Raw genomic sequence first — 57,671 nt, 5'->3', positions numbered from 1 at the left:
TCTCTTTAGCTATGTCAAAGTGGATAGCTAAACGCAGTACCGGTGCAGTGGTCATTACTCAAGCTAACACTGAAACTGAACGCTGGCTGGTTAATACCGTCGCAGCTCAAGCTAAAAAGGCTGGAATTAGTTGTCCTGAAGTGGCCATTTATAATGCGCCTGATATGAATGCTTTTGCCACAGGCATGAATAAAAATAAAGCCTTAGTTGCCGTTAGTTCTGGTTTATTGCAATCCATGACACGCGATGAAGCAGAAGCGGTTTTAGCCCATGAAGTCAGTCATATTGCGAGCGGTGATATGGTAACAATGACGCTGCTTCAAGGTGTGGTGAATACCTTTGTTATATTTATTGCCCGTGTTTTAGGCAATATGATAGACAGTGCACTAAACAATAATAATTCTGAATCCGAAGGGCGTGGATTTTCTTATTATATTATTGTGTTTGTTTTAGAAATGCTCTTTGGCGTATTGGCAAGTACGATCGTCATGTACTACTCCCGACAACGAGAATTTAGTGCCGATTCGGGTGCCGCTAAATTAGTTGGTAAAAATAAAATGATTGCCGCATTAAAGCGCTTACAAAAAGGTTCTGAGCCTCATCTGGAAGGTAATATGATGGCATTCGGTATTTCAGGGAAACGCAGTGGCGGGTTATTTATGTCTCACCCGCCATTAGAAAGTCGTATCAAAGCACTGCAAGAAGCCCGATAATTTATCACCACTATTAAATAAAAAACGCCGTTATACCACAAAATAGCGGCGTTTTTATCTGTCCTTATTTTATTTTTCTGCCACAATCTGCAATGCATTAATCAGTACGTGAGTAGGGTTCCTATTGGGCAAAACAGCCTAATATTGAAAAACCTATGAATACTGCAGAGTATGCACTTTTTTCTGTCTTTTTATTAAAAATACCCTTCGGTATGCATTGGAAGAACTATTATTAATTGTATGAAAATTTATAAAATTTTATTTTTATTATTAGCGTTGCTTGTGCATGGAAGCCTTCATGCGGATGTTATATTCTCAATAAAAGGAATGGATAATAAAGATGTAAAAGAAAACATAGTTGTTTTTTTGAAGGCATTATCACAACCTCAGAATGCTAATAGCCAAAGTTATTTACAACAAGTACAAAGTTCAACCCGGCAAGCGGTCACGGCTTTAGGCTATTATCAAACGAACCTCGACATTAATGTCACCGGCGAAACAGGTAAACAGACCATTACACTGCTGGTTGACCTTGGAGTGGCTACCCGTATTAGCGGGTTAAATTTAAAACTGCTCGGCGAGGGCAGTTCGAATCCCGATTTTTTAAAGATAGTTAAAAATTTTCCACTTAAAAAAAATGATGTTCTGCACCATGGTAAATATGAGCAAGGGAAAAGCAAACTAAAAAACATGGCACAACAACGTGGATATTTTGATGCGAAATTTGTCCAAGCATCCGTTGAGGTTATCTCCAAAAATAACAGCGCGACCGTTAACATCAGTTTTGATACCGGGATTCGCTACCAGTTTGGTGAATTGTTTTTTTCTCCGGAAGATTTACCCGCCAAAAAATTTGTTTCTTCATTACAAAACTTTAAAACTGGCGATCCCTACGATTCTCAAACCTTAATGAAATTTAATACGGAAACAAATAGAACGGGTTATTTTAAAAATATCTCCATTGTACCGGAAATTAAAAAAAAGCAGGGCCGCCAGATTCCGCTTTTAGTGCTTGCTAAAATGCGCCCTAAAGACTCCTTTAATGCCGGTCTTGGGGTTAGTACCGATGAAGGTATTCGAGGTAAATTCCGCTGGACCAGACCCTGGATAAATCAATATGGCCATAGCATAGTGGGTAATGTTGTTGCCTCCGTGCCGCAGCAAGAAGCCTCCTTAGCTTATAACATTCCTATTAGTGATCCTCTTAACCATTATTACTCGATTAAAACAGGTTATAAATTTGTTGATGATAATGATACCAATACCCAACAATATTTATTCAGTGTCGGTCGCTATAAGCGCTTAGAAAATAATTGGTTACGCAATGTCTTTATTCGTTATGACAAAGAGTCCGGCGTGCAGGGTCAGCAGGGTTTCTCAACTGAATTAATTATGCCGGGGGTAAGTTTTAGTCGCACCAGATTACGTGGTGGTCTTCATCCAACTTGGGGAGACACCCAACAATACGAGGTCGCCGTGGCCCATAAAGATTTGTTTTCAAGTTCTGATTTATTAAAGCTTTACGGGAAAGCAAAATTTTTGCGTAGCTATAACCAACAGCAATTTTTCAGCACCACGGAAGTGGGCGCGCTTTATACTGACTCTATCTATAACGTTCCAGCGTCCATGCGCTTTTTTGCCGGGGGAGATCAAAGTATTCGCGGTTACAGTTACGAAAGCATTTCTCCTGAAGATGATGATGGATATTTAATCGGCGGAAAATATCTCGCCGTGCAAAGTTTAGAATACCGTTTCCCGGTGGCCGCTAATTGGAAGTTGGCCACCTTTATTGATGCGGGAACCGCGACCTCTACCTTCAGCGAACCGATTTCCGTTGGCGCGGGTCTTGGTATTGTTTGGTCGTCTCCAATCGGCCCGGTTAGATTTTATGTGGCAGCGCCCGTGAACAATGACAATACAACGCTTAATAAATGGATGATACACTTTATGATCGGACCTGAATTATGAGTACCAAGTTAAAAATAAAGTTAATATGTAGAAAAACTTTTTTAACGTTATTGTTATTAATTATATTTACCGTCGCCAGTGTAACGGCTATTTTATTTACACATTCAGGTACTAATCTTGCGATTAAACTGGCAACCAAATTTGAACCGCGACTTGCCGTCACACTTGATTCAGGCAGTTTATTTTTGAATCCCCATTATTCGAATATCAGTTGGAAATCTGATTTTTTTTCGATCTCTTTTTCTAAATTAGAATACGCTTTTGATTGGTCATGTGCTTTTACAAAAATTTGTGTCGAAAAGCTGCATGCCGATGAGATGGATATTGTTTTAGATTTAGATGAAACCAAGCCGCCGACAGAAGCCGAAATTAAAGCACTGGCGGATAATCCCTTTACCTCGCTACAACTACCGATCTTTATAGATATTCAATCTCTTATTTTAAATAATAGTTCTTTTACACTGCCTGGCACATTATCAGTTGCAAGCAAACGTTGGGAAATCCAGGCCCAAGGTTTTAGAGATAATGTGACCATTTTTAATTCAATCACCGAGGGTCTAGTGGTTGATTTACCCGGCAGCAAAGCAGCGGCAGAAACAACAAAAGAAACAAATAATTTAATGCCATTAAACTCATTGCCTGCACTGGTAAGTGAACAGAATTTATCGGCGATCTCATCCTTTTTTAATTTAGATATTAAAAATATCCAAATTTCAGACTTCAAATTAACCCAAGGTGACCAGCAACCCCTCGTTTCGATAAATTCGGCACAGTCAGCATTACGATTCTTTTATAACAAATTAGAAGTGGATCAATTCAGCATTGATATGCCCGAGGCAGATCTGGACTTAATGGGGGAAATAAATTTTACCGGAAAATATCCACTAGCAGTCCAATTAACCGGCAGCATTAAAGATATCAAAAACATACAGCCGAACTCTCTTCTCAACGCGCAGCATTTTAGCTTAAAAAGCAGTGGCGATTTTTCTAATTTAAAAACAGATTTACAGCTTAGCAATAAAATAACAGCGCAAATGAAATTAGATGTAAATTTATTCGCCGATAATTTACCTTACAGTCTAACCCTTGATTGGCAAAAATTAGGTTGGCCTTTGGATGGAAAATCTGCGTATTTTTCACCAAAAGGGCAGTTAAGCAGCCAGGGGAAACTAAATGATTATCAGCTCAATTTACAGACTGATTATGAATTAGAGAATATGCCCGCTGGAAAAATAGATTTAAAAGCGGCAGGGGATTTACAAAAATTAAATGTAAATAACTTAACAATAAATACCCTTAACGGATTATTGAAATTAACCGGTTTACTGGACTGGTCAAAAAAAATCACCTGGCAGGGTCAATTAGATATTGAAAATATCGATTTAAAACAACTCAAAACAGAATACACAGGCCAATTTAACGGAAAATTAAAACAACATGTTGCTATTGAGTTAAACGACAATAAAGCACCAGGCTGGTTAGTCTCTATTCCGGAAATGGCGATTGATGGTCAATTTTTAAAGCGTCCCTTTGCGATTAATGGTGCTATTAATGGCAACGACAAAGAAGGATTAATGTTACAAAATGTTTACCTGCATAATGCCGACAACCAAATTCTTATTAATGGCAAACTCGCACAACAGAATGATTTGACTGTTGCAGTTGATATTAAAGATCTAAGCCATGCGTTACTTAACAGCACTGGTATCATCAAGGGGGAAGTTAAAATACAGGGCCCGATGGACGCCATTAAGGTCAGCTCTGATTTACAAGCAGATGCGCTCCGTTATGATACATCCTCCCTCAACTCATTAAAGCTTAATGGGCAACTCCTGCTCTCAAAACAGCCCCAAGCCACTCTTGTTGTACAGGCCAAAAAACTCGAGGTTGCCGAACAGCTTATTGATACCATTGATATCAACGTCAAAAATACTGGCCGCAGTGCACAGGGTGAAAATCATCAGATTGATCTTCAAGTGGTCAGTGACATTATCTCCAGTGATATGCAAATACAATTAAAACAGATCGGCGATAAATGGTTAACGGCCGTGAGCGCCGCTGTTGTAGATCTTCATAAACAAAAATTGACCCTGGATACTCCCTTTGATGTCGTTATCGAAGGACAAAATGTGCAACTGACAGCACATTGCTGGACAGCTTCAAGTAACAGCATCAAAGATAATGGCAAGTTATGCCTGAAAAAATTAAATATAGGTGAAACTAATAATATTATACTGCAGATAGACTCCTACCTTTTGGCGGGTCTTGATGAAATATTACCTGAAAAAATCAGCTTTGATGGTGCCGTTTCGGCTAATGCCGATCTAAGCTGGCAAGGAAATGATAAACCGGCCGGTAATATAACAATCTCTTCTACCGATATGAAAATGAAACTACATCTTGTGCCCCTTGCTCCAGGTGATAAAAATATTGTTGAGTATCCGGTTGATACCTTTGCTATCAATGTCGTTTCCGACCAGAAAAATACAGATTTTTCAGCCAAAATTTCATCAAAAAATTTACTCAATGCACAGCTAAAAGGTCAATTAAAAAATACGACCAATAACCCGAATATAAAGGCCAGTGTCGATCTTGAGGTGTCAGATTTTTCGCCTTTCAGCGTTCTTATTCCCGAACTTGAAAAGTTATCTGGTATGTTAAGCGCAAATGTAAGCATCAACGGAGCCATTAAAAATCCGCTTGTTAATGGTGAAATCCATGTGAAAGATACCTCAATTAAGGCAGTAGGGGCTCCAATCCAATTACATGATTTAAATACTATGATTAAAATAAATAACCAATCTGCCACCTTAGAAGGTTATTTTGATACTAATGGTCGAGATCCCGCCAGCAAAGAAAACAACAAAGTATTCAAATTTATAAATAAAACAGTCAGTCTTGTTGATACTTCGCTTAAATTTGTGACTTCGCCACTGCAGAAAAATAAAACCATAAACAAAGAAGATATAGAAAAGGGGAAGTCGTATATTAGCGGTGAGTTTGACTGGCAAGATAAGTTTAAAGGTAAAGTTAATTTACAAGGAAATCAGATGGTTATAAATGATTATTCTAAAATTTATCTACTGGTCAGTCCAAATTTGGAATTAACCTTTGATCAAAATATTAATTTAACAGGGGACATCCTTGTTGATCAGGGAAAAATAACCGTAAAAGAGTTGCCTGCAGGATCAGTTTCAACCTCGAAAGACATTGTGGTGGTTGATATCAAACAGAAACCTAATGCAACTGACTTACCGATAATGATGAATTTAACCTTGGATCTTGGATCAAAATTACAAATTGAAGCCCTTGGTTTGGATACATCGGTAACGGGTGCTTTATTAATCAGGAAACGATTAAATAAAGATCTCACCATACATGGTGACTTAAAGCTTGTTGATGGCAGTTATCGCGCATTAGGCCAACAATTAGTATTACAAAATAGCAGAATAATATTTCAGGGGATTCCTGAATCGCCCTATATTTCAATTGAAGCCATCCGCGATCCTAATAAAGTAGAAGATGATGTTACAGCGGGAATCCGGGTAAGCGGCACGCCAGATAAACTTGAACTGGTCATTTTCTCTGATCCCAGCATGTCTCAGCAGGATGCATTAGCCTATATAACACGCGGTAAATCAATAACAAATAGCCTTAACAGCCAGGAAGACAATCAATATACCAATATGCTAATTAATTTTGGGGCAGGGCAAACGTCTGAAGTCATGGGGGATTTCGGTAATAAAGTCGGTATAAGTGATTTATCGCTTACTTCAGGCGGTGAAGGAGATGGCCAGACGGTCGGTGTCAGTGGCTATATTGCCCCAAATTTAGAGCTCAGTTATGGGGTTGGCGTATTTGATAGCTTTACCATATTTTCAATTCGTTACGAATTGTTTGAACGATTTTTTATTGAAGCATCGAATGGCTTAAATCAAGCTGTTGATGTTTATTATCAATGGGATAACGAATAATCTGCAACTATTGATTAGGCGTAAATAGTGCTGTTATTAGTATTAAACGCAGAAATTAAACACCGTTATTTATTGGTTTTATCAACGAAACCAGCCGGTAATAAAAGGGGGCTTGTTACAAAATTTTATTGGAAAGTGTAAAAATGCTTGATTTCACGTAACCAGTAAAAAAAACAACTGGTTATACATACAGTTAAAAATGACTGCCCGTAAAATCCTGACATACTGAGCTTAAGTCATCATTAAATTTAGTAACTAGAATGCAGATATTGACAGATACTGGGTTAAATTAAGTTTCTAATCATTCGAATAAACGTGCAGAACTTAAAATTAATGGATTTGGTATTAGATACTTAGTGAGTGTTAGTCAGTTAGGTTATGAATGTCTAAGCAAAAAATGAAGTAAGTTAACTGTGCCAGTTAAATCTAAACTTAAACCATTAATCAGCTGCGGAAATAAGATTAATTGATAATAGGCCGAATAAGAACAAGCTAAGAAGATTGAAAAATAACTTTAGATTCCAACACGGATTTTCCCGCTAAAATCTATGGATAGTAACAGCCGCAAAGAGCTCAAGTTGACTCAATACTAATGTTTCCTGTGTCAGCGCCCCAAATCAATCGTACATATCATGACTTCTGTCTTCGTTTTTTATTAAATAGGCTATAAAGTCATGCTCAGTTATTCAAAACTACTTCAGGTTGAAATTTCCATAAAAAAAGGGGCTCAATTGAAGAGCCCATGAACCTTAACTACTTGGATACTATTGTTATTTTTTCCACCTTTTTGATTTGGGTTTAACTGTTTACCACGATTACCACGATTTTGGTCATGTTGGCGATTGGTTCCGGATATCCCTTTATTACTGTTACTCGATTCCGCAGTTTTTAATTTTAAAGATGGCACGAAACTTTTCGGCTTTTCATATCAATAAGATATATTCATTAATTTAAACCGTGGATAAAAAATCTATTTTTTCAAAAAAATGTAACCATTTGAATTTCAAACAAGTAAAGTTTCATGGTCAAAGCCATAACAAAAAACTGCGGAATCGAGTGTTAGGAATGTTAGCTGCGCTTAGGACTTAAAGCCTTCTTAAAAAAGACTCATCAACCTAACATTACCCCCATTTTACTTACAGATTGTGCTTCAATACTACATGATCAACTAAATTCACACACCCAAATAGAAACTTCCCCCATTAAAAAATAGTATTTGTTAAACATGTAGTTACTTGCGTTGTTAATTAGTAATGAAACAATTATAATTATTTTTTCATTAAATAATCAAGCAATTAAAAACAAAAAAGCATAATTTTGTTATTGAGGTGAGCGTTTCAGTATCAGGCCATCCCAGTCATTATCAAAATATTTCATCACTCGTTCTACACAAATAATTTAACACAAGCTTGTGATCATACATTACATACCGATTTTGTTTATCTTGTTGCTACCAGTTGCCGTTAAACAAAAAACAAAGGGAATACAAATGAGCCTTAAAAAATTTGCAGTATCTAAAGCTAGAGTTTTACCTGTCATTATCTTGGCTGATACAAGTGGGAGTATGTCTATTGATGGAAAAATTCAATCGTTGAACCAAGCAATGAAAGACATGATTGGAACATTTTCTGATGAAGGTAGAACGAGAGCCGAGATAAATGTTGCAGTTATTACTTTCGGTGGTGAAGCTGCGCTACATTTACCATTAACTCCAGCCCACCAAATTAAACAATCGAATGATCTGGTTGCATCTGGTGGTACCCCATTAGGTGAAGCATGTTTACTAGCTAAAGAGTTAATTGAAGACAAAAAAATCATAGACTCAAGAGCATATAAACCCGTAATAATTTTATTATCAGATGGTCATCCAACGGATGATTATACTCAAGCATTTGGTGAATTGATTAATAGTGAACGAGCAAAAAAGGCTACACGTTTAGCTTTATCTATTGGTGCTGATGCTGATGATAGTATTTTGAGTGATTTTAATAATGATCTAGAGGCACCTCTATTTTATGCAAAAAATGCTAGTGATATTCATCGTTTCTTTCGTGCAGTTACAATGAGTGTATCAAGCCATTCTAAAAGTCAGACTCCGAATGAACCATTGACATTGAACTTCTCTAACGTTGCCGAAGGTAAACTTGTTGAAGATGATTTTGAATTAGATTTTTAGGCTATGTCAAAATTTGTGAATGTGTCAGTTATTGGTCCTGGCCATCTAGGTGATGGCCTACCAAATCAGGATGCAACTGGTTATTTTAATGACGGTAATTATTGGGCAATTATTGTGTGTGACGGCATGGGGTCTAGAGTCCATGCCGAGACAGGTTCATATACTGCCGTTGAGTCTATAAAAGCAGTATTGATAAATGCTGATTTTGAATCCTCTTCTAAAGAAATAATAGGGGCGTTTTATCAGCATTGGCTTGATAAATTAAAGAACTATTCGATAAAACCAAATGATGCTGCCACGACAGTATTGGTTGCTTGGGGCAGTAATAACGGAATATTTCGATATTTTCAGTTGGGTGATGGAGTCATTAGTACGAGGCATAAGGTTATTACTCCAAGATCTAGTGATCAGTTTTCAAATTTAACAACAGGACTAGGTATATCAAAAAAATATAGTGATTGGAGTGTTGGAAAAGAAGAGTTATCACCAACAGACAATACATTATTGCTAATGAGTGACGGCATTAGTGAAGATATTTTAGACCACAATGCCTTTACAGATGCACTCGCAATATTTTCTAAAAACAAATCATCAAGACGAATTAAAAAGCATTTAAAAAAATTATTTGTTGATTGGCCTACCCCTTTCCATGTTGATGATAAAAGTTTAGCTATGGTGATATTTAATGACAAAAGATAAAAAAAAGATCGTATACGATAGTTTAGGTAATGAATACGAACTAACAGGAAAGGTTGGTGAAGGTGGCCAAGGCATGGTCTGTAGCACTGACCGTAAGAATATTTTAGTTAAAGTTATTAACACGAGTAATAAAACTAAAATAGATAAAGCAATCAAAAAAATACAATGGGTATCTCAGCAAAGCCTTGGTGATTTGAATATAGCTTTGCCAAAGATTGCTATTACTAGACCAAAACAAGGTTATGTAATGGAATTAATGGACGGTCTTATTTCTTTACAAACAGTAATCGATCAGAGTTTTAATGATTTGCAAGAGAATGAAAGTACTGAAGAGTATTTGAAAAGTGGCGGGGTTGAGAGACGAATTAAATTGTTATTAGCGATAACGACAACTCTTTCAGAGCTTCATTCTCGAGGTTATGCATATGGCGATCTATCTCCTGAAAATATTTTTGTCTCGGAAAATATTGCGCATTCACAAGTTTGGTTTATTGATTGTGACAATATTAGTTTCAATGAACGTGAAGGTGATGCTTCCTTCTACACCCCCAGTTACGGAGCGCCGGAAATCGTTAAGGATCAGCAAAATGTTAATTGTTTGACTGATGCTTGGTCATTTGCTGTTATTGCGTTCGAGTTATTAACGCATCAGCATCCTTTTAAAGGTTTGTATGTTGATGATGGTGAACCGGAGGTTGTAGAGCAACAAGCATTTGAAGGTGAATTACCTTGGGTGTATGACTTAGAAGATTTCTCGAATGAATCAGTCGGTGGAATCCCTTTAGATTTGGTTGCTAATACAAATATTATTGGCTTATTTAGGCAATGTTTTGAAGAAGGAAAAAATAATCCGTTAAAAAGGCCATCGTTAAGTCAATGGCGTATGGTTTTACAAGAGGCAATAGATCAAACAATTCATTGTCAGCATTGTCGTCACCAGTTCTTTTATTCATCGAATGAAACAGAGCAAATATGCCCGTTTTGTGACTCGGTAGCAGAGCCTAATACTTTTAAAGTGTTTGAGCAGGTTATTGTTGATGATCAAGGTGAGTTTTGCCTGATAAATAATATACGCATTCTAAATATGGACTGCACTCAAAACTATAATTCATCGCCGTATGCAACAGAACTTTGGAATGACTCGGCTACACAATTAGAAGTTCGCTGGTGTGAAGATAAAATTCATTTAAAGCCAGTTAATGGATCAAAGGTTCTTATTCATAAAGGTGATAATAGTCGAGAGTTTACGCGTGAAGCACCACTTCCATTGAGCAATAGTACAATTGGAATACCGTATTACGTATCAACTTGGAATCCTTCTAAAATTACCAGCGATGAACATTTGAATTTAATTCAGAGCTATCGCTGGCGCTTTGTGTGAGGTAACTGATGAAAATATTAGAATCAAATCTACTAGAAGCTGATGTTGTTGAATTAACTTTATATAACCCATCTCAAGCGAGTAAAGGCTGGGTTATAGGTGAAACTGCCGAGGTACTTGAAGATAATGGAGCATTTTACCTTAAGCAAAATGATCTGTTTGAAGAGGTTACATTCTCAAACCTATCTTTAGCCAAAGCTGCAAATAACAATAACCCTCAAATTGTATGTTGTGTTATTTGCTATAAAAATGATGCTTCAATTGCAGTTAGGTTTATGTATTTAAGAGCTGATTATCCAGAAGCAATTAACCTTTATCTAGATTCATCCTCTATCAAAGCGATATCGTTAGCTTCTGGAGTTAATGCCAATTATAAGTCTGCAATTAATTGGTTTACACAGCAGTTCTTTTTAAAGTATAAGCAACAGCCAAAAATGCAAAACATCGGAATGTTTTGTGAGTTATATGCAACAGCTTTAGGGGATAGTTTTAAAATAATTGGGCAAAAATTTGTAGCAAAAGTCATCAAAAATGATAAATATTGGTATATCAATAGCGTTACTCCATTACAAAGAGCACCTGAAATGCTGACTGTATTTTATGGTAGTCATCAGTTAATCGAGTATAAACCAGAAGATTTAACAAATACCCCTCAGCAGCAAAGACTATTAGATCAACATACCAAAGAGCATGGTAGTTACTTTCAATTGTGGCTTAAATATTCTGAAACTCATTGGCAGCAATCATCTCGAATTGCAAAGTCAGCAGGCTACTTATCGTATTCAAAATGCGAAGCTACTTCAAATGAAAAAATTCGCTATGGCTTTATGCTAGGCGACAACCCAATAAACACTTTTTTGGATAATTATAAGGCCGAACTTGAGGCTTTAGGAGAGAGGTTTAGCCTTGATAGTCTTGAGTTACAAGTGGCTCTAGATGCTCCTGATTATTTGACCGGTATTGAATCTTCATTTGATTTTAAAACTAAACAGAGTAAGCAACCAAATTTTTTGTCTGAGTTATCGATTTCAAATGGAACATTAGAAGCGACGTTAACCAAAAGGCCCCCGAAGTCAGGAGTCATCTATATTTCCTTAAACGGTATTCAAGTACAGCAGCAAAGAAAAATGTTGGCTTTTGATCTATTAAGGCAGGGTAATAATCCGCTACCGCAAATTAAGCATATTCTTGAAGGTATGCAGCCTCCTGAACTTAGGCCGAAAAGAATAAAAGCTTTATCGCCTAAGGCTAAGAAGCGATTTAAAGGTCCCCCAACACCACAACAAGAAAAAGCGTTAAAAATTGCTTTGAATACACCTGATATTGCATTAATTATCGGGCCGCCTGGTACAGGTAAAACACAAGTCATTTCAGCTCTTCAACAACGTATAGCGGAAGAAGGGGATAAATTTGGTACAGCAATACAGCACCAAATATTACTTACGAGTTACCAGCATGATGCTGTGAGCAATGTTGTTTCTCGAGCTGGCGTCTTTGGGTTACCGGCAATTAAAGTAGGGGGCCGAGAGAAAAGTAACAATTCGAACTCCGGAATTAGCCATTGGAGAGATGAACGTGCTGAGAAACTAAGTCATGAGGTTGAAGGACAATTAGACCATTTTCCTGCATACAAGTTGTTTCAATCAATTAATGACAATATTTTAGCAATTAGATTATCACGTAAACCTGAACAACTTAAAAACAAATTATTACAATTGAAACATAAATTGAATGATTGGCAGATTGATTATGGTTTCAATATAGAGGCAGCTACGTTAGATGAAATTGAGCAATTGATAACTAGATTTGAAATTTTACCAAGTTTAGATTTGTCTTTTCAACACAGATCTTTTTTATACCGGAAAGTTAGAGCTATTCGTACCAACTTCGAGTCATATGCTGATGATGGTTTATACCGTGCTGAGGATCTGCTTAAAATTCTAAAATCACATTCAGTTACAAGTGTATTTTCAAAGACATTACAACAACTCCTTAATACTAAGTCGTCAGCATCTGATTATATAATGGTAAAAGAAGAATTATTAGAGGCACTTCAGGAACCTTATATGCTGCCTGATGAACGGTATATAACGGATAAAGAAGTAACTCACTTAGAAAGTTTGCAAACAAACTTAGAGCAGCAGCTTGTTAATGATCCAGTTTTAGGTCAATTACATTTCAGGAAAAAATATATCGACACATTGAAGAATCAGCCGGGGATGGTTGAACGTTCAATTTCAGAATATGTCACCGTTTTAGGAGCAACCTGCCAGCAAGCTGCTGGTAATAAAATGGTGTCACTAAAATCTGTAGAGCAAAGTAGCAGTATCACTTTTGACTCAGTCATCGTTGACGAAGCCGCCCGTGCAAATCCGCTTGATTTAATGATACCAATGGCAATGGCCAGGTCTCGAATAGTCTTAGTGGGTGACCATAAACAATTACCTCATATGCTTGAACCTCGTGTAGAAAAAGAGTTACAAGATGACAATGAAATTGAAGTAACTCAAACAGAGTTGTTAAAACAAAGTTTATTTGAACGGCTTTATCATGACTTAACCAAGTTTGAAAAAGAAGGAGGGGCAACCAAGCGTGTTGTCATGCTCGATACTCAGTTTAGGATGCATCCTCTTTTGGGTGACTTCCACAGTAAAGAGTTTTATGAATCGAGTGGTTTACCAGCAGTTAAAGCGGGGCTTAAAGAGAAAGACTTCCCTCTGGATGTACCAGGCTATAAGAATAAATTAGCGACTTGGATAAATGTAGATCAAAGTAAAGGCCGAATGGGATCCCGTAATGGCTCAAAGTATCGCGAGTGTGAAGCTGAAGTTATTGCTGATGAAGCTGAGAAAATTCTAAATGAACGTCCTGATTTATCTGTTGGCATAATAACATTCTATGCAGCTCAGCGTGATGTAATTCAAGAGCTGATGGTAAAAAAAGGAGTACTCAGAAAATCATTTTCTGAGTACTCTCCCGTGGAGGGCTATGACTTACTAGAAAATGGTGACGAGCGATTTAGAGTAGGTTCTGTCGATGCTTTTCAAGGTAAAGAGTTCGATGTCGTTTTATTATCAACGGTAAGGCATTGGAAAAAACCTAAAAAGTTGACACTAGATCAAGTAAATCAACAGTTAGGTTTTTTGCGAATAATTAACCGAATTAATGTGGCGATGAGCCGTCAGAAACGTTTATTAATTGTGGTAGGAGACAAGTCATTAGCATGTGATGAACTTGCTTCCTCGATTGAAATCGAAGAGGGTAATAAACAACAGCTATTGCCTGGTTTTAATGCTTTCTATCAGCTATGTAAAGGGGACTATGGCAATGTTCGCGAATAATTATCTTCAACAATCAGAAAAGCCAAATTATGAAGCACATCAACTACTTTGGCCTGTAAATGTGTGGCAGGTATATACTTCACAGCCTCAGGGACGGCAGCTTAATCTTTTTGAAAAAACCATACTAGAAATATTCAATGTATCAGGTAGACGTCAAGTTACTAACGGACAAGTCGCTAAATGGCTTGGGCTTGAAACTGATATGGTAAGTTATATTGTCACCGCACAGTTAATCCCAAATGGATATTTAGATTCAAAAGGACAAGTAACCGAAAATGGAAAATTACTTTTAGCAGACGAGTTAAATGATAATTTAACCACGGCCTATGTTTTTCAATGTGCAATGACGGGTGAGTGGTTACCAAGAGTCAGTTTTACATTAAATAAAATTTATCCAAGTAGTACAAAGGGCAAGCCGAAGTTTAAATTAAACAGGGGCAGTGACTACGTAGAAATCCCCTTTATTGTAAAATCTACTAATAATTATATTGATCCACCTTCAGAAGAAGAATTGAATAAAATAATTATCAATTTTAGAGATGATCTCTTTATTGCAAAAAACACTCGAGACATAGAATTTGATATTGAAAGAGTTGGTAATTTGACATTAGCTTCTAACGAGGCAACACCTGCATATTTAACCGTTTGGGGAGATATTAGTTGTGGATTTGAATGGACTACCTATGACCCCTTTAATATTTCTACTTATTCTACATGGATGGCTGATCTCTTTAAAAAAGGGTGTGAATCAGATCCATCTTTAGCGCGCTATGCACTCGCAAAATTAGGTGGAACAGATACCACTTTATCCTATGAAGAGGCTTGTCTTAAATTTGCTGAAGCAGCAAAGCTAAAAGTGCTAGTTTCCTACTCCGATGCGGACAAAATTGAGGGGTTAACCGAAGCCCTTTACCCAATGCTAGAAGATCATGAAAAAGTTAAAGAAAGCGATAATCCTAATTATTCAACTAACGCAGCTTTAGTGACTAAGTGCATTATTGTTGTGGAAAATATTTGCGAGTATGTATTGAAACAATATTCACTACAAAATCCTCATCGCTTGCCAAAACCCAACACTAAAAATCCTAAAGAAATCCTTCAAGGTTTAATTGCAAATGCAACAAATATAAATAGTAAAATGCTAGATGAGGTATTAAAGGTTGCGCCATCTAAAGTATTTAATGCCGCTAAATGTAGGAATAGCACTGTTCGAGCGCAACTCGCTGCTATTTTCATTTCCATGGAGTCTTATCCACATCATCCTCTAAGGTTCTTATTAGAAGACCAAACATACTTTGTTGATTTATATAAGCTTACCTTTTTACGTGATGATTGTGCTCACAAAAATCCACCTAAAGTTTCAAATCAAAAAATCAATAAAGCAGTGTCTATGATCGACACTTTTTTAAATAAATTATTTATCGGACTAACAAAAAATGGCTAGAAATAATAAAAGAAATAATAATAAAAAAAATTCTTCAATACCAGAAATTCAAAATAAAACACCAGTAAAATCAAACAAGTTGCTGAATGGTTTACTTAACAAAGTTGGAATTGATATGCCACCAGAGCTTGAAGCTAAGCTTAATGAAGAGCAAAAAATCGAACTGCAAGGATTAACAGAATTGCTTCAGGAATCGATTGCTAAAAACAACCAAACTCAGTTAGATATTGAAGCTAAAGGGAAAGAGCTTGCTAGCCATTTAAGTGAAAGTTTATGCCAACGGCAAAAGCTTAAAATAGGCCATAAAGAAATAGCGACCTTAAGAGTGGATATTAATCTTAAAGCTGAAAATTTAGTTAAGCGAGAAGCTGACTGCTTAAAAATTGAAGAAGAATTGGTCGATCGTGAAGTAAATGCACAAGCTGGATTTGCTATTCAAAGGAAGACATCGTTAGATAAGTTTAAAAGCAATATTAGTGAAGTACAAAGTCAATTAGATAAATTAGAGGAAGATAAGCTATCTCTTGAAGTTAATGCTATATCGAATCAGCGTAAGCAAAAAATTGAATTTGAAAAGCAATTACAAGAGCAATTAAGAGCAGAAGTAGAGTCATTGAATTTGGAGCGGTCTAACCTTGAAAAATTTCAAGAAAAACTAAAATCAGATAAAATTGAGTTAAATAAGCTTAAGCTGCAATACAATTTAGAGCAAGATAATCAAAAGCGTGCAGCAGAAAGCTTACGTATTAAGTTAACTAATGAATTTAAACTTAATGAACAACAACTTACTCAAGAAATTGAATCTTTAAGTCAGAATCGTGAACGTGACTTAGACAAAATAAAATTATTACAGCAAAAGATTAGTGGCTATAAAGAATTAGAGCATGAGGCGACCATTAGAGAGTTCGCTCATCCTAGTGATGTATTAGCTCATTTAGACAATGTTGAGCAAGAATTAAAACAAGCTAGAAGTAAACTTAAAGGTCGCTCGGAGAGTGATCTAGAAGATGATTTAGAGCACTATAAAGAACTAGCAGAAGAAAAAAGTGAATCCTTAGAACAGTTACAGCAAGATTATCAGGAGGCACGTTCTAAGGTTGCAAAGAATACAATTAGCGTGAGAGAAAAACTTGAATTACAGACACAAAAAGATGTGCTCGAACTACACAATCAAACCCTTAAAGTCTCAATAGACAGTCTGAAAGCCACATTAGATGATCTAATAGAAAAGCAACAATCTCAAAAAGCATTTAATGAGCTGATTAAAATGGATCGGAAATTTGCAGAGCCACGCTCAGCAACATCTATTTCATCGTTGAAAGAATTTACAGAAGAGTTACAGCACAGAATTGCTAAGGCGGAAAATGGCATTGTGCTATATTACGATATTAACGATATTAGAAAATTTGTTGCTGGACTTGCTATGAGTCAATTGCATGTGTTTGAGGGAATTTCAGGTACGGGTAAAACAAGTCTAGTAAAAGCTTTTGCAAAAGCTGTTGGTGGTTATGTTACTACCGTGCCGGTACAAGCTGGTTGGCGAGATAGGGATGACTTGATTGGTCATTATAATGCCTTTGAAAAACGTTATTATGAAAAAGAATGTCTGCAAGGCATCTATCGGGCTCATACACCAAGTTATACAAACCGCTTTAATATTATACTACTTGATGAGATGAATCTTTCTCGTCCTGAACAGTATTTTGCAGAATTTTTGTCCGCATTAGAGATGCGCGATGGTGAACGAAATATAGTGTTAATGGATTCATCAACGTCTAATTCGCCTAAATACTTTGTTGAGGAACGTAAAATTCCACTCGCCAATAACACCTGGTTTATGGGTACCGCAAACCATGATGAGACAACCTTTGAATTTGCCGATAAAACGCACGACCGTTCATTTATGATGGAGTTAAAACGTCAGCACAAACCCAAGGGATGGCAGCCTAAAGAAATAAATAAAGATCCAATTGATATTGAGTCTGTAACAACACTATTTGCAAAGGCTAAAAAATCCAACCAACGAGAGGTGACAGAGCTATTAAACAAGCTTAAAAGTTCTGAATTTAGCAAATTATTAGAAAAAGATTTTAGCATTGGTTGGGGCAATAGGTTTGAAGTCCAAGCTCGCTCCTTTATCTCTGTTTATATTGAATGTGGTGGTAGTTCAGTTGAAGCACTAGAACATCTGTTAATTACGCGAGTGTTTCGTAAAGGCAAAGTACTGGGCCGCTTTGATATTTCACAAAATAAAATAGAACGTTTAAGTGAATCACTGGAACAACTACTTGGGAATAGTTGTATTGAATCATCTGATATTTTATTAACTGAAAGCGAATTAAAAGTAGCTGGAGTATTCTAATGAAACTTTATTCGCGTCTAACTGGCACATTGCTATCCGTAGAGCACGATATAACACTGTCATCTGGGCTTTATGTGCTTATGGAGGACAATCAACCAAACAAGCGGAATATTTTGTTTGACGATGGTACAGGCGGGCATCAAGTCGATAAGCTGACGGTTACTTTTGATGCTAACGAACAACATCAAGGGACTGAAGATAAAATAAGATCTGTTGCAGCGTTAGCCGTAGCTTACGACGCGATAGAACATATCAATTCAAAATTTCAAATCCAAGATCTTACTGGTTTTAGCCATTTGTTACCTCCTGAAATTGCAAAATTTATTGCACGTACTGAGTTAGATCAATCGATAGAAAAATCTTTTGAATATGGTATTTTTCAAACAATCAACCAAAGTCCCAGAATGAGCATGCGATATGATGTTGAGCTACTAGCTACCAGTAGGGTAAAGCGCTATGCCTCAAACTATCAAACACATTTAGTAGCGCACTCAGAGTGCTGGCAACAACGTACTTTTACAGGAATTATTCCTAAAAAATTGATGGCTAAAGTCAGTGAAGATGAAATAAAAATTTATGAAAATGTAGTATATGCCCGTTTAATTGATCACCTGCTGCACTATTTAGCAGGGGCTCAAGCAAGACTAAACCAAATTTTGAATATTATAAAAGCTTTCAATGATCTTGATGCTGAAGGTAAGGGGCATCATTATATTACCCAAATAACCAAAGACTGGGGCAGGGCATTTAATGAAAAAGCAGTTGGCTTATTAAAAGAACAAAGCATTGAGCAAATGGATTTTGTGACTAAATATCGTTCCAAACTGATTCAAATGAAAAACGCAGCGTTATATCGGTCAATCCCACAAAATATTCAGGTTGGTATATCATTAAAACCAACTAATATTTTAATGCATGATGATAACTATCAACGAATGGCAAGTGTATGGCGTACATGGTCTAAATTATCATTTAAAGAGCGGCTCAATTCATCTCAAGTCATTGCTCAAAAACAACAGCAACAGAAAGAATATTACGCTTATGTTGTAATGATTGTTAAACAGATATTTGACGATATTGGTTGGCAAACAGATAGTCAAATGGCTTTGTTAAATATTGGTAATGGACTTGAGTTAGTTATTGAACAACATGAACTAGGCGTGCTGAACATAAAGTATAATGGCATAAGTATTAGCCGAATAGTTGTTTTAGCAGAACCACTTTGTGGTAATGACTTAGGAAGTGATAAATCTTTATTTACACATCAAAATAATCCAATAGTACTTATAACACCTCAGCTTCTATACCCACAAAATAGATTAAAGGTTGTTGAGTTATCTCCATTAAATTTGCTCGGCAAAGAGAGACTCGCAAGTGTACTCGTCCAAAGTATTTGGAAGTGGACCTTGGAGGTGTTTAATGCATCGTTACCAGGCAAAGTACCAACACTCATTAAAAAAGAATTACCTGAAAATCATAAGCTAATTAACCCATTAACACAGAAACAAGTAGACCTTGTCAATAACCAAAATAAAAGCAATGTATCAAAATGCATTAGAGCAAAGAATGTAATATCCCATTTTATTCGTTGTTGCCCATATTGTACCCAAAAGGCTAAAGATAAATCATTTACAATCAATGAAAATGGAGATTTTAAAGGTAGCTGTGATAACAAAGAGTGCCGAACTGTTTGGATACACCAGTCCAATCAATCATCATATTTCGTAGTAAATGACGGAAGAGATAGTGGCGATCGTTATACATTTTCTTTATCTGCTGATTAACCCCAATACTTCACAAGCTTGTTAACGCCACAAATTTTGTGGCGTCTTTATTATTAAACTCAAGGGATTTCACACAATTTGAGGATAATAACCATGAGCCAACTTGCATACTTACCAACTAGCACACAATTGACGAATAACTATTTGTTTATAGAGCATAGCTTTCCAGAACTTTATCGTTTAAGCCAAGAGGTAGAAAAATACTATTCAACGGATCACTCCTGCTGTTTATTAAAAGCGCGCATGTTTGTTGAACTGTGGTGCCATGAAGTAGGAGCAAAACTAAGTTTACATCCTCCCGTCGCCGGGGACTTAAATAGTAAAATAAAGCAAATTTCATGTAGTCATAAAGTACCTGGTTATATTCTTGATACACTGAATAAGTTACGTATTGAAGGTAATAACAGTGCTCATATTTCACAACGTTATGATGGTTCATGGAGCTGTGAATACGTATTAAGCAAATACAAGTTAGATAACTTGATGAAAAGCTTATTAGAGATCACCCAATATCTTGCTTGTAAATTAAATATGCAAAATGATTCTGAGTTTAATACGTGGCAAGAACCCACTAAATTAGCGCTGCAAGAAGATATTTATGGATCACTCTCAGGTAATAAAGAAGCGACATATTCACTTGCTAAACATTATGCAACAAAGATGCAACAAGCAACTGAACATAATCAACTATCAGGCAAAGAAAATAAAGCAAAGATGCAATTGCTACAGCATGATTTAGCTTACTGGTTGGCTCGTGCACATAAGCAAGATCACCATGAGACCTGGTTACTTTATGCTGAGGTTTATAAAAATAAATTCCTGCCATTACCCGAAAATGTAACCGTTGAAAGCTGTTTTAAAGAAGCTTTAGCAAATGATGAATCAGGTGAAGTAGCATCTCAATATGCGGCATACCTGTTACATAATTCTCAACATAAACGTGGTATTAACTTCATGCACCAAGCAGCTGAAAAAGCCAACCACGATGCAATTAAAGCGCTGCAAACTTATTACTACGAAAAAGACCAAAAGCAGTATTTAAAGTGGGTTGATGCCGGCATTAATGCCAAGGTAAAACAGTCTTTTACCTTGGACCTCGCGCATAAATTAGATCTTTTGGAAAACGATAAAGAAAATCAACTACTCCAAAAACAGGTAAAAACAGCACTCATTAGTGCGCAATCACATCAGTCAGAGGGTGTGAAATACTTTCAAGGTTATTGTGATTATTATGGTTATTGGGGTAAAAATCCCAAACCAGAGAAAGGTTTGAATGTCATGGTTGAGAGTCATGAGCAACTTCCTGCTTTCCTTTACTACCAAGATAAGCTGTTTCATCTATTAAAAGATCAACCTGAACATTCAGATCTTGCATTAGATATTTCAAGCAAAGCGCTATATTGCACTAGTGAAGAAAGTAAACCACAGATGCAGTTTGACCTTGCAATGTTAATTTGGCAAAAGCTGCAAGAAGATCACAAAGTAAAATCACCTCATTCATTGAAATTACTGATCAGGGAATCAGCAAAAAATGGCTGTGTTGATGCGCAGCAGTTTATAAAATCCCCAAAAGGCAAAGCATTAATGCGGGATAATAGTGTGGTGTGCCAAAAGGATTGCAAAAAATCAGTCGATAGAAAGAAACTGCAACAAGCGAAGAAAAGCGCACGCAAAGCAAAACGTTAGAAAATCATCTAACCATATGAAATATAAATCAAAAAATAAGCGGTTAAAGCTAGTATCACAGTCACTCTTTGGGTACAGTTAAATATTGTTATTGATGGAAAGTTGAGATGAAAAAGATATTGCTAGCGATTACGGGTGCAAGCCCGCAGGTGGTCACCGAAACCCTATATGCCTTGCATACTGAAGGAAAAACATTTCCCGAGGAAATGTACATCATTACAACTTTAGGCGCTAAAAACATGTTGTGTGAAGGTTTGTTTGAAAATGGTCATTTGGCTGCACTGCAAAAAGAATATGATATGCCGCCGATCAAGTTTGATGAGTCACATATTTGGCTGATTGAAAATGACCAAGGTGAGCCCATTGATGATGCCAAAAGCATTGCAGACCAAACTTTTATGGCCGACTTTATCACCCGTAAAGTATTCGACTTAACGCAAAACAATAATCTTGCCATACATGCCTCTATTGCTGGAGGACGTAAAACCATGGCTTTTTATTTAGGTTATGCGATGTCATTGCTGGGTCGGCCGCAAGACACATTAAGCCATGTTTTTGTAAATGATGAATTTGAATTTGTAAAAGACTTTTATTATCCAACTAAACAGAGTCATTTGATAACAGGAAAATACGGTCAAGGGAAGTTAGATACAAGCCAAGCGGTGGTTACCTTGGCTGAGATCCCCTTTGTGCGCATGCGTGAATCAGTGGATGCGCAGTTGATTAATTCCATGGGGAAAATGTCCTTTAGCCAAACCGTCTCAACGCTTAATGCAACGCACAGTAAAAGCTTAGCCATTACGTTAACCCGTAAAGCAAAAACACTATCAATTACCGGGGTGGATATAAAACTATCACCTAAAGAACTCGCATTTTATCATTGGCTGACGCAGCAAAAAGAAGGCATTAAAGTGGATCGACACTTTGATCAAAACAAACAACATGCCATCTCATTCTTGTCTGAGTTTAAACAAGTAGCCAGTGATCCTCGCGTTTTTAAAAGCAGCTTTGGTTTAGAGCCGGAAGATTTTAATGATGGCGACTTTAGGCAATTAAAAGCCATGGAAAATACTTTTGTGCAACAAAACCGCTCTGCCATCAATGCTAAGTTGAAAAAAGCATTGCCCAATGGCCTGGTTAATAAAATTGAAATAAAATCAGAAACCATTGAAAATATCAGTTATTACCATGCCGAAGCTGTAAAACAAAATATTGAGATTGAAATCAGCTAAGTTACATATTGGGAGTAGGTACATTTGAAAACATCACATAACTTTTAGCCTATACGCGGTAAGTAGCCTCAACTTGCGGAGCTGGGTGCCTATGCAGAACGATATGCAGTCAGTGCGCACAAAGCTCAATGGTTTAATTGCGCTATTATGTGTAAAAAATTATTGGTTCTCTTTATCGTGAGTTGTGTTTGCTGGTATTACCGACCGCCAATATTTACGACAAATTCAGCAGTCGTGCATTCACGGCTGTAGTTGACCAGTTAATTCTTGATAAATTCCATGCTGATCGCCGTGGTGATAACAAGTCTGCCCACGAATAGCGAATTTGGATATTATTTAGTTATTTCTTTTAATTTTCATCATCAGTATTTTTTAATTAAACGTCGACAGTCAAAGGAGAATTCATCTAATCGATGATGGCAAACTCCTATTTTTCTGAAGATGGTGACATTGTCTTTGCAACAGACATTCAGGGACTCATCCAGGGAAATTGGCCTTTGTTGCTGGAGGAAGGCTAAAGATTATAGGCTGACGCAGGGGAGCTAACAAAATAACAGTTGTTATTGATGTTTAGTTATCCGAGATCTTACAAACAGAAAGAAAAATGAAAACACTACTGATAGCAATAACTGCACTTGTATTGACTGCATGTTTATCAACTTAGCCAGTAAATAAGAGACTGTAATCATAAAAGGAAAAAGTTTTCCTTTAAGAGGCTTCTATGAATAAAACAACTATTCCGTCTAAATATTTAGATCGTGTCTTTAAAAAGCCAGAGCAATGGGGCCATCGAGGTGATCCTATGTTATGGGATTGGTTAAAGGACAAATTGACCAGCGCTAGCGATGAATCAACGGGTGAACAATTGCTGCGTGAGATACGTAATCACCTTGAAGAGTTTGGTGTAGATTTATCCGGTCGTTCTGATAAATCGCAAGATGACGTGCATATAAAGGCATTTGATAAAGGGGGAATGTCCGGTGGCTGCATTAGTTCACAATGGTGGGTAAGAAAAGGCTTGCCTCTTATTGAGCAGCGTTTAAATGATGTCAGCAAGGTTTTGGCTTTTAAAAAAATGATGTTGCCAAGAAATGTAGAAGAGCTGTTTTTTATCGGTGATATCCACGCTCAATACGAAAAATTGACCGATCTCTTAACGCATTGCGGTTATATTGAATCAGAGCCTGACAATGCTTTCTCCTACGGCAGATTAGTATTTCTGGGTGATCTTATTGACAATAAACCTGACTGGGGAGGTGATCACCTTTCACTGCTAAATCATATTAAAGATCTAGTTGATAAAAGACTGGCTTATTGCGTAATGGGCAACCACGAGTTTAACGCCATTGGCTGGAGCCTTAAAAAGCCAGACGGCAGTTATTGTCGGGATAGAAACAAATCGGGCAACCGTCGGCAGCATCAATTATTTCTTGAACAAGTGGGTGAAGATTCCAGGCAATATTATCAATGGCTTGAGTGGTTTAAAACCTTGCCTTTGTTTATGGATTTTGCCGATGTGCGCGTGATCCATGCTTGTTGGCATCAGGAATCTATCGATAAAATCCGTCCCTATCTGAATGATGATAGCAGTCTGAAAACCGAGTATTGGTATGCTGCCTTTGACCCTGAACATGAGTTATATCAGCTTTGTGAAACCTTGTTAAAAGGGCCTGAAATCGCGCTGCCTGAAGGCTGTTCATTTAAAGATAAAAATCAGATTGAGCGAAAAAATATCCGCGTCGGTTGGTGGAAAGCGCAAGAAGATATTAAAACCTTAAGAGATCTTGCTGTTGTGGCAAATGCCGAAGGAGATTGTATTCCGGATCTGCCTGTACAGGCTATGCATACCCGCTTCAATAAGGAGCAGGATGTGCCTGTTGTTATTGGTCTTTATACGCTTAATTCCACCGTTCCTTATTGTGTCGGGGATAAGGTGGTTTGTGTTGATTTTAATGCCGCGTCCCCCGGTAAAATACTTAATGGTTATGTGGTGAATGTGACGTCTTGGAAAAGTGCTGATCAGCTGATATCTGAAGATAATTTTTGCGCGATTGATTTGGTCAATGCAGATATTATCGTTTGGCTGGGAGTCGATAACATTTTAAGCGAATACCTTGAGACTATTGCGCTGCCGGAGCTGAATGAGGAACTCTCTGAGTCTTTACTCGAAAAAATAGGTGCAATTCTTAAACATGAATGGGCGCCACGAAACTCAGTTTTGAAGATTGAATATGATAATTATCTAGAGGATGTACTTAAGCTTGCGGGTGCTCAAAAAGAAGATGAACTGACTATGTATCTTTATTTTACTGAAAAATACATTCAAGGCATAGAAAGGGATCATGCAGTATCAGTGTGCAGAAGAGTTGCCAGCCATATCACTGCCATGGTTAAAAATGAATGGGTTAAGAATGAATCTGAGAAAGAGGCTGATTCACCAACCTATGATGAAGCATTACGAGCTAAGTTTATCTCCAAAGCTAAGGGTTCTTTATTGGGTCTTGCACTTGGCGATGCATTGGGAACCACCCTGGAGTTTAAAGCCAAAGACAGTTATCAGCCATTAACCGATATGGTTGGCGGAGGACCTTTCCGCTTAGAGGCTGGTCAATGGACGGATGATACATCAATGGCACTTTGTCTGGCTGATAGTTTGCTTGCAGTGGGTAGACATAATGCTGAAGATCAAATGCAGCGTTATAAAAAATGGCGAGATCTGGGTGAAAACTCGGTTACCGGAATATGTTTTGATATCGGCAATACAGTTTCAGCTGCTATCGATAAATATTCAGCGACAAAAGATGCAAATGCGGGCAGTCAAGAAGCTTATAGCGCGGGGAACGGCAGTCTGATGCGTCTTGCTCCGGTTGCGATATTTTATTCACCCGTTAAAAAGGTTGAGTTAGCTGAACTGTTAGACAAAGCCAGGTTATCTTCGATCGTCACACATGCTGAGGCAAGAGCAATTGAAGGTTGTCAGATTATGGCCTGGTTACTGTTTCAGATTTTTGATGGTGAGCAAAGTAAAGTCTCGCTGTTTAAAGGGCTTGCGGTTGCATTTACCGATCCCAATATCGATCTAAGTACCGATATGGAGAAAATTGTAGCGGGCAGTTTCTTAAAGAAAGAGAGAAGCCAAATAAGAGGAACAGGCTTTGTTGTTGATTCTCTGGAAGCGGCTTTATGGTGTTTTGCAAACAGCGACAGTTTTGAACAGGGCGCTTTATTAGCCGCAAACCTTGGCGATGATGCGGATACCACCGCCGCCATATTTGGGCAGTTAGCCGGAGCATTTTATGGTATTGAGCAATTGCCGGAGCATTGGCTTCGCAAGCTTGCATGGCGAGATAAGTTAGAGCAAACGGCTGAATTTCTGGCATTAACTCCGCCATTTTCGCAGCTGCAAGATATTATGAATGATTTCAAATCAGTTCTCTCGAACAAAAGTGATGACAGTAGATCTCAAGTCCATATGCCTCGTGAGCTAAGAAAGGATATTTACCGATTTAATATGGTACTCAATTACACTGGATTGGAAGATGAGATAAGAGATCCATACGAAGTTATCCAGCGATTTAATTATCTAGAATGTCTGCGTTATATCACTGCATTAATGAGAGGAGAGAAATTGAGTGCTGGAGGAATAACCCGCAAGGAAAGAAGCGGAGATATTGCTCTATGGGTGCAACGATTAACTGAGTTGTATGCATTTCGGCCACATGAGGAATATGGATATGATCAGAACTAAAGTGGAGTGAGAATATTTTCGATAAGAAAACCTCAGACGCGCTTAATGGATTAATTAAATCCGGTAAGATGAAGATCCGCAATTGAACTGGCTAAGTTAGTTAACGACAGATGAAGGGTAATTCAAAATAAAAAGCACCAATACAAGATGAGGTAGTCGCTGATTTAACCAATAACTTGCAGGGCGATAAATTACTGCTAAAGCGTTGTTCTTATGATTTTAAATCTATGCAACGTAGTTAATACCAATTCCGATAATTATTTGCTCATTTATGCTTGTTAAAATAAATGCTAGCAGCGTTATTGATTTTGTAATTAGAATAACTAGTTACTGCAATCAATGCCTTGCTTTCATTCATTTTTCCTGTGCCTAAATAGATCAACTATTCAACGGAGTTGGTAATAAAATAATAAGGAAAGTAAAATGAATGAACTAAAAAAATTGTTAACTGACTATCTAAAAATGCATAACCTCACCCGTAACACCTTTATTCAAAAACTAGGTTATAAAAACATAACTAAAGGATTAAGGCGGCTAGATGCATTTATTGAACACCCTAAAAATAATGTTTTTAAAGCACAACTCTGCAAGCAACTTGATATTTCGATTGAGTCTATGGATGAAATCATTAATAGGCAGATGGACCTAATCATTAAGGATAAAATCAAAAAATTTACCCCTCGTATATGGATTAAATGGAAAAAATATCCACTCCTATTAATGATGGATGATCGAGATTTAAACCATATATATGAAATAGAGATTCCCGAGAGCCTTTTAAATCTCCCCATTAAGCAACAATTGGAAGAAGTCTTTCATCTATATAAACAACATCAACTTGAGTTCTATGCTGATAAATTCAATTTTAAAAACTATACAGAGTTGGTAGGTATTACTGATTCAATATTAAAAAAGGGTCTTTATAAGGTTTGGCCTGTAAATGATGGTTTTACTTATCACAAAGCATTTAATGAAAGTTATCAATTTAATAGATTAGGTGAATAAATAAAGACGTAGAACCAAAATCATTAGCCACCACTAATTTAGAGGAATATTAATGCAAAAATTACAATTAAAAGAACGGCTATATTTTATCGGTGATGTGCATGCGCGGCACAGTAAATTGATTAATTTATTAGAAGTGATAGATTTTGATAGTAATAATTCTAATTCATCCGCAAAGAACGAACAATTGGTCTTTATTGGCGATCTAATCGATAGTGTTCCCGATTGTGTTAGCGAACATTTGACCTTACTTAACCATGTTGAATCTTTAGTTAAGAGCAACCATGCTTTTTGTTTATTAGGTAACCATGAATTCAATGCCATTGGCTGGGCTACACAGAAAGGACAAGGTAACTGGGCGCGTCCGCATACAGATAACAATAGAAACCAACACAACGCTTTTTTAGAGGCAGTAGAAGAAGGGTCAAAAGAGCATGAACGTTGGATCACTTGGTTTAAGTCATTGCCACTGTTTCTTGATTTTGAAGCAGTAAAAGCTATTCATGCTTGTTGGGATGAACAGGTAATTGAACGTATTAAACCCTATCTAAACCCAGATAACAGTTTAAAAGAAGCCCATTGGTTGGATGCTTTTGATGAAACCCATGAGTTATTCACATTATGCGAAACCTTATTAAAAGGGCCTGAGCGGCAGTTGCCGGCAGAGCAGGCATTTAAAGATAAAACGGGAAAAATACGTACTCAAAAACGTATTGAGTGGTGGGCAGATTCTGCATATAAAGAATCAATAGTCCCTATTGTGATTGGACATTATACCTTATCTGGTTTACCAAAAGCGTTATCTCAAAAAGTGGTGTGTGTAGATTACAATGCAGCAAAAGGAGATAACCCTTTAGTATGTTGTCAGTTTGAGTTAGTACCTGCGGATAAATCCTTACTTGCCACAAATAATCCTTTTTATTATTCAAATAAACTAAAACAGATGGCTTAGTTACTCAAGCAAACTTTAGTTTATCAAAATGAGATAGGTAGTTACCGACGAGGGAAGATAAGTTGGCAATGTCAGTGTTAGAGCATTAACTACATAATCAAATTTAATATATGAAATATTGGGAGAGTAATATGAGTGATAATAATCAACAGGCACCTCAGAAAAAACACCATAAAATCATTGAAAATAGCTTTAAATGGATTCCGCTTGATAAAAGAAAAAGCAAGTTTGGAGGTCCAATGACTCCCAGAAAAGCAGAACTTAGGAACCCACTTTTATGGTTTGCTCCTGAAGGAAAAGAACTTTACCTGGTTAATTCATCAGCAGAGACACTTGATTTTGTTGGAGCTGGCACGGGGGGATTTCAAACAGTCGATGACGATTGCATAACCGTCTCTACTAAAAATAAATATAAATATGAATACACAAATGTAAGACCTAATGATGCCGTTAAGGTTGAAGAATTTGATGGGTATTATGATTTAGATTATGTCCTACAAGTTTCAATGAGGATCCAATCAAAAAATCTCGGGTGCATGGAAATTTTAACACCACCTAAAAAAGGTGGAATTGGCGAACTTGTTGTTCTTTGGGATACCATGGAAAATGGAAAGAATGTATCAATAACAAATTGTGAATGAATATTTTTTGTGACTATTCAGCAGGTGTGAAAATATTTGGCAACATACCAGTTATTAATTCTGGTTTTGATACTTACTTCTATCTAGGAATAAAAGGTGAAAAAATGATTAATGAAAAAGAAATAAGCTTACTGGCATTTCAAGGTAAGTGGGAAATGTTGATTCGGATGTTGAGAGAACGTCCAGATTATGTAAATGTGCAGAGTCGATCGAAAGGGTATACGCCTTTACATCAAGCAGCATGGCATGGAGCAACACTAGAGGTTATTGGCGTATTGTTAAGTTTAGGAGCTGATTGTCGTATTAAGACGACGGATAAACTAACAGCATTAGATATCGCAGTTATAAACCATCCTGAACGGGCCGATCTAGTTTACGCACTTTCTGAGAGGCTGCTGACAATTGCTCAATTGATTAGAAAGGTTATTGCTTTTAAGCCTGATCTGTTTGGTGCATACGACGGTAACCAAGTGTTAGCTGACCGCTTTATCGGATCTTTTAGCACTGATCTCTGTCCTGAGAATCCAGATAAACTGATTAAAAGAATTGAAGCTTCATTTAGAGCATTAACAGGGGTGAACATAACCTCTTCTAAGAAAATTGTTTTTAGCCCAGCTAAAATTGTTGAATTTCAGGTAGATACACAGTTTTGGACGTCACGATTTTTGCCCATACTCAGTGAGTTTGCAGTTCTCTCAGCTACGACACCTATTGAAAAAGAGTGGTCAGTTGTTTCTGATTTGTTTGATCCAGCGCCAAAGCAATGGGGACTCCGTGGCGATCTGTTTCTTTGGTTGGAAATGCGGCAAGCATTGTGTCATGTACCCGTTCCAGAAAACCCTTCTGATTTAGCCGGTATAATAAAATCAGCGTTTCATGCTTTAACAGGGAAATCACTAGAAAATAAAGAATTTTTCTATGTAAGTCGCTTTGCTAGAGGAGGGATGAGTGGTGGAGGGATAGCCCCTTCATTTTGGATTGACGAGTTGATACCGATGCTTGAAAAGCGATTAAGGTGGTTACAAAAAATGTGGGGAATAACCAATGAATCTCGAAGGGTTAGATAGGGGCATTTAGGCTTTTAGAGCGGAAAGAGGAATAAAGAAGGACTAATTATGATTTTAAATATCCCACACTGCCCGATGATATTGAACCACTTTTAAATCGTTAGTTAAACAACATTATATTGATTGCAATTGCTATCATGTATAATGATGTCAATATGGATTGACACATCAATTCAAATTTAAATAGGAATATTATCATGAAGTTATCATTAGAAAAACATATAAACATGGTGTTATTTCAAGCTGATTTATTAAATACGTGTTGTGTTACAAATGAAGCATATGATGAATATCAGCTTATAGCTGAGCATTTAAATAGCGATATTGTATGTAATGACCACACCCTATGCGAAGAGATGTTAGAAGAGATACTTCATATGTCATTATCATTAGATGACGATGAATTATTAAGTGATTATGTATCACAGGCAGAGTTTGATCGTGTGATTAATGATTTAAAAGAGCATTTAATCACTCACTTTCCGAAGTAAAAAATAATAAAGAGGTTCGTTTCCTATTGCTTAATTTGAATGCTAACAGCAGGCTGAGTTAAGCCTTTCCTTATCAAGCATAAATACTTTAATCACTTTGACAATATAGTTTAATTATTACTAATTTATGTGGACTCCCTCATCGTTTCAGTTATAGCTGCCTCGTGATGATGCACTTCAGAATTGAATCTGCTATGGAATATAGCTACAGCTAAGTAGCTTTTTATCAAACTGATTGTTTTAAAAGTCAAATTAACATTGGGGTTGAGGCTCTATTATCAACAATATAACTTTATTTATTAGGTGCTTATGTGATAATGATTATATGTTTTTTTTATTAATATGGCGTCTATGAAAATATCAAATTTTGAATTCCTAAAAGGTACAAACGATATATTGTACTGTCTTGGTTGTGCAGCTGAAAATAACCTATTAGACGATCCCAATACCACCTTAGTAAAATTACGCATGTTTGGTGAAGCCACAGCCAAACATCTCGCGACGATATTAAGTATCGAACTGCCAGGTACTCAGCTTGATCTGGTGCGAGAAATAGCCAAAATCCCAAGTATTGATAGTGACATTATCAATATCTTTCATAAATTAAGAACCTTAGGTAATAAAGCGGTACATGATATCCATAATGATGCTAATGATGCCGAGTTAGCTCTACGCATTACCCAGCATTTAGCGTTCTGGTACTACAAATTGATTTCTAAGCAGTTTGCTCTTGTCTTGCCTGCATTTATAAAACCTCAAATAGAAAACAATCAAACCTATTTAGTTGAAATAGAAAAGCTAAAAGCCGATCTTCAGAAAGAACAATCAAACAGTGTAGAAACCGATCTCGCCATTAAAAACAATCAAAATACTGTGATTGATTTACAAGGTTATATTGCGATTCTTGAAGGAAAACAAAATGAAAGTCAGCATCAGGCAGATCAACGTATCGCCGCATTAGAAGCGATGTTAAAAAACAAAGATAAAGAAATAACTAAGAAAACAGAAACTGACCGCAAGCAGTACCAACAGAAAATAAAGCAAGAAATTGGTGCGCGTAAACTTAATTTAAGTGAGTTGGAAACGCGGTTTTTAATCGATGACCAACTTCGTAAAGCAGGTTGGTTGGTTGATACTAAAGCATTAAAACACAGTAATGGCACACGCCCGCAAATAGGTGAAAATATAGCCATCGCTGAATGGCCAACCGATCAAGATGAAAATGGTAATAAAGGTTACGCCGATTATGTACTGTTTGTAGGTTTAAAAGCGATGGCAGTGATTGAAGCTAAAAAAGCAAATTTAGATGTCAGTGGTAAACTCAGCGAAGCCTACCGTTACAGTAAATATTTTAATCATGGGAAATTACATGATGACTTACTGCTTCATGTTAATCACGATTCAGAATTACAACAAAAAATAAGTGAGAATTTACCCACTTATATTGTTGATTGGGAAGCCTCTACAGGCCAGAAAACATACAAAGTACCTTTTTGTTATTCCGCTAATGGCCGTGATTACCGCAGTGCTATCAAAACTAAAAGTGGTATCTGGTATCGTGATATTCGCCACAATACTAACATGCCGAAGGCCTTACCTGCATGGCATCGCCCGGAAGAGTTAGTTGCTAAATTAGAGCAAGATAAGCAAACAGGTAATGATTGGTTTATGGATAATCCTGATATGAGTGCGTTAGGGTTACGTTATTTCCAAGAAGATGCGGTGCGCGCAGTAGAAAAAGCCGTGGTCAATGGGCAACAAGAGATGTTGTTAGCCATGGCAACAGGGACAGGTAAAACCCGAACCGCGATTGGTTTAATGTTCCGTTTAATTCAATCAAAGCGCTTTAAGCGCGTCTTGTTTTTAGTGGACAGACGTTCCTTAGGCACGCAGGCACTCGGCGCATTTGAAGATATGCGTATTAATGACGATACCTTTAACTCTATTTTTGGGGTGAAAGGCTTAACCGATAAATTCCCGGAAGACAGCACCAAAATTCACGTTGCTACGGTGCAGTCATTGGTGAAACGTACTCTATTAAGTGACGAGGTCATGCCCGTTGGCCGGTACGATTGTATTATTGTCGATGAAGCACATCGCGGTTACGTTCTTGATAAAGAGCAAACCGAAGGGGAAGAGCAGTTCCGTAATCATTTGGATTACGTTTCTGCCTATCGCCGTATTATTGATCACTTTGATGCCATTAAAGTGGCGTTAACGGCAACCCCTGCCAAACATACCTCAGAGATTTTTGGCGCACCGGTTTACCGTTATACCTTCCGCCAAGCCGTGATTGATGGTTATTTAAATGACCAGGAACCGCCGATAAAAATCACTACAGAGCTTAGCGAAAAAGGCCTTATTCTGGCAAAAGGATCGCAAGTTGAACGACTGACTTTCCAGGGTGACATCATCTTAGATGACCTGGAAGATGAGCAAAATTTTGAAGTGGCTGATTTTAACCGTCAGTTAATCGCGCCTAATTTTAATAAAGCGATTTGTGGCGAGTTAACCCATCACCTTGATCCAACCGGTAAACAGAAAACCTTAATCTTCTGTGTCAGCAATAGTCATGCTGATATGGTGGTAGAGCAACTGCGTGAAGTGTTTAGTGCCAAGTACCCAAGTTTAGAGCACGATGCGATCATTAAAATTACTGGCACGTCCGATAAAGATCCTGAAAAAATACAAACCATGATCAACCGTTATAACAAAGAGCGTTTACCTAATATCGTGGTGACTGTTGATTTGTTAAGTACAGGCATAGATATACCAAGCATCTGTAATCTAGTATTTTTACGCAAAGTACGTAGCCGTATTCTATACGAACAAATGAAAGGGCGTGCGACACGTTTATGTCCGGAAGTGGGCAAAGTCTCCTTTAAAATATTTGATGCTGTGGATCTTTATGCCACCTTAAAGAGCGTTGACAGCATGCAGCCCGTGGTGATCCGCCCTAAAGTGGATTTACAAACATTAGTTAACGAAATAACTGACTCAGAAACCTATCAAACCAAAGAAGCTGACGGTCGCAGTTTTGCCGAGCATAGCCACGAACAGCTAGTTTCAAAGTTACAACGCGTGATTGGCCAAGCTAATTTTTACCGTGAGAAAGACAAAGAAATCGGCTCAGAAGTTAAACGGCTTGATCAAATCTGTGAGGATGTGGCAGGTTGTGATTTTACCCATTTAGCTAGCACCTTAAAAGAAAAAGGGCCACTCAGCAGTGCAAATATTTTAAATCAGATGGAAGGGTTTGTCGGGCGTATTGAGCGTTTAAAAAAGAGTATTAATAAACAAAGTAATGCACCTATTTTTACCGACATACCCGATAAAGTGATTGAAGTAGAACGTTTATACGGTCAGCATGAAAATGCCGTAGACTTTTTAGAAGCCTTTGATAATCTAGTCAGTGCCGATACGAATGCACATATCGCGATGAGCACAGTGATCAATAAACCGCGAGATTTAACCCGTAAAAGCCTGGTCGAATTACAGGAGTGGTTTGATCGCCTGCACTTTGATGAATCTACACTGCGTGTCGCATGGAAAGAAACTAAAAACCAAGATGTTGCTGCCCGTTTAGTGGGGCATATTCGCCGCGCTGCCATTGGTGATGCTTTATTGCCTTTTGAACACCGGGTCGATCATGCGCTTGAACGAATTTTAAAAAGTAATGATTGGTCAGAGCTTCAAAACACTTGGTTAAAACGCTTAGCAACAAGCCTAAAAGAGAACGTCGTGGTGGATGACAACACCTTTAAAATGGGTAATTACAAACGCCGGGGCGGTAAACCTAAGTTAAGCTCAGTGTTTGATGGTCAATTAGACAGCATACTCACCCAATTCAGTGATTATATCTGGGAAGCGCAGGCCTAAGCCTTTATCATCTCCCCACATAATGTAAATAAACCACGCAGCTTTAGCTGCGTGGCACACTTTTAAAGAGAGTAATATGAACAATAACGATTTAGTCGGTAAATTATGGAAACTCTGTGACAATCTGCGTGATGGTGGGGTGTCCTACCAAAACTACGTTAATGAGTTAGCCTCGTTATTGTTTTTAAAAATGTGTAAAGAAACGGGCCAGGAAGCGGATTTGCTGCCCGAAGGGTTTAGATGGGCCGATTTACACAGCAAATTAGGCCAGGAGCAGCATCAGTTTTATCGTAATATGCTGGTGCAGTTAGGGGCGGATCAGCACGCCATCGTGCGTGCTATCTTTCAAAATGTCAATACCACTATTACACAGCCTGCGCAGCTCACCGAGCTGGTCAGTAATATGAATGATCTTGATTGGTACAGTGAAGAGACGACGGGCGAAGCTAAAAGTCGTGATGACTTTGGTGATATGTATGAAGGATTATTACAAAAAAACGCTAACGAAACTAAATCGGGCGCGGGCCAATATTTTACACCACGTTCATTAATCAGCAGCATAGTGACCTTAATGAAGCCTAAAGCCGGTGAAGTCATTCAAGATCCGGCAGCCGGCACCGCGGGTTTTTTAATTGAAGCCGATAAACAGATCAAACGCCAAACCAATGATTTAGATGAGTTAAGTGAAGCTGAACAAGACTTTCAAGTTAAAAAAGCCTTTATCGGCATTGAGCTCGTGCCAGAAACCCGCCGTTTAGCCCTAATGAACTGTTTATTACATGACATCGAAGGTGATGAAGATAAAGGCGGCGTGATCCGTTTAGGCAATTCCTTAAGCAGTGATGGTGAAAACCTCGCAAAATGTGATCTGGTATTAACTAACCCACCTTTTGGCAGTGCAGCCGGCACCAATATCAGCCGTACTTTTGTGCATAAAACCTCGAATAAACAGCTGTGTTTTATGCAGCATGTTGTTGAAACCTTAAAGCCCGGCGGCCGTGCTGCCGTGGTTGTTCCTGATAATGTGTTATTTGAAAGTGGCGTAGGAACACGTATTCGTAGCGATTTAATGGATAAATGTAATCTGCATACGATTTTGCGCCTGCCAACGGGCATATTTTATGCCGCTGGGGTAAAAACCAATGTGTTGTTTTTCCAGAAAGGAACGAAAGACAAGCCAGAGCAAGATAAAAACTGTACTAAGGAAACTTGGGTTTATGACCTGCGTACCAATATACAAACCTTTGGTAAACGCAGCCCCTTTACTGAAAAACACCTTGAAAGTTTTATTGAAGCCTATGGTATTGATCCGAATGGCTTAAGTCCTCGTCAAGAAGGCATTAGCGGTATTTTAGGCTGCACCACTGCGGTTGATGAAAGTAAATCGATAAATGAGTCAAGCGAGAAAGGCAGCCTTGAGCGTTTACAAAGCAGCGCAAGATGGCGTAAATTCTCCCGCCAGTTTATTAAAGACAAAGACGACAGTTTAGATATTAGCTGGCTTAAAGATAACTCCATTAACGATACGGCTAATTTACCGACCCCCGACGTATTAGCGACAGAGGCGATGACTGAATTGACTGATGCCCTGCGCGAAATGAATCAACTGATGATAGACCTTGGCGCCATTGAACAAGCTGAAGGGCAAGTGATGTTATTAGCGGAAGAGTTTGGGCTGGAAAAAAAATCCTTGCTAAGGACGTTCAATGATAAATTGTAAAAAGATTACTGTTGAAGGTTCTTTTAAGCATGAATTACAAATTCCAGAGTCTTGGGAATTTGCAGAGCTTAGAGAAGTGATTGAAATTGTAGGTGGAAGTCAACCACCTAAAAGTGATTTTCATCATGAAAGTGGCGAAGGCCTTATTCGTTTAATTCAGATTAGGGACTACAAGTCTGATAAAAATATTGTCTATATCCCTGAAGATAAAGCAAAAAGGTTTGTGTCAAAAGATGATGTGATGATTGGGCGTTATGGCCCTCCAATATTTCAAATTCTTAAAGGTCTTGAAGGCGCGTACAATGTTGCCTTGATGAAGGCTAAACCTAGGGATGGTGTTTTTACTAATGAATACTTGTTTCGGTATCTTTCAAATCAAAACCTGTATAGCTATGTTGAATCCGCGTCAGATAGAACTGCGGGGCAATCAGGAGTAAACAAAAGACATCTGGAGCAGTATCCAGTGGGAGTGCCCCCAGTTAACGAGCAAAAGCGCATTGTTGAAAAATTGGATGAGTTGTTAGCGCAGGTGCAAAGTATTCAAACCCGTATTAACAAGTTACCTAACATTATCAAACGGTTCCGCCAATCTGTCCTCGCCGCCGCCGTCTCCGGCAAACTAACCGAACAATGGCGTGGGGATAGCGAATATAGAGATAGCAAAGTCGGCTTCGAATTTCCAGTAAGTTGGAACATAGCTGAAATACAGAGTATTGGTGAAGTTAAAGGAGGGAAAAGACTCCCTAAAGGTGAGGAGCTAGTACAAGAAAATACAGGTTACAGGTATGTTAGAGCTGGTCAGCTTAAGAATGGCACCATAGTAAATGGTGATATGGCTAGAAACACGCAAATGTATTTGAAAGCTCATGTTCAGGAACAAATCAAAAGATATATTGTTAAAAAAGGCGATGCATACATAACTATTGTAGGTGCTTCCATAGGCGATGCAGGAGTCGTCCCTGCTAGTTACGATGGTGCTAATTTAACTGAGAATGCTGCGAAAATATGTAATTTTTCTAAACCCGTGAATAGTGATTTTATTGGTTATTGGTTGCGTAGCCAGTTAATTCAAAAACTTATAAAACTTGAAATAAAATCAGGAGCGCAAGGTAAATTGGCTCTGAAAAGAATTAAAATACTTCCAATTCCGGATATTTCATTGCAAGAACAAACCGAAATCGTACGTCTTGTAGAACAATACTTCGCCTTGGCCGACACACTAGAAAATAATCTGAAGAATGCTAAACAACGGGTGGATAATCTAACCCAATCAATCCTCGCTAAAGCGTTCCGTGGTGAATTAGTGCCGCAAGACTCAAGTGATGAACCCGCCGAACAACTGCTTGCGCGCATCAAAAAAGCCCGCCTTGAAGCCGAAATATTAGAAAAAGCAGCTAAGAAAGTGGCCAAAGCGAGTAAAGCTAAAAAGTAATAAAAGGAATTTGATCAATGAGTGACTTACAAAAGCTGTGGGATGAATTTTTAGCAGAATGGCCTTTAGAGCGTGTGAAGAATATGACGTTAGAAGAGTATGTCAATTTTCAGGATAAAAATACATTTACCTACTGCGTTGAAACTAAATACAAAGCGATTGGCAGTATTAATGGCTCCCCCTCATACAAATTCGGCATCTTTAAACATAATCCAAATAAAGACGTGAAAGAAAAAAGTGGCACGGTGCATGGCGTGGAATATTCGTGGCAAAGCCGTTTTGGTGAAACGGAGAAAGAAGCGTTTATCGAAGTTCGTAACACTATTTTAGCAGTTATTTCTGCTGCTCAATTAGGTGATATGGATGCATTGGAAGCGATTTCATTAGCTAACATGTTTAAATGGAAAATAGCCTTTTTATATCAACGACGTGATGAGCCCTGTGTCGTAAATATTTTTTCTAATAAGATGCTAGCTAAACTAACAGGCCTAGAAGAACACGCTCTTTTTAGTGAATATTATTCAAAACTAATTGGCAGTTATGATGAAAGTAAATTTAACAATATTGCTGAATATGGTCGAGATTGCTGGGAACAGTTAGATAATAAAGAACATAATTATGATTCTGTTTACTGGTTCTTAGGTGCTTCTTATGGTAGTGCTGGCGATCAAACGGATCGATTTTTAGATGAAGGTATTTGGCAAAATGGCGCTGATGGGAAATTTAAAGATAAAGTAAAAAAAATCGAGATTGGCGATAAAATCGCCATTAAGTCTGTTTACACACAAACGCACGGTTTACCGTTTGATAATGGTGGCAATATAGCCTCTGTTATGGATATCAAGGCGATTGGAATTGTCACACATAACCATGGTGATGGCGAAAAATTAGATGTTGATTGGCAAACGGACTTTAAAAAACGTACATGGTATACATTTACATATCAGTCAAGGATATGGCAGATTTTCCCTAAGAATTGGAAAACAAAAGCATTGATTGATTTTACCTTTAATAATGCAGAGCAGGATTATAGTAAGTTTATAAATGTTGAAAGCTCTGACGGCTTGAAAAATAAAGATGGGAGTACAAAAGTAATGGTTAATATTAACTCTCCGCTGAACTCTATTTTATATGGCCCTCCGGGCACAGGTAAAACCTACCACACCATTGAAGCTGCTGTTAATGCAGCTGAGCCAAACTTTACACCGTTGGTTGAAGGTACAAATAAATTAAGAAAAGCCTATAAAGATAAATATAATACTTTGGTCAATGCCGGCCAAATTAAATTTGTTACTTTCCATCAAAGCTATGGATATGAAGAATTTGTTATAGGTCTAACCGCGAGAACGCAGGGGGAAAGGCTTGCCTATTTTGAAAAAGATGGGGTGTTTAAAGAGATATGTGATGAGGCTAAAATTTATCGCGAAACAATTACAACAAAAAGCAGCGATTCCTTTATAACTTGTTGGCAGGCTTTTGTAGAAAAATTTAATGACGAAGAAACGGGTATTGAACTAAAAACGGTGAGTGGTAAATCTTCAATCAAAGTTTACGATATTGAAAATGATACGATTCGTTTTGATAAAAAAGTAGGAAAATCGGTTCACTCCATGAATGTTAAAACACTAAAGGCCATATTTAATAATGAGCGGAAAATTAGTGGTGGTTTAGAGCCATATTACGCAGCGATGGTTAAATATTTAAAGTCACTTTCATTGAACATTTCAGATTCACAGATAGAACGAAAGCATTATGTGTTAGTGATTGATGAAATTAACCGTGGCAATATTTCTAAAATTTTCGGTGAATTAATTACGCTGATTGAACCAAGTAAACGTCAAGGCGCAGAAGAAGCACTTGAAGTGATCCTTCCTCATTCAGGAGAAAAGTTTTCAGTACCGGATAATCTTCACATCATCGGCACTATGAACACCGCTGACCGTTCACTTGCCATGATGGATACAGCCTTACGTCGTCGCTTTGATTTTAAAGAAATGATGCCTAATCCGAAACTGTTTGATGACGAATTTGGTGTGATTGAGAATATTAATCTAACCAAATTATTGACCACGTTAAACAAACGTATCGAAGCCCTTTATGATCGTGAGCATACGTTAGGCCATGCATTTTTATTTCCTACTTATGATGCGATGAAAGCGGGAAAAGAAACGAAGGCCATGACGGAGTTACAGTCCGCTTTCCAAAACAAAATCATTCCACTGTTAGAAGAGTACTTTTACGAGGATTGGAGAAAAATTCGTTTAGTGTTGGGTGATAACCAGAAAGGGAAGCAAACTGATTTACAGTTTGTGCGTGAAATTCCTATCCAATATAAAGACTTGTTCGGAAAAAATTACCAAGCAGATGGCTACGGTCAGCCAGAAAGTCGTTATGAATTAGCCCCCTTTGATGATGCTATTTGGAATAATTCGCAAGCGTATCAATACATTTATAGATCAGTGACAGATACAACTGAACAAGTAGATAGTAACAGTGAACAATAAAACCATCTGCCTCTTTGAGTTTGAATTTTTGGTGAATGAAACATCCATCAATGAAACTCAAACGCTGGATGATAATGTAAAGCAGATAAGTGATAGCGCTTTTCAATATCTGAAGCAATTATGCTTGCTAGAGGGAAAGGAGAGCCTTTTATTTAATCTGCGCAGTGTTAAACGACTTGAAGTCTTGCAGGTACAAAACTATGCGGGGGTAATATTTACCCCGGATAAAACGCAAATTGAGGTGTTACCTAAAGTGGGTAGGCAGGGTGACGATGTAGGTTTAGCGCGTCAATCATTGCTGATGATGCTGAAAACCTTGAAAGGGTTTCGACACATTGAAACACAGCAAGCTAATATTGCTAGCCAAAAAATGCCATTGTTAGAGGTGTTTATTGCGCAGTTTCTGCAATCAGTTAATACCTTAATAAAACGCGGATTACGTAGTGAGTATGTTGCTAAAGAGGATAATTTAGCTTATTTAAAGGGCAAGTTAAATGTAGGCAAACAAATTCGCCATAACTTTATTAATAAACATAAGTTTTATGTCGAGTATGACGATTTTTTACAAGACAGGCCTGCCAACCGACTTTTGCATAGCGCATTGGTTGCGGTAAATAGTTATACCCACTCAGCAATAAATCAAAAGCTATTGCGAGAGTTGTTATTTATTTTTGCTGAAATCCCCCAAAGTCGTGATTATAAAGTCGATTTCACCTGTTTAAAATTAGATCGTGGCATGGACTATTACCAGCGTCCGCTCGATTGGGCGCGTTTAATTTTAGAGGGCTTTTCTCCACAAAGTATGCAAGGTAAAAACCATGCCCCTTCTTTATTGTTCCCGATGGAAGCCGTATTTGAATCCTATGTAGCTAAGATACTGCGCAAGCAAGTCGCTGAAGATTGTTACCTAAAGGAACAATCCCAATCTAAAAAATTAGTGAGACATGGCGAACAACAATGGTTTAGGTTAAAACCCGATTTAGTCATCGAGCAGAATGACACAGTTAAAGTGGTACTTGATACTAAGTGGAAAGTGTTAGATCAAAATAAGAACAACGGCACTGATAAATATGGATTATCACAAGCTGATTTTTACCAGATGTTTGCTTATGGGCAAAAGTACCTAGAAGGCAAAGGTAACATGTTTTTACTCTACCCACAGTCAGGAAACTTCTCTGAAGCAATCCCATCATGCTTTTGCTTTAATTCGAAAGTAGAGAAAACAGAACAGCTTAACCTGTGGATTGTACCTGTTGATTTAAGTGTGAAACCTGAAAGTGAACAGCCAATAAAGTGGCCGAGTAAATGCACACTACCTTATTTAATAACGGCATCAGGTATTAGTTAAATGCAATTATATGTAACTGGATTTACTAAATTGTGGCATAAGTTACTCGGGGTTGAGGTGAATGTTAAACTCGACAGCACAAGTATCATCATCACCCAAAATGGCCAAAAAACGCATTTACCATTAAATGATATTGGGCAGTTTGATATACAACAAGGCTGGTTTTCTGATCGTTTGGTGGTTGCTTGTGATAATCAAACACCTATTGTATTAAAAGGCTATAAGAGTGAATTATTAAATTCATTTAAACAGAATTTTATTCAATCGCTATTAACGTTAGTTGCCGCTAGTGAACGTTGGCAATTGTTTCAGACATCAATTGAACAGTTTACCAATCGGGATGTTTACCTATCAAGTGTTGGATGGCTTCCTATCGCTCAATTACACCAACTTGTCTCAAGGTTTACTGGTTTAGGTATTGACGCTGCACAGTTAACTAATGCTGCTCATCAAACTGTATTTGAACAAGCTCAAAAGCTATCCAAAGATGATGTCAGTGAGTTAGGACGCGAACTTCATAACCAATCGGTTGTGCCAATATTACTAAAAAAATACACTGACTTTTTTGATTCTGTCGAAAAGCTACCACTAACCGAAAAACAACGTATCGCCTGTGTAACCAATGATGATCATAACTTAGTTATCGCTGGTGCGGGAACGGGAAAAACAGCAACCTTAGTGGGTAAAGCCGGATTTTTAGTAGAAGCTAATATTGCCAAGCCTGAAAATATACTGATGTTGGCTTTTGGTAATAAAGCAGCTGCTGAAATGAATGAGCGAATAAAAAGTCGTATTCCATCCGTTGCACAAGACATAAAAGCCAGTACCTTTCATGCATTAGGTAATGAAATTGTTGCACACTTTAGTGGTTATAAAAAAGCGGTCACTTCTTTTGTCGAACAACCATTGCAATTTACGCAATTTATTAACAGCACCATAGATACCTTGGCCGAGGCTGATAATAACTATAAAGCGTTATTGGTTAACTATTTTTCTAGTTTAGGCACCCCCGCCAAAGCAGAGTTAGATTTTGAAACGATTGATGATTATCACGAATTTTTATCAAGTTGTCGGTTAATTACGCTGAAGGGAGAGTGGGTTAAAAGTGTTGGAGAGTTGCGTGTTGCCAATTATTTAACGCTCCATGGGGTTCCCTATGAGTATGAAGCTAATTATAAGTTTGATACTAAAAGTGTCGCTCGACGCCAATACCAACCTGATTTTTATTTACCCGATGCCGATCTATATATTGAGTATTTAGGCTTAAATGAAAAATTCGAAACAGCCCCATTTGTTGATCAACAAAGTTACCTTGAAGGCCTAGAGTGGAAACGAGAATTACATCGCTCCAAAAACACCAAAATGGCTGAGTTGTATTCATACCAGTTAATGCAAGGCAAATTTGCAAACTGTTTGGCGCAGGTACTAACAGAACATGAAGTAAATGTTACCCCCATCCCATTAAACGAAATATTTGCGCAATTAAAAGCTGAGAATGAAACTCAGTGGCTGGGGTTTATTGAGTTAATTCAACGTTTTCTTGGGTTGTACAAAGAGGGTGGTCATTCGCTAGAAGCATTACTGGCAAGCATCACGTCTGACCAATATGACATAGAAAGAACACGAGCATTTTTAGCTTTGTTTGAGCCAATACTTAATAGTTACCAAGCTCAGTTGAACGAAACTGATACCGTTGATTTTAGCGATATGATTGCAAACGCAACGGATATTGTAGAAAAAGGTCATTTTTTTCATAGCTATAACCATATTTTAGTCGATGAGTTTCAGGATATTTCGGGTGGCAGGGCAAAGTTGTTAAAGGCGCTTTTAGCCTCTAAACCTAACATGAGGTTATTTGCTGTTGGTGATGATTGGCAATCAATTTATCGTTTTAGTGGTGCTGATATTGCTTTGTTTACCGAGTTTAATAAAAGCTTTTCTCCATCGACGGCCGTACCATTAGATAAAACATTTCGTTTTAATAATAACATTCACAATGTGAGCAGTCAGTTTGTTATGGCAAACCCTGGGCAGCTTAAAAAAGAGATAACAACACATACTGAAATTGATGTGCCTGCGTTAAGGTTAGTGGATATCAAACAGGATCTTAAACCAAGTCGTTTATCGATTAAAGAGCAAAAACAGCAAGCTTATCAACACGCGCTTCAACGCAGCTTAAATACATTTAATAAAAGTGCGCAACTGAAAAATGAATGTTTATCCGTATTAATTATTGGCAGATATCGCAAAGAGAATATGCAAATGCTGAAAGGTTTTGATATTGATAAATTGCATTATGCTTTTTTAAAAATTAATTATGTAACGGCACATGCAAGTAAGGGATTAGAAGCTGAGTATGTGGTGGTGTTAGGCGTCGAATCGGGGAGTTTTCCGTCATCACGGGAAAATGATGAGTTGATTGATTTGGTTTTACCACAAAAAGAAAGTTATTTATATGCTGAAGAACGGCGTTTGTTTTATGTGGCGTTAACGCGTGCTAAACACTTTATTTATGTGTTGTTTGACTCTGACCAGGGGAGTCCGTTTTTAGCCGAAATTAATCGGTATGGTAATAAGTTAGTTGACAGTAAATTAGCTAAGTCCTTCGCTAAATGGCATTGCCCGAGCTGTAAATCAGGTACATTAAAAGCACTGCAAACCCGCTACAATAAAACCTTTTATAAATGTTCTTTGGCTCCTGCTTGCGACACTACTATGAATGCTTGTAAACATTGTAATGCTCCCATGCAAACCCACGCTAAAGGTTTTAGATTCTGCCTTGGATGTGGTGAAGTTGAATTAGGTTGTTTACGTTGTGGTATCGGCACTATGGTCGCTCGATTAGAGAATGATCCAAAACGTGAGACATTTTACGGCTGTAACCGTTTCCGCCGTGGTGCAGATGATTCCTGTGGTGAAAATATTAAAATTGAAGCTTTTAAAAAACGCTATCGCGAAGCTAAAAGAGTATTAGTTGGATTAGATTAGATAAAGCTCTTGTCTGACAGTCACGTACTTTACTTCAGTTTTTTTCGGTTTAACAGGGCTGGTCTTTCATTTTTAATATTTTCATTTTAGGAAAAAGGCTGAAGGATCATGAACTTTTTAGTAAATGCCTCCTCTTTTTTTACAATCAAGGCAAACAGATAACAGTTTTAGCTTGAACTTCTCCCCGTAAACCATCCGTTTCACAAGCTTGTGAAATCACCCATCAAATCTTATCGGATATAATCTATTTCATCATTAAGTTAAGTGTTTAATACGCACTAAATAGTGCTATGTCTCCATAGCACGGATTTATTAGCTAGCATAAAAATAAAAAATGTAAAATATTAGTTAATTTTTAATTTGATCTTGTGAGTTTTAATTGAGATTTTTAAGCGAAGTCATTTTTTATGAATATTGAATTTGTTACTATCCTATCTAACTAGAGCCGCTATAGCTTTATTAACAATGAGATAGAGAAGCATGAATTGCATTACCTTCATTGTGTAGCGTTCTATAAAACAGTTAGTAGCTTTAATAAAATAACTAAATTATCATTTTTAAGCGCTGCAAGTATGGTTATAGGTTGGCATATTGAAATTATCGTTTTGTTTTTGTGTGTATTTTTTATTTTATGTGAATATATTCTAATCCTCTAAGGGCACTCTACATGTTAGTACACTCAGAAAAAAATGTATTATATCCAAGTTCATGGATCACTTCGTTTCTAAAAGTAAGGGGTTTAACGAGTTCTACCTCAGAGCCATTGTATTCTTATCATTTATCTACTGAGGAATACCTTAGTTTAAAAGAATGTATGATTAATAGGGCACATCCCTTACAAAAAGATAAGTTGTCTCGACATTGGTGTGGTGCATTTACGTTATATTGTGCTGAGTGGTTTCGCCGTGAATATATCCGTGAATGGACTTGGAATACGATCTGGCAAACATTAGGTTTTGAACTATCTCCACAAGAAGTTAAACACACGGTCATAACTGGATTAGAAGATTATTGGAAGCGACCCGTTATTCAGTTTCATAATGAGAATAACAACTATTTGGGATCTGTTTTTAGTGAAGGGGGGTTACCCTTAAAGTTGTTAATTGACCATGACAATCAATTTCAGCATGTCTTTCAAAATGTATTAAAACGTCATCAACATGCTTCTTTTTATGGTAATACAACTTATGAGTTAGTTAAAAAGTGTGTAGAGCCCTTACCTGAAGCATTTCAACTGGATACTTCGGTCAAGTTAATTTCTGATATGGCAGACAGGTTGATTGCATTCGTTAATGCCTATGAACTTGATAATAAAGATGACCCTGCGAATTATTTAGATCAACACCGCCCAAAGTGGCGTGAATTGTTTCCTCTACCGTTGAATGAACAAATTGGGACAGAGTTTCTGAATGGTTTATTACGTTCAGCAACAGTCGAAGTAAAAAGAAGTAGTAAAAAAACAAAACTACTTTCTAGTCGCCATTTTCTTCGTTTAGATAACCAAGCTATTTCATCTGAAATATATTTACCCGATTCCTTACTATTAGATTTTTCTACCCAGAAAATAAGTACGAGTCGAATTGAGCTTGCAGTGTTTGAAGGGGTAAATCAACTCGCTAATTTAGGCATCTATCATGCGCAATTTGTGGGCGAACAGATATTATTAAAAATACATAAAAATAGTGTACGGGTAAAACGTTTTAATCCCAATGCAGAGCTCTACTTAGTTGCGATGCAAGCAGGTCAAACACTTGATCGTAAATTAATCCCCCATAGTTTCATTGAGCTGGGTAATTCACCAGTTGGTTTCGTTAAAGATGAAGAGAATTGGGTTTATGTAGGGCAAGCAAGTTTTTCAGCTAAGGCACAAGAGTTATTGGTTATTTTGCCTGAAAATTCTGAATTTAATGGCCAAGAAACGGCTTTTGAATTACAAGCCTCAGAATATAAAGAACTTAAGTTAGTTCTATTTACAGGTACCTTAACAGTCACCTCTGAGTATGATGAAAAATATATTATAAAAACAAATGCGCCTCATAATACAAGTAATTTAATTGAACTAACAGGAGAGCAAGTCTTATGGGGAAGCACACCTTCACTGGTATTTAAAGGTGTGCCCTCTTATCGATGGACACAGTTAGAACATGAAGAAACCGGTAATGCCTTACAGACGTTTTTTGGTAAAACTAATGTAAATAATATATGTGTTATTGAAAAGTATGGGCTTCATACCATCACTTTCAGAAATGTAAACGACGAAATTGTATTAAGAAAAAAAATTGGTGTATTACCTTCCGACTTTGATGTGCAGTTTATTGCTGGAGCAAAACCTACAGAAGCGATTATTAGAATAACAACACAATCAAAATGTGTTTATTCAATTGAAACTGCTGGTATTAAGCATAATTTATGCAGAGTTGACCAAATGCGTGAAATCCATTTGAGTTCTGAAGGCACGCCTCCTGCAAACATAAAGTTAAATGTTTATGCAAACTTGATGAGTGATCCAATTACGTTGGATCTGCCTTTTCCTGCCAAAGGGGCTATTGCATACGACAAAAATGAAGTCGCTATTAATAAAGCGATCACTATTGACCAATTACTTGGCAGCCGTCTCTATTTATTTGCTGAGTTAGGTTGCCCGGTAAAGTACAAGATAGAAGCCACCTTAAAAGAAGGAGGGGCTTTTAATCATAGTTCTCCGTATTTTGATTGGAATTATACCGTTACAGATAAACCCCTGGTTATTAGTTTATTTGCACTGAAAGACCGTATTGAAGAATTAATGGCATTAAAACCTCATCTTGATATGGCTGTTGAACTTAAAATCACAGGACAGGGGCGTCCATTAGTGATTAAGGTGTCTAAATACAATATATCGTTAGATTTTGATAAAGTCCGCAATGTCGTTGAATTACCTTCGACAGTTATTGCTGATCTGTCACAAATAAAACCAGTGCTTATGAACCTAGCCACACCAGAAAGGCACCCTACAAATTTACCCAGTCGTTTAAGTGAAGGTGTTAAAACGGGTGTCTTTGAATTACCTGCAAAAATATACGATTCAGGTCCATGGTTAATTGTTCCCGCTAAAGATTATGAATTTAATTTTAGAGCAAAATTCTTAGTGGGAGGTACAGAACGAATAGAGACTGGCTCTAATATAACAACACTTCAAAAAGCGGTCGTAGCATTTCACCCCAAATTTAATCCTGATGCATTGGTAAGTGTCATTCATTTAATGTCTAAAAACGCGGATCATAGCGGATGGGTATTTCTTCGAGATTTATATGATAATTTCGGTCATTTACCATTATCAACTTTTGAAGTTTGGAAAGCACTTGTCGATAACCATAAAGCACTTTGTCTGGCGGTTTTACGTTTTGAAAGTGATCCTGAATTTATTGCTAGATTAGAAACAGAATTTTCTGTTTTCTGGGAGTATATTCCGATTATCCATTGGCAGGCAGCCAAATCAATGATGGCAACTATTTTCAAAAAAGGAGGATTGCCTGATGCATTTATCGAGAAACAATTAAATGTGCTACTCGATCGAATATCTACTCAGGTACCAACCTATTCGAATGAATATGTTGAGTTTTTAAAGTCAGGTAATAAGCCTGTTTCTTATCCTATTTCTGTTATGCAGAGCATCATTAAGGATGACTGGTTTCAAAACTTATTACAGCAACACTCTGAAGATCAAGAATGGCCAGAACGATTTAGAACAGAATTAAAGCAATGGTTTGATAGTCAAAATATGTTGAACTTAGAATTAAAAACTTTCCATCCTTATCAAAATTCGGTTGTTTATCTACCAATCTATGCAGCAGCAGTTGCTGCTGGTGTTGCGCATTCAATGACCCATTCAGATCCCGCTTCATTATTCCATCTTAGAAAATCTCGTGAGTTTGATTGTGAGTGGTTTGAGCCTCTCTATCGTTACGCATTATTTGAATTTTTACAGTTAAATTAAGGGCATTCAATGGCTAAGTATTTTTCATCTTTAGTAGAGCAGTCTATTTCACGCGCAAAAGAATCGACACTGAGTATTCTTGGTATTTCTAATCCTGCATTAAGAACACATCTTAGTGAACAGATGCAGGTTGACTGCGGGAAAGATAATTCATTTCTGGCCTCTCCCGTCTTTGAGCATACCTTTGGTTGGGAGGGGGCTGAACTCAAAATGTCAGATTTATCAGGTAATTTATTGTCCAAAGCAGTAGTTAACGCATTAGATTCTAAATTAAATGATCGTTATCGTTTTGGCGCTGAATTCAATCCCTTTAAGCACCAGTTAAAAGCGTGGGAAACATTGCTTGATGAGCAGCCAAAATCAGTCGTTGTTACCTCGGGAACGGGTTCGGGTAAAACTGAATGTTTTATGGTGCCAGTGATTGATGATTTATATCAGGAATATCAGCAGAAGGGCGATCCTCTGGTAGGTGTTCGTGCTATTTTTTTATATCCATTGAATGCATTAATTAATTCTCAACAGGAGCGTTTAAACGCTTGGACACAACATTTTGGTAACGGTATTCGTTACTGTCTGTATAACGGTAATACTGAAAATTTTGAAAGTAAAAAAAGAACCGAACAAAAAGAAAGACCAAATGAAGTATTATCACGAGAGTTGATGCGTAAAGAGCCCGCACCTATTTTGGTGACTAATGGCACTATGTTGGAGTATATGCTGGTTCGCCAAGTGGATTCTCCGATTATTAAAAAATCACGTCAGGAAAAATCACTTCGCTGGATTGTGCTTGATGAAGCCCATACTTATGTGGGTTCACAAGCGGCTGAACTGGCATTGCAATTACGTCGGGTCTTACATGCTTTTGGGGTAGAAGCAAAAAATGTGCGTTTTGTTGCAACCTCTGCAACCATTGGAGATGCAAATGCAGAAGATCAATTAAAAACTTATTTATCTGAATTAGCAGGAGTATCACGAGATCAAATTATTGTGATTGGCGGGAAACGTGTGATCCCTGAAATAGAGACTCAAGCATTTTTGCCTAGTACTCTTGCTGATTTAGAGAATATTGAACCGCAAGGTGAGCTACCTAAAAGCACAAAAGAGAAGCAGTTTGCCGATGTCTCTTTTACCCGTTTTAAGGCATTAACCAGTTCTGAGATTGCGACTACCTTACGGGATATTGTAGTTAAAAGTAAACAACCATTAACTTTAAATGATATCAATAAACGTATTAGTGAATCTCTCAATCAAAAACAGTTTTCACAAGAGGATATATTACGCTGGTTAGATATCTGTACAGGTACCAAAAAAGACTCAATATCGGAACCATTTTTAAAAGTAAGAGCACATTTTTTTCAACGTATGACGCATGGTTTGTGGGCGTGTATCGATAAAAATTGTGAATGTAAAAAAGGGTCTCAACTTGAAAAAAATTGGCCTTTTGGTTTAGTCTATTCCACGCAAAAGCAAACTTGTGACTGTGGCGCCCCAATACTTGAATTAACCTTCTGCTTAGAATGTAATGAACCTCACTTGTTAGGCAAGGATAAGCAAGGTTATTTGAGTCAGTGGAATTCTAATGGGGGGGATGAGTTTTCACTACAACAAGATGAAAATGAAGATGATGAAAGTGAAAAACCAGAAATCCAAGATTGTTCTGGACCATCAAATATACCGCAAATATTCGCATCGATTAAAGATAATGATGAAGCATACCAAGCAGCAATAATCGGGAAAGATAAATCTATAGGTAACTTATCAAAGGATGGTTATCCGTTATTTATGCACGATATAAGAGCTACTATGTCCTGTGCGAAATGTAGTTACAAAGGACGATCAGGCAGTATGCCATTTCGACGGGCACTGCTAGGCTCCCCTTTTTACGTATCAAATGTTGTTCCTACCTTATTAGAATACTGTCCGGATTTTAAAGCAGATGATGGAGATAAAAATGCAATTGGCCCGCAAAGTCTGCCCGGCCGAGGCCGGCGCTTAATTACCTTCACCGATAGCCGCCAAGGTACTGCAAGAATGGCGGTTAGAATGCAGCAGGAAGCTGAGCGTTCTAAATTACGAGGTTCTGTTTTTGAGATATTACGAGAAAGCCAAAAGGACCAGCTGGTCCAAGATGCACCGACGTTTGATATGACTCCTGATGATTTGCGTGAATTTGCTTTGATGAAACGAATTAAGGGAGATATCGCGGCGGCTGCTAAATTTGAAAAGCAGGCTGTCGAACAAGAAAATAGTAAACCAAAAAATCAATTTTCGGTTCTTCCGTGGACTGAAATGGTTAGTAAATTGGCGAATAAATCAGACATCAAAGGCAGTATTCTTTTATATAACAAATATCTTTCACCTGAAACATTTGCGACTACAGATGGACCATTTAAATTGGCCGAAATGTTGCTGTTTAGAGAATTTTCTCGTCGTCCAAAAAGACAGAACAGCTCTGAAACGCAAGGATTGATTAAAGTTAATTATTTAGGGTTAGATAAAGTAATTAAAGCACCTTCTTTATGGGAACAATATGGTTTTAATCTGCAAGATTGGCAAGATTTTATAAAAGTAGCCTTAGATTTTCATGTGAGAGAAAATACTTTTATCCAATTAGATGATAGTTGGGGCCGGTGGATAGGAAACAAATTTTCATCTAAAACATTACGCTCACCTGACTCTCAAGAAAAAAATGAAGGACGTATAAAAAAGTGGCCGCAAATTAACCAAGGTGCTTCACAAGGTAGATTGGTTAAATTATTAGCCATCGCCAGCGGCATTGATATAAAAAGTAATGATGGCAAAGATATTATCAATTCATGGCTTAAACATGCTTGGTTTGATTTAACCGAACGTGCCAGAATACTGTCGTCTGACTCAAATAAGTATTATCTAGCACGTGAAAAATTGTCATTCTCGTTTGTTGACAAGGCATTTGTCTGCCCGGTAACGAATAAACTGTTTGATACTACATTTAGAGGATTAACACCTTATCTGCCAATAACAATGAGGGAAGGTAACTTTCAATGTGTTGAAGTGAACTATCCTCAAATATGGAACTTTGGTACGACTCAGGAAGATTATGATCCGGGTATTCAGTTGACACGTTCACAGGTAAATCAGGATAGTGATACTGAAACGTTACGCCTGCAAAATTTATGGACCGATATTAACGATCGGGCAGTAGAGGGCGGATTTTATTATCGAACCGCAGAACATTCAGCACAGCAATCCGCAGATCGTCTCGATAAATATGAAGAGATGTTCAAACAAGGTAAAATTAATGTTTTAAATTGTTCAACTACCATGGAAATGGGCGTTGATATTGGTGGCATTTCAGCTGTTGTTATGAATAACGTCCCGCCACATCCTGCCAACTATTTACAACGATCTGGTCGTGCCGGACGTAGTAAAGAATCTCGCGCTATCTCATATACCTTATGCAAGGGAAATCCTCATGATCAGCAGGTTTTCGCTAATCCAAAATGGCCATTTGAAACTCTTATACCGGCTCCTTATGTTGCGTTTAATTCTACTCGCTTAGTACAACGCCATGTTAATTCTATGTTGCTATCAATCTTTTTAACAGAAATTATTGGTGATACAAAAAAAGAGAAAACCTCGCTAAATCTAGAGTGGTTTTACCTTTCAGAAGATCTATCAATCTGCACACAGTTTATTAACTGGGCTTCAACACAAGCTAGCCAGTGGGATAATGACTTGCGTTCGTTAGTGAGAGGTACTGCACTGGAAGCGACCTCTGCAAACAATTTGAGAGATGAAGCGATAGAAGTCATTAAATATTTACAAGGAATCTGGATCAAAGACTTTAATTATCTTCAAACTGAAAAAGGAAAATCACTTCCTGACAGTCCTTATGAATATCGGTTAAAAACAGAACTTTCTCGCTTATGTAAGGAGTATTTACTTAAAGAATTAGCTTCTAAATCATTTTTGCCCGGTTATGGATTCCCTACTGATGTGGTTAATTTTGATAATAATAATATCGAAGATTTTATTCGTGATAAGAACAATAGAAACAAGACTAACAAGGATCGGGAAGACAATATTTCACGTGTACGAGGTCTGCCGAGTCGCAATCTGGCCATCGCAATTAGAGAGTATGCTCCAGGTTCTGAGGTTGTCTTAGACGGACGAGTTTTTCGATCCGGTGGTGTTTCGCTTGGTTGGCAAAACGTTGCTGATAATGATGCGAAAGAGGCTCAAAAATTTGATTTGGCATGGCGTTGTGACAAGTGTGGTCAAACGGGATATATGAGCGGTGTTTCTGTCTCTAACGATCAAGTATTTTGTGATAATGATCGCTGCGGTGAAAAGATTAAGGTTAAAAATCAGCGCAAGGTTTTACAACCCACTGGTTTTGTAACTGATTTTTATTCAAGTCCATCAAATGATATTTCAGCTCAAAGTTATATACCTGTTGAGCCTGCATGGGTATCTGTCGCTGCGGAAAAAATAAATTTAGCCAATGATAACATGGGCTATATGACAGCGGGTTCTGACGGCACTGTCTTCCATCATACCTCCGGCGCGCTTGGAAAAGGTTATGCACTTTGTATGACCTGTGGCCGTGCAGAATCGCTTGATCACAACGGTGATTATCCGGTAAATTTCAACCCCATTAAAGGACATCAGCCACTTAAAGCGAGTAAAAAAGACAAAGATGGTTATGGTCATCATGAGTGTGAAGGCTCTGGTACGCTTATGAAGGACGTTCATTTAGGTTGTCATTCGAAGACTGATGTATTCGAATTAGTTTTAAAAAATCCAAAGACTCATGAGTATATCCCTGATACTAAAGACTTTGGTCATATAGTAGCAACCACATTAGCGGTAGCATTACGCGCAGCCCTCGCAGAAACGCTTGGAGTGTCAACTTCCGAACTTGGTTATGCAACTCGTCCTTCTGTTGTTAATGAAAGCCAAGCTGCGATGGTTATTCAGTTGTTTGATTCAATAAGTGGAGGCGCTGGTTTTGCGAGTTCAGCACCTATGTATATTCAAAAAATAATTTCGTTAATGGTTCAAAAACTTGGCTGTGAAAAGTGTCAAAGCAGCTGTGGTGATTGTTTGTTGGAATCCGATTCTAGGCATGATGTTGATAAATTGGATCGTTTACTTGCTCTAGAGTGGCTGGGTAAAGATTATTTGAAATTTAACGGTACAGCAGAGACTACTGAGATTTTAAAAAATGGTAAGTATTATCCAGGATCTATTGCTGAAAGTATTCGCCATCATTTCAACCATGGATATCAAACCTTAACTATTTGGTTAAATAATGATTTAGTTGAATGGAATCTTACCTCACCAGGATTTAAAAAGACTATTATTCGTTACCTTACTCAAGATGAAAAGAACGTCAATATTGTTTTGCCAACAAAAGAATTAGAAGCTGATTTTATTGATGAATTTCGTATTCTTAAAAATATGGGGGCTAAATTTTATCAAGGCGAATCAAGTAATAGTAGGGTGGTTGCCCAGCTTGAAAACTCAACTTCTTTCCTTACTTTGGCCAATAAAAATGAAGACGTTAAATGTCCGGGTAGCCATTGGCATACAGGGACTGGTGATGTAGTTTCCAGTCTTGAACATGCTAAAGAAGGGCTAGTTTTACTTGATACAACTGAGTGGGAAGTCGGTGCTAGTGCTTTAATTAAAGACGTGGAATTTTCCACTGAATTAAATGGTAACTTGAAAGACTTTGGAATTTCCTTTTGGCAAAAAATTCTTGGTGAAGATCCTAAAATAGTGACGTTGTTAAATAATAATGTGCTTGAAGGTATTCATTACACAGACCGATATTTGCAAAGCCCGTCTTCGTTGTTATTGATTTCTCAGTTGATAGGTTCTTTCTGCAATGCCACAAAGGTTAAGCCTCAAATAAAAATAGAAACCTTATTCAATTCAAAAGATAAATCTGGGTACCTTCTCCAGCATGATTGGCAAAACCATGATGATTTCAAAGAAGTTTTCTCTCTCTGGCTGAAAACTAAGGCCAAGGTTGATATTGATTTAACCATTCATAATCACCGCGCTGATATAGCGCATAGAAGAAAACTCACCTTTAAATTTACATCAGGTAAAGAATTAACATTTAGATTTGATCAAGGAGTTGGTTATTGGCGCTTGAAGGAGCATGTACCGACTCATTCCCGTGTGAAATACAATTTTAATGATGATGAATTTGTACAATTTAACTCACTTAAAAAACTTGAAAATAGTTTAATTGTAAAAAATAGCGAAGATTGGTCAACAGATGTGAGCTACAAGTTAGTTGAAGTGTAAGTAGCTTTATTTGGTATTGATAGTGACTGAAGTGGTCTAATAAAAACTGGCTATAATTTTATGTTTTTAACTGTAGAGGAGTTAACGCCTCTACAGTTAAAAAATGACAAGTAAAAACAACAAAACAAGTTAATCAGTTGCCAATGTACGGGCGCATTTTAAACATCAAAATATAAATAGGGTACTTACAAATAATTTTATTATTCTCTCTGCAAAAAGTCTCGTAATAGATTCCAGTATTACAACTGCACAATGCGGCTTAAATATCCCCGTTTAGGTTTTCCATGATAGTTCTGTTTCTTCAGAAAGTAACGACATGAGTAGTTACTATGTACGAGTCTGACAGCAGCCTGGGTTAGTGCGATAAGAAGTGATTTATTTAATAATATTTGTAACTTCCTTGGGCGGTTACTTTTGATCTGTATAAATAATATTTCCTCTCCTGACTGCGAAACTAAATTGCGGTTCTTCATTACAATCAGACACTACATAAAATTATTTTTAACTGAAGCCTTACAGATAATGAGTAAAAACTTATGATTGTATTTTTCCTCCGGAATAAACCTGTATTCATCAACGTGAATTTTTATTTAAATCAATACTTTGTGGTGATCTAGTGTGGTTGTTAATAATAAAATAGGGCGGTTCTATATCGTGAACTTTAATCTTTAAAAATAATTCATGGTTAACTGTTTAGTAAATTAGCTATATATGACGCTGTTCCATTTCAGTGTTGGCCTTAAGTAATTTATTCATAAGCAAATAGCTATTTTAATTGGACTTTTAATTTCCCATGAAAATAAGCCATGCAACATAAAATTCATAACTGTTGCAATGAAGGCAGTTCGATATCTCATTTTCATGCTTAGCTAGAACTTGGCCGACTTCGTATAGAGAAATAAGGTGATTTTATCCATAACATTAATTCAATGATAGCGATGGTTATTATGAGTATAAAATGGAAGCGCGCTATGTATATATAATAATCATAGTTGAAGTCGAATAGCTAAAACCACAGTTTAAAGTTTCAGCTAAGCGGAAACTTTAAATATAAACCACGCTCTATGTTAATAATTTATAAAGTCGAGCACTGCATAGGATGATTTGTGATAATTATGGGTAATGACTCATGATGAAAGAAGTACAATATAAAAAAAGTCTGTTTATAATTAAAAGTGTAGAGGTGGTTATTGTTTTATTAAATAATAACATTTTGAAAACAATAGCCTATAGTAACTTTTGAAAGTCTCAGTGTTTTCCAAAATCTCATTTTAAAATTCTTTGATCATACAGCAGACTTACACCCATCCGTAATAATAACAATGAATGCGCATAATGTATGTTATGTTAAATACAGTTTGTATTTAAGTATATTGCAATCAACATTACTGTCAGTCGTGTTTTAAAATGAGATCCGATCTCACGTCGATTTAAAACCGTATTTACCATAATTTCTATTTAACATAAAATGTATAATGTACTGTTATCTATATGCGGGGGTTAGTTACTATAACTAACTGATTACTTGGATAAAGTTATTGATTATCGATACGTTAAGCCTGTTTGTGACTTTATTTTAATACCTTCGTTTGTCATGCCAATGCATGACATCCTTGATATTGGGCTCTATTTTTCATCATCTCATTCGCTGTAACACACTCTAAATATTTCGGATTCGAGTAAATGGCTTAAAACCCTAAATATTATCCAACCTTATGGCATATTGAATAATATTTAGGCGCTCTGTGCTGCAATCTAATAGATAATTAAGGTGTTTCCCTTGATTGAGAAAAGCTAAGGTGAGTTTTTAGTCATTAGCTACCAGACTGCAGTAAAAACAATATCATCTAATCTCCTATTTTAATTCACGACTTAATGATGAATGTGCTTAGCGAATGAATAATCGAAATGACTCTGAAGAATAAATATTATTTATACAACCCAAAAAATGCCCTAGGAATTTACTAATCTTATTTAATCAATCTCTGCTTATCACTCGGGTTCAGGTTTGCCGTCTGTAAAGTAGTAACGAAACAAACTAGCAATGAAATAAAATACCAACGACATGAATATCGTTACTATTGAAGATAATTAATAGCCATGGGAAAAACTGGAACGGAAACATGACAACAACATTATGCCGATATATTGTCGGAATATATTACAAACATTTACAGAGCGAGAATAATAAAAGTATTTTTAAGTGCCCTATTTATTTACATGCTCTAATGAAGATCAAGTAACAAGGTGATTTTTAATGCTAGCCTTTTGCAGATACAGCTGAGTTAGTTCAAAAGCAGTTCCAGGTTTTACATCATCAAATTTTCCATCCGAATGGTATCCGTCGAAGTCTGGCTTGATATTTATACCACGACAAAGATGAATAATTATATTGAATAAAGTGCGATTAGTACCTTCACTGATAATAGAGTGAGCATAAAAATCGGTTGTATGACTTTGATAAATTTAAGTGCACCTGTTCCTTAGATTGGTTGATATAACCAATCTAATACAGGCTTAACGTCATCTGGTTTATGTCATAAATGACTAAAATTTAATAAGGTTTCTTGGCATTCATTAATACGTGAAATGTTCTATTAGTTGAACCACCCTGCTGCTTTTTTCGTTGAACTTGGCAGATATTTCCATCGGTAAAAACACAAAAATCAGCTGAATTGAATCAGAGCTAGCATAGCTAATAATTTGTTTTATATGGACTTTTTTCTTTCTGTAACCCTTCTGCCTTTTACATTCGATAACAACAAATGGTTTATCTATCGAGATAGATAGACCAGGATGTGAATGAAGCCTGTTTGTGTCTCGTCTTGGACTGATTTTTCAATTTTAATCTGGTCTA

Annotated in this window: 26 protein-coding genes (1 of these 26 running past the window's edge); all 26 read left to right on the top strand. The window is 37.2% G+C overall.

Going from position 1 to position 57,671, the window contains the following annotated elements; genetic code table 11:
- Positions 1-713, top strand: the 3' portion of a protein-coding gene (gene htpX, locus CXF72_RS08005; protein ID WP_101038477.1) for a protease HtpX. It extends 157 nt beyond the left edge of the window; only the last 713 of its 870 coding nucleotides appear in the window; the start codon falls outside the window, past its left edge; its stop codon occupies positions 711-713.
- Between the two features lie 240 nt (positions 714-953).
- Positions 954-2,681 (top strand): autotransporter assembly complex protein TamA, encoded by a 1,728-nt coding sequence (locus CXF72_RS08000; RefSeq protein ID WP_101038434.1) that lies wholly within the window; start codon positions 954-956, stop codon positions 2,679-2,681.
- Positions 2,678-6,655: a translocation/assembly module TamB domain-containing protein gene (locus CXF72_RS07995; RefSeq protein ID WP_101038432.1), complete on the top strand. Its 3,978-nt coding sequence runs from the start codon at positions 2,678-2,680 to the stop codon at positions 6,653-6,655. Before CXF72_RS08000 ends, CXF72_RS07995 begins: the two co-directional genes overlap by 4 nt.
- Positions 6,656-8,144: 1,489 nt before the next feature.
- A complete protein-coding gene (locus CXF72_RS07985) occupies positions 8,145-8,831 on the top strand; it encodes a vWA domain-containing protein (RefSeq protein ID WP_101038428.1) in 687 nt (228 codons plus the stop codon).
- Between the two features lie 3 nt (positions 8,832-8,834).
- Positions 8,835-9,530: a PP2C family serine/threonine-protein phosphatase gene (locus CXF72_RS07980; RefSeq protein ID WP_101038426.1), complete on the top strand. Its 696-nt coding sequence runs from the start codon at positions 8,835-8,837 to the stop codon at positions 9,528-9,530.
- Positions 9,517-10,911 (top strand): protein kinase domain-containing protein, encoded by a 1,395-nt coding sequence (locus CXF72_RS07975; protein WP_101038424.1) that lies wholly within the window; start codon positions 9,517-9,519, stop codon positions 10,909-10,911. Before CXF72_RS07980 ends, CXF72_RS07975 begins: the two co-directional genes overlap by 14 nt.
- Before the next feature lie 8 nt (positions 10,912-10,919).
- The gene (locus tag CXF72_RS07970; protein ID WP_101038422.1) at positions 10,920-14,252 is read left to right on the top strand and encodes a DEAD/DEAH box helicase; all 3,333 of its coding nucleotides are present in this window, start codon (positions 10,920-10,922) and stop codon (positions 14,250-14,252) included.
- Complete coding sequence (locus CXF72_RS07965; protein WP_101038420.1) at positions 14,239-15,696, top strand: hypothetical protein; 1,458 nt, start codon at positions 14,239-14,241, stop codon at positions 15,694-15,696. The genes CXF72_RS07970 and CXF72_RS07965 overlap by 14 nt, the downstream gene beginning before the upstream one ends.
- Positions 15,689-18,058, top strand: coding sequence for an AAA family ATPase (locus CXF72_RS07960; RefSeq protein WP_101038418.1), 2,370 nt, complete (start codon positions 15,689-15,691; stop codon positions 18,056-18,058). The genes CXF72_RS07965 and CXF72_RS07960 overlap by 8 nt, the downstream gene beginning before the upstream one ends.
- Positions 18,058-19,842, top strand: a complete 1,785-nt coding sequence (locus tag CXF72_RS07955; RefSeq protein WP_101038416.1) for a hypothetical protein — start codon at positions 18,058-18,060, stop codon at positions 19,840-19,842. Before CXF72_RS07960 ends, CXF72_RS07955 begins: the two co-directional genes overlap by 1 nt.
- Before the next feature lie 93 nt (positions 19,843-19,935).
- A complete protein-coding gene (locus CXF72_RS07950) occupies positions 19,936-21,528 on the top strand; it encodes a DUF4145 domain-containing protein (RefSeq protein WP_101038414.1) in 1,593 nt (530 codons plus the stop codon).
- A gap of 107 nt (positions 21,529-21,635) precedes the next feature.
- Complete coding sequence (gene csm6 / locus CXF72_RS07945; RefSeq protein ID WP_101038411.1) at positions 21,636-22,760, top strand: CRISPR-associated ring nuclease Csm6; 1,125 nt, start codon at positions 21,636-21,638, stop codon at positions 22,758-22,760.
- A 721-nt stretch (positions 22,761-23,481) separates the two neighbouring features.
- Positions 23,482-26,508 (top strand): ADP-ribosylglycohydrolase family protein, encoded by a 3,027-nt coding sequence (locus tag CXF72_RS07940; protein ID WP_101038409.1) that lies wholly within the window; start codon positions 23,482-23,484, stop codon positions 26,506-26,508.
- A 423-nt stretch (positions 26,509-26,931) separates the two neighbouring features.
- The gene (locus tag CXF72_RS07935; protein ID WP_101038407.1) at positions 26,932-27,513 is read left to right on the top strand and encodes a hypothetical protein; all 582 of its coding nucleotides are present in this window, start codon (positions 26,932-26,934) and stop codon (positions 27,511-27,513) included.
- A gap of 52 nt (positions 27,514-27,565) precedes the next feature.
- Positions 27,566-28,465, top strand: coding sequence for a metallophosphoesterase (locus tag CXF72_RS07930; RefSeq protein ID WP_101038405.1), 900 nt, complete (start codon positions 27,566-27,568; stop codon positions 28,463-28,465).
- A 131-nt stretch (positions 28,466-28,596) separates the two neighbouring features.
- Positions 28,597-29,106: a hypothetical protein gene (locus CXF72_RS07925; RefSeq protein WP_101038403.1), complete on the top strand. Its 510-nt coding sequence runs from the start codon at positions 28,597-28,599 to the stop codon at positions 29,104-29,106.
- Entirely contained in the window at positions 29,103-30,173 is a 1,071-nt protein-coding gene (locus CXF72_RS07920) for an ankyrin repeat domain-containing protein (protein WP_101038401.1), read from the top strand. Before CXF72_RS07925 ends, CXF72_RS07920 begins: the two co-directional genes overlap by 4 nt.
- Positions 30,174-30,370: 197 nt before the next feature.
- Entirely contained in the window at positions 30,371-30,664 is a 294-nt protein-coding gene (locus CXF72_RS07915) for a hypothetical protein (protein WP_101038399.1), read from the top strand.
- A 351-nt stretch (positions 30,665-31,015) separates the two neighbouring features.
- Entirely contained in the window at positions 31,016-34,543 is a 3,528-nt protein-coding gene (gene hsdR, locus CXF72_RS07910) for a type I restriction-modification system endonuclease (protein ID WP_101038397.1), read from the top strand.
- Positions 34,544-34,619: 76 nt separating this feature from the next.
- Positions 34,620-36,263, top strand: a complete 1,644-nt coding sequence (locus CXF72_RS07905) for an N-6 DNA methylase (protein ID WP_101038395.1) — start codon at positions 34,620-34,622, stop codon at positions 36,261-36,263.
- Positions 36,250-37,695 (top strand): restriction endonuclease subunit S, encoded by a 1,446-nt coding sequence (locus CXF72_RS07900; protein WP_101038393.1) that lies wholly within the window; start codon positions 36,250-36,252, stop codon positions 37,693-37,695. Before CXF72_RS07905 ends, CXF72_RS07900 begins: the two co-directional genes overlap by 14 nt.
- 17 nt (positions 37,696-37,712) lie before the next feature.
- Positions 37,713-40,199, top strand: a complete 2,487-nt coding sequence (locus CXF72_RS19795; RefSeq protein ID WP_232784913.1) for an McrB family protein — start codon at positions 37,713-37,715, stop codon at positions 40,197-40,199.
- Positions 40,189-41,547 (top strand): McrC family protein, encoded by a 1,359-nt coding sequence (locus CXF72_RS07890; RefSeq protein WP_232784912.1) that lies wholly within the window; start codon positions 40,189-40,191, stop codon positions 41,545-41,547. Before CXF72_RS19795 ends, CXF72_RS07890 begins: the two co-directional genes overlap by 11 nt.
- Positions 41,548-44,535 carry a UvrD-helicase domain-containing protein gene (locus tag CXF72_RS07885; RefSeq protein WP_101038391.1) on the top strand — a complete coding sequence of 996 codons (2,988 nt, stop codon included), beginning with the start codon at positions 41,548-41,550 and terminating at the stop codon, positions 44,533-44,535.
- A gap of 667 nt (positions 44,536-45,202) precedes the next feature.
- Positions 45,203-48,511, top strand: coding sequence for an STY4851/ECs_5259 family protein (locus CXF72_RS07880; protein WP_157823215.1), 3,309 nt, complete (start codon positions 45,203-45,205; stop codon positions 48,509-48,511).
- A gap of 9 nt (positions 48,512-48,520) precedes the next feature.
- The gene (locus CXF72_RS07875; RefSeq protein ID WP_101038386.1) at positions 48,521-54,814 is read left to right on the top strand and encodes a DEAD/DEAH box helicase; all 6,294 of its coding nucleotides are present in this window, start codon (positions 48,521-48,523) and stop codon (positions 54,812-54,814) included.
- The last annotated feature ends 2,857 nt before the right edge of the window (positions 54,815-57,671 follow it).

The sequence above is a fragment of the Psychromonas sp. MB-3u-54 genome (assembly GCF_002836415.1).
Classification (GTDB): Bacteria; Pseudomonadota; Gammaproteobacteria; order Enterobacterales; family Psychromonadaceae; genus Psychromonas.
This window is presented reverse-complemented; position numbering and strand designations above follow the sequence as displayed.

Excerpts from the sequence above, each read along its gene's own strand:
- CXF72_RS07880 (WP_157823215.1), top strand. The coding sequence starts at position 45,203 with ATGTTAGTACACTCAGAAAAAAATGTATTATATCCAAGTTCATGGATC.
- CXF72_RS08000 (WP_101038434.1), top strand. The coding sequence starts at position 954 with ATGAAAATTTATAAAATTTTATTTTTATTATTAGCGTTGCTTGTGCAT.
- CXF72_RS07930 (WP_101038405.1), top strand. The coding sequence starts at position 27,566 with ATGCAAAAATTACAATTAAAAGAACGGCTATATTTTATCGGTGATGTG.
- CXF72_RS07900 (WP_101038393.1), top strand. The coding sequence starts at position 36,250 with ATGATAAATTGTAAAAAGATTACTGTTGAAGGTTCTTTTAAGCATGAA.
- CXF72_RS07950 (WP_101038414.1), top strand. The coding sequence starts at position 19,936 with ATGAGCCAACTTGCATACTTACCAACTAGCACACAATTGACGAATAAC.
- CXF72_RS07940 (WP_101038409.1), top strand. The coding sequence starts at position 23,482 with ATGAATAAAACAACTATTCCGTCTAAATATTTAGATCGTGTCTTTAAA.
- CXF72_RS07920 (WP_101038401.1), top strand. The coding sequence starts at position 29,103 with ATGAATATTTTTTGTGACTATTCAGCAGGTGTGAAAATATTTGGCAAC.
- CXF72_RS07955 (WP_101038416.1), top strand. The coding sequence starts at position 18,058 with ATGAAACTTTATTCGCGTCTAACTGGCACATTGCTATCCGTAGAGCAC.
- CXF72_RS07885 (WP_101038391.1), top strand. The coding sequence starts at position 41,548 with ATGCAATTATATGTAACTGGATTTACTAAATTGTGGCATAAGTTACTC.
- CXF72_RS07965 (WP_101038420.1), top strand. The coding sequence starts at position 14,239 with ATGTTCGCGAATAATTATCTTCAACAATCAGAAAAGCCAAATTATGAA.
- CXF72_RS07985 (WP_101038428.1), top strand. The coding sequence starts at position 8,145 with ATGAGCCTTAAAAAATTTGCAGTATCTAAAGCTAGAGTTTTACCTGTC.
- csm6 (WP_101038411.1), top strand. The coding sequence starts at position 21,636 with ATGAAAAAGATATTGCTAGCGATTACGGGTGCAAGCCCGCAGGTGGTC.
- CXF72_RS07915 (WP_101038399.1), top strand. The coding sequence starts at position 30,371 with ATGAAGTTATCATTAGAAAAACATATAAACATGGTGTTATTTCAAGCT.
- CXF72_RS07995 (WP_101038432.1), top strand. The coding sequence starts at position 2,678 with ATGAGTACCAAGTTAAAAATAAAGTTAATATGTAGAAAAACTTTTTTA.
- CXF72_RS07975 (WP_101038424.1), top strand. The coding sequence starts at position 9,517 with ATGACAAAAGATAAAAAAAAGATCGTATACGATAGTTTAGGTAATGAA.
- hsdR (WP_101038397.1), top strand. The coding sequence starts at position 31,016 with ATGAAAATATCAAATTTTGAATTCCTAAAAGGTACAAACGATATATTG.
- CXF72_RS07980 (WP_101038426.1), top strand. The coding sequence starts at position 8,835 with ATGTCAAAATTTGTGAATGTGTCAGTTATTGGTCCTGGCCATCTAGGT.
- CXF72_RS19795 (WP_232784913.1), top strand. The coding sequence starts at position 37,713 with ATGAGTGACTTACAAAAGCTGTGGGATGAATTTTTAGCAGAATGGCCT.
- CXF72_RS07935 (WP_101038407.1), top strand. The coding sequence starts at position 26,932 with ATGAATGAACTAAAAAAATTGTTAACTGACTATCTAAAAATGCATAAC.
- CXF72_RS07875 (WP_101038386.1), top strand. The coding sequence starts at position 48,521 with ATGGCTAAGTATTTTTCATCTTTAGTAGAGCAGTCTATTTCACGCGCA.
- CXF72_RS07925 (WP_101038403.1), top strand. The coding sequence starts at position 28,597 with ATGAGTGATAATAATCAACAGGCACCTCAGAAAAAACACCATAAAATC.
- CXF72_RS07905 (WP_101038395.1), top strand. The coding sequence starts at position 34,620 with ATGAACAATAACGATTTAGTCGGTAAATTATGGAAACTCTGTGACAAT.
- CXF72_RS07960 (WP_101038418.1), top strand. The coding sequence starts at position 15,689 with ATGGCTAGAAATAATAAAAGAAATAATAATAAAAAAAATTCTTCAATA.
- CXF72_RS07970 (WP_101038422.1), top strand. The coding sequence starts at position 10,920 with ATGAAAATATTAGAATCAAATCTACTAGAAGCTGATGTTGTTGAATTA.